Origin of the sequence: Pseudomonas sp. HMSC067G02 (genome assembly GCF_001813485.1) — a bacterium.
Classification (GTDB): domain Bacteria; phylum Pseudomonadota; class Gammaproteobacteria; order Pseudomonadales; family Pseudomonadaceae; genus Pseudomonas; species Pseudomonas aeruginosa.
The window spans coordinates 27349-77383 of sequence record NZ_KV812663.1 but is presented as its reverse complement, the minus strand read 5'-3'; the positions used below and the strand labels follow the sequence as shown (position 1 = coordinate 77383).

Annotated in this window: 37 protein-coding genes and 2 pseudogenes; 16 read left to right on the top strand and 23 right to left on the bottom strand. The window is 68.9% G+C overall.

Features of this window, described 5'->3' with window-relative positions:
• Positions 1-69 precede the first annotated feature (69 nt).
• From HMPREF2914_RS11190 to HMPREF2914_RS11180, 3 genes are read right to left on the bottom strand one after another with little or no spacing between them, the layout of a single operon-like run.
• The gene (locus tag HMPREF2914_RS11190) at positions 70-828 is read right to left on the bottom strand and encodes an SDR family oxidoreductase (RefSeq protein WP_003088821.1); all 759 of its coding nucleotides are present in this window, start codon (positions 826-828) and stop codon (positions 70-72) included.
• A complete protein-coding gene (locus HMPREF2914_RS11185) occupies positions 813-1742 on the bottom strand; it encodes an alpha/beta hydrolase (protein ID WP_073656900.1) in 930 nt (309 codons plus the stop codon). The genes HMPREF2914_RS11190 and HMPREF2914_RS11185 overlap by 16 nt, the downstream gene beginning before the upstream one ends.
• Before the next feature lie 10 nt (positions 1743-1752).
• A complete protein-coding gene (locus HMPREF2914_RS11180; RefSeq protein WP_003128613.1) occupies positions 1753-3228 on the bottom strand; it encodes a flavin-containing monooxygenase in 1476 nt (491 codons plus the stop codon).
• Between the two features lie 146 nt (positions 3229-3374).
• Here HMPREF2914_RS11180 and HMPREF2914_RS11175 point away from each other — a divergent pair, with 146 nt between their 5' ends.
• Entirely contained in the window at positions 3375-4409 is a 1035-nt protein-coding gene (locus HMPREF2914_RS11175) for an AraC family transcriptional regulator (protein WP_023980965.1), read from the top strand.
• Positions 4410-4557: 148 nt separating this feature from the next.
• The gene (locus tag HMPREF2914_RS11170) at positions 4558-5403 is read left to right on the top strand and encodes a CmcJ/NvfI family oxidoreductase (protein WP_023091866.1); all 846 of its coding nucleotides are present in this window, start codon (positions 4558-4560) and stop codon (positions 5401-5403) included.
• Position 5404: 1 nt separating this feature from the next.
• Here HMPREF2914_RS11170 and HMPREF2914_RS11165 read toward each other — a convergent pair whose 3' ends face one another.
• The 13 genes from HMPREF2914_RS11165 to kynR all read right to left on the bottom strand — a co-directional run bounded on the left by HMPREF2914_RS11165 (position 5405) and on the right by kynR (position 20075).
• Positions 5405-6361: a FecR family protein gene (locus tag HMPREF2914_RS11165; RefSeq protein ID WP_023091867.1), complete on the bottom strand. Its 957-nt coding sequence runs from the start codon at positions 6359-6361 to the stop codon at positions 5405-5407.
• Positions 6358-6867 carry a sigma-70 family RNA polymerase sigma factor gene (locus tag HMPREF2914_RS11160; protein WP_003107976.1) on the bottom strand — a complete coding sequence of 170 codons (510 nt, stop codon included), beginning with the start codon at positions 6865-6867 and terminating at the stop codon, positions 6358-6360. The genes HMPREF2914_RS11165 and HMPREF2914_RS11160 overlap by 4 nt, the downstream gene beginning before the upstream one ends.
• 102 nt (positions 6868-6969) lie before the next feature.
• Positions 6970-8166, bottom strand: a complete 1197-nt coding sequence (locus HMPREF2914_RS11155; RefSeq protein ID WP_023091868.1) for an MFS transporter — start codon at positions 8164-8166, stop codon at positions 6970-6972.
• Positions 8153-9436: an MFS transporter gene (locus HMPREF2914_RS11150; RefSeq protein ID WP_023091869.1), complete on the bottom strand. Its 1284-nt coding sequence runs from the start codon at positions 9434-9436 to the stop codon at positions 8153-8155. The genes HMPREF2914_RS11155 and HMPREF2914_RS11150 overlap by 14 nt, the downstream gene beginning before the upstream one ends.
• Positions 9433-10512, bottom strand: a complete 1080-nt coding sequence (locus tag HMPREF2914_RS11145; protein ID WP_014603793.1) for an LLM class flavin-dependent oxidoreductase — start codon at positions 10510-10512, stop codon at positions 9433-9435. Before HMPREF2914_RS11145 ends, HMPREF2914_RS11150 begins: the two co-directional genes overlap by 4 nt.
• A gap of 12 nt (positions 10513-10524) precedes the next feature.
• Positions 10525-13176, bottom strand: a complete 2652-nt coding sequence (locus HMPREF2914_RS11140) for a TonB-dependent receptor (RefSeq protein WP_023091870.1) — start codon at positions 13174-13176, stop codon at positions 10525-10527.
• Between the two features lie 91 nt (positions 13177-13267).
• Positions 13268-14116, bottom strand: coding sequence for a class I SAM-dependent methyltransferase (locus HMPREF2914_RS11135; RefSeq protein WP_023091871.1), 849 nt, complete (start codon positions 14114-14116; stop codon positions 13268-13270).
• Entirely contained in the window at positions 14100-14756 is a 657-nt protein-coding gene (locus HMPREF2914_RS11130) for a hypothetical protein (RefSeq protein WP_003088789.1), read from the bottom strand. The genes HMPREF2914_RS11135 and HMPREF2914_RS11130 overlap by 17 nt, the downstream gene beginning before the upstream one ends.
• Positions 14753-15655: an alpha/beta fold hydrolase gene (locus HMPREF2914_RS11125; protein ID WP_003109667.1), complete on the bottom strand. Its 903-nt coding sequence runs from the start codon at positions 15653-15655 to the stop codon at positions 14753-14755. The genes HMPREF2914_RS11130 and HMPREF2914_RS11125 overlap by 4 nt, the downstream gene beginning before the upstream one ends.
• A gap of 10 nt (positions 15656-15665) precedes the next feature.
• The gene (locus HMPREF2914_RS11120; protein ID WP_003088783.1) at positions 15666-16175 is read right to left on the bottom strand and encodes an aromatic-ring-hydroxylating dioxygenase subunit beta; all 510 of its coding nucleotides are present in this window, start codon (positions 16173-16175) and stop codon (positions 15666-15668) included.
• 27 nt (positions 16176-16202) lie between these two features.
• Positions 16203-18035, bottom strand: a complete 1833-nt coding sequence (gene asnB, locus HMPREF2914_RS11115; RefSeq protein WP_023091872.1) for an asparagine synthase (glutamine-hydrolyzing) — start codon at positions 18033-18035, stop codon at positions 16203-16205.
• Positions 18036-18122: 87 nt separating this feature from the next.
• Complete coding sequence (locus HMPREF2914_RS11110; protein ID WP_023091873.1) at positions 18123-19397, bottom strand: aromatic ring-hydroxylating oxygenase subunit alpha; 1275 nt, start codon at positions 19395-19397, stop codon at positions 18123-18125.
• 201 nt (positions 19398-19598) lie between these two features.
• Positions 19599-20075 (bottom strand): kynurenine pathway transcriptional regulator KynR, encoded by a 477-nt coding sequence (gene kynR, locus HMPREF2914_RS11105; RefSeq protein ID WP_003088777.1) that lies wholly within the window; start codon positions 20073-20075, stop codon positions 19599-19601.
• A gap of 132 nt (positions 20076-20207) precedes the next feature.
• Between kynR and kynB the strand changes: the two genes are divergently transcribed.
• From kynB to HMPREF2914_RS11080, 5 genes are all read left to right on the top strand, one after another.
• Positions 20208-20849: a kynurenine formamidase KynB gene (kynB, locus tag HMPREF2914_RS11100; protein ID WP_023091874.1), complete on the top strand. Its 642-nt coding sequence runs from the start codon at positions 20208-20210 to the stop codon at positions 20847-20849.
• 3 nt (positions 20850-20852) lie between these two features.
• Positions 20853-22103, top strand: a complete 1251-nt coding sequence (gene kynU, locus HMPREF2914_RS11095) for a kynureninase (protein WP_023091875.1) — start codon at positions 20853-20855, stop codon at positions 22101-22103.
• A 155-nt stretch (positions 22104-22258) separates the two neighbouring features.
• Positions 22259-23665: an amino acid permease gene (locus HMPREF2914_RS11090; protein WP_023091876.1), complete on the top strand. Its 1407-nt coding sequence runs from the start codon at positions 22259-22261 to the stop codon at positions 23663-23665.
• A 285-nt stretch (positions 23666-23950) separates the two neighbouring features.
• Positions 23951-25825, top strand: a complete 1875-nt coding sequence (locus HMPREF2914_RS11085) for a (7S,10S)-hydroperoxide diol synthase (RefSeq protein WP_070702821.1) — start codon at positions 23951-23953, stop codon at positions 25823-25825.
• A gap of 39 nt (positions 25826-25864) precedes the next feature.
• Positions 25865-27769: a 10S-dioxygenase gene (locus HMPREF2914_RS11080; protein ID WP_015503000.1), complete on the top strand. Its 1905-nt coding sequence runs from the start codon at positions 25865-25867 to the stop codon at positions 27767-27769.
• Between the two features lie 36 nt (positions 27770-27805).
• Here the strand turns inward: HMPREF2914_RS11080 and HMPREF2914_RS11075 are convergent, their stop codons facing one another.
• Complete coding sequence (locus tag HMPREF2914_RS11075; protein WP_003139628.1) at positions 27806-28708, bottom strand: LysR family transcriptional regulator; 903 nt, start codon at positions 28706-28708, stop codon at positions 27806-27808.
• 513 nt (positions 28709-29221) lie between these two features.
• On the opposite strand from HMPREF2914_RS11075, the gene HMPREF2914_RS11070 reads away from it, so the two are divergent.
• Positions 29222-29431, top strand: a complete 210-nt coding sequence (locus HMPREF2914_RS11070) for a hypothetical protein (RefSeq protein WP_003088759.1) — start codon at positions 29222-29224, stop codon at positions 29429-29431.
• Positions 29432-29607: 176 nt separating this feature from the next.
• The gene (locus HMPREF2914_RS11065) at positions 29608-31227 is read left to right on the top strand and encodes a hypothetical protein (protein WP_070702820.1); all 1620 of its coding nucleotides are present in this window, start codon (positions 29608-29610) and stop codon (positions 31225-31227) included.
• Between the two features lie 28 nt (positions 31228-31255).
• Here the strand turns inward: HMPREF2914_RS11065 and HMPREF2914_RS32745 are convergent.
• The 3 genes and pseudogenes from HMPREF2914_RS32745 to fusA all read right to left on the bottom strand — a co-directional run.
• A pseudogene (locus HMPREF2914_RS32745) lies at positions 31256-31459 on the bottom strand (nitrilase-related carbon-nitrogen hydrolase); the annotation flags it as partial.
• Positions 31460-31618: 159 nt separating this feature from the next.
• Positions 31619-34213, bottom strand: a complete 2595-nt coding sequence (locus tag HMPREF2914_RS11060) for a bifunctional diguanylate cyclase/phosphodiesterase (RefSeq protein WP_023091878.1) — start codon at positions 34211-34213, stop codon at positions 31619-31621.
• 171 nt (positions 34214-34384) lie between these two features.
• Positions 34385-36493, bottom strand: a complete 2109-nt coding sequence (fusA, locus tag HMPREF2914_RS11055; RefSeq protein WP_004343368.1) for an elongation factor G — start codon at positions 36491-36493, stop codon at positions 34385-34387.
• 275 nt (positions 36494-36768) lie between these two features.
• On the opposite strand from fusA, the gene HMPREF2914_RS11050 reads away from it, so the two are divergent.
• From HMPREF2914_RS11050 to HMPREF2914_RS11020, 7 genes are all read left to right on the top strand, one after another.
• A complete protein-coding gene (locus HMPREF2914_RS11050; protein ID WP_023091879.1) occupies positions 36769-39411 on the top strand; it encodes a TonB-dependent receptor in 2643 nt (880 codons plus the stop codon).
• Between the two features lie 179 nt (positions 39412-39590).
• Positions 39591-41315, top strand: a complete 1725-nt coding sequence (locus HMPREF2914_RS11045) for a carbamoyltransferase family protein (protein WP_015648711.1) — start codon at positions 39591-39593, stop codon at positions 41313-41315.
• Between the two features lie 43 nt (positions 41316-41358).
• Positions 41359-42522 carry an MFS transporter gene (locus HMPREF2914_RS11040; RefSeq protein WP_003109654.1) on the top strand — a complete coding sequence of 388 codons (1164 nt, stop codon included), beginning with the start codon at positions 41359-41361 and terminating at the stop codon, positions 42520-42522.
• 1 nt (position 42523) lies between these two features.
• Entirely contained in the window at positions 42524-43192 is a 669-nt protein-coding gene (locus tag HMPREF2914_RS11035; RefSeq protein ID WP_003139646.1) for an HAD family hydrolase, read from the top strand.
• Positions 43189-43827 carry a YdcF family protein gene (locus tag HMPREF2914_RS11030; protein WP_003088740.1) on the top strand — a complete coding sequence of 213 codons (639 nt, stop codon included), beginning with the start codon at positions 43189-43191 and terminating at the stop codon, positions 43825-43827. Before HMPREF2914_RS11035 ends, HMPREF2914_RS11030 begins: the two co-directional genes overlap by 4 nt.
• A 148-nt stretch (positions 43828-43975) precedes the next feature.
• A complete protein-coding gene (locus HMPREF2914_RS11025) occupies positions 43976-45913 on the top strand; it encodes a copper resistance system multicopper oxidase (protein WP_023980952.1) in 1938 nt (645 codons plus the stop codon).
• On the top strand, positions 45910-46965 hold the full coding sequence (locus HMPREF2914_RS11020; protein WP_023091882.1) for a copper resistance protein B: 1056 nt from the start codon (positions 45910-45912) through the stop codon (positions 46963-46965). The genes HMPREF2914_RS11025 and HMPREF2914_RS11020 overlap by 4 nt, the downstream gene beginning before the upstream one ends.
• Positions 46966-46984: 19 nt before the next feature.
• On the opposite strand, the gene HMPREF2914_RS11015 is transcribed toward HMPREF2914_RS11020, so the two are convergent.
• The 3 genes and pseudogenes from HMPREF2914_RS11015 to HMPREF2914_RS11005 form a co-directional block, all read right to left on the bottom strand.
• Entirely contained in the window at positions 46985-48208 is a 1224-nt protein-coding gene (locus HMPREF2914_RS11015) for a DUF2235 domain-containing protein (protein WP_003088736.1), read from the bottom strand.
• Between the two features lie 202 nt (positions 48209-48410).
• Positions 48411-49592 (bottom strand): aminotransferase class V-fold PLP-dependent enzyme, encoded by a 1182-nt coding sequence (locus tag HMPREF2914_RS11010; protein WP_023091883.1) that lies wholly within the window; start codon positions 49590-49592, stop codon positions 48411-48413.
• A gap of 146 nt (positions 49593-49738) precedes the next feature.
• Positions 49739-50035, bottom strand: a pseudogene (locus HMPREF2914_RS11005) (microcin ABC transporter ATP-binding protein); the annotation flags it as partial.

Genomic DNA, 50035 nt, shown 5'->3' with positions numbered 1-50035 from the left:
TGTAGGGCGAATACCGCCACAGGCGGTATCCGCCAATACCCCGGATAAGCGGCGGATAAACGCAAGTGCCTATTCGTCCCGCGACAACCACGCCATCACCGCCCGGTTCACCCACGGCGGAGACAACTGCCCAGCCCAGTACAGCGCCGTGAACAACCCGCCCACCGGCCGGTGTACCCGCCGGCTGTGCGCCTGCCGCCAGGCCGCCTCGGCGATATCCTCGGCGTCCAGTCTCAGCCCCAGGCGACGCAACACCGGCGGTCGGTAGGTCTGCCCGGCGACCATCGGCGTGCGGACGAACGGCGGCATCAGGTCGGCGACGCGAATCCCGTGGCGGCGCCATTCCAGCTCCAGCGCCTCGGTGAGCCCGCGCACGGCGAACTTCGAAGCCGAGTAGACGGCCATCTCCGGTACGCCATAAAGCCCCGATGCCGAGCCCATGTTGAGTACCTGCGCCTGCGGCGTCGCGCGCAGGAACGGAAAGGCCGCGTGACAGCAGTTGAGGACGCCTTGCAGGTTGATCGCCAGCAACCGCGCGTGGTCCTCCAGGGCGACCTCTTCGAAGCGACCGAAACGCAGGATGCCGGCGCAGTTGAACAGCAGGCGCAGGCGGCCGTCGGCACAGAACTGCGCAAGCGCCTCGCCGACCGCGTCGGGCTCGCTGACGTCCACGGCACGCTGCCAGGCGCCCGGCAGTTGCGCGGCCAAGCCGCGCAACGCCTCGGCATCGATGTCCAGCAAACCGACCCGCCAGCCCCGGCGGTGGAACAGCCGCGCGCTGGCGGCGCCGATTCCGGAAGCGGCACCGCTGATCAGGATGTTCTGCACCTGTCGCCCTCCGCGCTGCATTCGACGACGAACGCGGCCGCCTCGTCCAGCGCCCGGTCGGCGCTGGCCAACACGCCGGCGTGGGCCTGGAACACGTGCCAGCAACCGGCGTAGCGCTGCAACCGCACCGCGACGCCCTGCTCGCCGGCCCGTTGCGCCAGGCGCAGGCTGTCGTCGCGCAGCAATTCGTCCTCGCCGACCTGTACCAGCAGCGGCGGCAGCCCCGCCAGGTCGGCATGCAGTGGCGACAGGGCGGCCGAGCCTGGCTCCGCGTCGGCCGGCAGCAACAGGCGCACCGCGCTTTCCAGCCAGGCCCGCGACAGCAGCGGGTCGCCGGCCTCCGGCGTGTGCAGGCGCTGGCAGCTGAGGTCGGTCCAGGGCGAGAGCAGCAGCAACCCGGCCGGCAACGGCAAGCCGCGCGCCTTCAGCTCCAGGGCCAGGGACAGCGCCAGGTGGCCGCCCGCCGAGTCACCGGCGAGCAGCAGTCGGCGCGGCGAATGGCCGGCCTCCAGCAATGCCAGGTAGACCGCCAGGGCGTCGTCGCGGGCGGCGGGGAACGGATGTTCCGGGGCACGCCGGTAGTCCACCGCGCAGACCTCGGCGGCGCAGCGCCGGGCCAGGTGCGTGGTGATCGCCCGGTGGGTCGCCGGCGAGCCGATCAGGTAGGCGCCGCCGTGCAGGTAGAGCACCCGGCGCCGCGCCTCCACCCCGCGCGGCCGCAACCACTCGCAGGGCACGCCGGCGAGGCTGCGGCGCTCGCGAACGACGCCGCCGGCGCCCAGCGTCGCCAGGCTCAGCCCGCGCAGCACGCCGCGTTGCAGCGCCACTGGCATGGGCGGACGGACCAGCCCGCGGAACAACAGGCGCAGGCAGCCGCGCAGGAGACCGGCGCGCAGGCGTTGCGGCGGCGACATCAGGGGCGCTTCAGCGGGCCAGGTCATAGTCGGCAAGCTCCGGCCGGCGCGTACGCCAGCGATAGACGAAGGTGTAGCCTGGCCAGTTGTTGGTGTTCTTGCCGGCGGCAGTCTTGTACCAGCTGTCGCAGCCACGCTCCCAGACGGTATGGCGCAACCCCTGTTGCACCTCCAGGTTGAAGCGCCGCTGGACCTCGGGCTTCACGTCGAGGTAGCGCAAGCCCTGCGCCTGGAGCTGGCGCAGGCAGCCGAGCACGTAGGGGAACTGGCTTTCCAGCATGTAGACGATGGAGTTGTGACCGAGGTTGGTGTTCGGCCCGTAAAGGATGAACAGGTTGGGGAAGCCGCTGACGCTGATGCCCTTGTAGGCTTCCGCGCCATCCGCCCAGGCCTGCCGCAGGTCGCGTCCGTCGAGGCCGAGGATGCGCATCGGGGCGAGGAACTCGGTGGCGGCGAAGCCGGTACCGAAGATGATCGCGTCGACCTCGTGCCGGCGGCCGTCACGGCCAACCACGGCGTCTTCGGTGACTTCGCGAATGCCCGTGTCGACCAGTTCGACATTGCTCCTGGCCAGCGCCGGGTAATAGTCGTTGCTGATCAGGATGCGCTTGCAACCCAGAGGGTAGTCGGGAACCAGCCGCGCGCGCAGTTGCGGATCGGCGATCTGCCGGTGCAGGTGACGATGGAAGCTCAGCCGCATCACCTTCATCAGCGCCGGGAAGGTCGCGAAGGCGAGCATCCGCGATTCGTGGTGCAGGTACTTGAGCCCCCGATCCAGACGTTGCAGCCACGGCCAGCGCGCCTTCAGGCGGCGTTCCCAGTCGGCGTAGGTGCGGTCCGGCTTGGCGATCACGTAGGGCGCGCTGCGCTGGAACAGCGACAGGCGTTGCACCTGCGGGGCGATCCGCGGGACGAACTGGATGGCGCTGGCTCCGGTGCCGATCACCGCGACCCGCTTGCCGGCCAGCTCGACCTCGGCGTCCCAGTTCGCCGAGTGGAACGCCGGACCCTGGAAGCGCTCCAGGCCGGGCAGGCGCGGCAGCAGCGGCCGGCTCAACTGGCCGGTGGCGCAGACCAGGGCCCGTGCGCGCAGCGTCTGGCCGTCGGCGCAGCGCACCTGCCATTCGCCGCTGCCGGCGTCGAAGCGGGCCTCCTCCACCTCGCAGTGGAAACGGATCTTCCCGCGCAGACGGTACTTGTCCGCGCAATGCCGCAGGTAGTCGAGGATTTCCGCCTGCGGGGCGAACTTGCGCGACCAGTCGGCCTTCGGCTCGAAGGAAAACGAATAGAGATGCGAGGGGACGTCGCAGGCGGCGCCCGGGTAGCGGTTTTCCCGCCAGCAACCGCCGACATCGGCGGCCTTTTCCAGCACCAGATAATCGTCGATGCCTGCCTGTCGCAGGCGGATCGCCAGGCCGAGACCGGCGAAGCCGGCGCCGACCACCAGCACCCGCAAGGGGGCTTCAGGGCGGGACTCGTTGTGCATTGTTGTGCTCCCGTTTGTTGCTTGCCACGCCGTCCGGCGCGATTCCGCCCAGCGGCGGATGACAGCATCCTAGTTCGCCGGGGCGACTGGCGTTATGGCCGGGCCGGACATAAAGTTGTGATTTTCGGTCAACCTCGGACGCCACCATGCTCACTCCGCCCTGGTCTCCCCGCCGCAGCGCCATCAGCGCGCACCTGCTGATCCAGTTCGGCATCGACCGCGGCCTCGGCCTGGAGCAGTGCCTGGCAGGTAGCGGCCTGGATATCCGCCTGCTCGGCGATCCCTCCGGGGAAATCGACGCGGCCCAGGAACTGAGCGTAGTGCGCAACCTGGTCCGGCACCTGGGCGACGCCTGCGCACCGGGCCTGGCGGCAGGCCTGCGCTATCACCTCAACGCCTACGGCATCTGGGGCTTCGCCCTGCTCAGCAGCCCGACCTTCCTCAGCGCCGCGCAACTGGGCCTGCGCTACCTCGACCTGACCTTCGCCTTCCATGGCATCCGCCTGGAGGTACACGACGACGAAGCGCACCTGGTGCTCGACGACGCCGGCATTCCCGAGGACCTGCGGATTTTCCTCCTCGAACGCGACGCCGGTGGCGTGCTGCGCATCCAGCGCGACCTCACCGGGCAGCGCCTGCCGATCCTCCGCGCCGGCTTCCGCCGCCCACCGCCCGCCGATCCCGCGCCCTACGTGCGCGAGCTGGGCCTGTGCCCGGCGTTCGGCCAGGCGGACAACCGGGTGGTCTTCGAACGGCGCTTCCTCGACCTCCCGCTGCCCGGCGCCAATCCAGAGGTGGCGCGCGCCTGCGAGGAACAGTGCCGCGCCCTGCTCGCCCGCCGCCAGGTGCGCGGCGGTCTGGCCGGACGCATCCGCGACCGCTTGCTGAGGACGCCCGGCCACTTGCCGGACATGCAGACCCTGGCCATGGAACTGCACCTCACCGTGCGTACCCTGCGTCGCCGCCTGGACGACGAGGGCAGCAGCTACCGCCTGTTGCTCGACGAGGTGCGCCAGGCCCTCGCCGAAGAGCTGCTGGCCACCGGCGCGATTCGCCTGGAGGAGATCGCCGAGCGCCTTGGCTACGGCGAGGTGTCCAACTTCATCCACGCCTTCAGGCGCTGGAAAGGCATGACGCCGCGCCAGTATCGCCAGCGGCGACGACTCGGCGCGATGCCCTGAGCCGCTCCGGGCTTATTCCACGAAGGCAGGACGCCAGCGCTCGATGTTCGTTTCGCCGCCGCCTGCCAGCGGCTAGATTGGCCGTTCACGCGCGGCATCCGGCGGCGCGGCAGCGGAGGCATCTCCGCTGGCAACGGGAGAACGACACATGGGTTGCCAGCAACACGCATGGCCGGGGCACGCGCCGGAGCAGGTCGAGGCCGAGGTCAACTATATCCGCGACAACGGCCAACGGCCGGTCGCCTACACCTATCCGGCCCCCGCCGGGACGCCGCAGCGCAGCGCGCTGTTGCAGCCGACCCGGGTGGCGATCCGCAATGCGCGTCTGCTGGCGCAACCGGCCAGCCTGGAGCGCGAGGGTTTCCAACTGGTGCGCGAGGCGAGCGCGGTGGGCGATTTCGAGGATGAAGCCCAGGTTCGTGAACGCTACTACCCGGAAAGCATCGCCCTGCTCCGCCGCCTGACCGGCGCCGCCGAGGCGGTGATCTTCGACCACACGCTGCGCGTCGACCAGGCCGGGCGCGAAGAACGCGGCCTGCGCGAACCGGTGCGCTACGTGCACAACGACCAGACCCTGCGCTCGGCGCCGCGCCGGGTCCGCGACCACCTGCCGGCGGAACGCGCCGAACGGCGCCTGGCCGGACGCTTCCAGATCGTCAACCTGTGGCGTCCGTTCGGCCACCCGGCGCAGCGCGCGCCGCTGGCGTTGCTGGACGCCCGCAGCCTGGCGTTCGACGACCTGGTGGCCAGTGACCTGGTGTACCGCGACAAGGTGGGCGAAACCTACTCGGTCAAGCCCAACCCGGAGCACCGCTGGTACTACTACCCGCACCTGCTGCCGGAGGAAGCGCTGCTGCTGAAGATCTACGATTCGCGGGAGGACGCGCAAACCCGCCTCGGCGCGCACACCGCCTTCGACGATCCCTGCACCCCGGCCGATGCGCCGCCGCGGCAGAGTATCGAACTGCGTTGCCTGCTGTTCTTCGACGAATGAGTCAGGCGGGGCGCAGGCTGATCCAGTAGTCGCTGTAGCGCAGCACGCGGATCGGCAGGCTGCGTCCGAGCATGTCCAGGGACGTGTGCATGTCGTCCAGCGGGAACAGACCGCTGACGCGGTTGCCGGCGATCTCCGCGTCGAGCTGGAGGATGCCTGGCAGATAGGGCCGGAAGGCCTCCGCGACCCAGGCCAGGGAGCGGTCGTGGACCTCCAGCCAGCCGCTGGCCCAGGCATCCTCTCCGGCCTGCATCGGGCCCTGTTCGAGCAGGCCGCCGGCATCGAACAGCAGGCTACGTCGTGCCGCCACCGCCAGCTGGCGTCCCTCACCGGTGGTCAGCCGCGCGCTGCCGCGCAGGGTCACCAGGCGGATCGCCCCGCGCTCCTCGGCCAGCAGCAGGCTGCCGCTGGCGCAGTCCACCCGTCCGGCGGCGCAGTCGAGGGCGAAGGCGCCGCGCGGGTCCTCCTTCACTTCCAGGCGCATCGCGCCGCGCCGCAGCTCCAGGCGCCGCTGGGCGCCGTCGAGCAGCGGTCGCGCCTTGCTCCGCGCGTTCAGGCGCAGGCGGCTGCCGTCGGCCAGCAACCAGTCGCGGCGCTCGCCGGTGCCGGTCGCCAGTTCGCCGGGCAGGCCCATGCCGGCCTGGACCCAGCGCTCCAGGCCGGCGCCGCCGGCGAGCAGGACGAACAGCCCGAGGGCGCCGCCGACGAAGCGCCGGCGGCTCGACGGCTGCTCCAGGGCGCGCAGCACGGTAGCGCTCGGCTGGCCGCGCCAGGGCGACTCCTGTAGCGGCGCGAGGCTGCCAAGCAGTTGCCGGAACACCTCGGCATGCTCGCTCGACAGCGCCTTCCAGCGTTCCAGGGCATCGCCCTCGGCGGCGCTGAAGTCGCCGGATTGCAGGCGCACCATCCATTCGATGGCCTCCTCGACGATGCGTTGCCGTTCCGGCTTCTCGCTCATTCCTGGAATCCCCGGTAGCAGCAGTGCAAGGCATCCTTCATCAACTGGTGGATGCGCCCCAGGGACAATCCGAGGCGCTCGCCGATCTGCACGTAGGTCAGGCCTTCCAGCTGGCTCATCAGGAACACTGCCCTGGCCTGCCCGGACAGGCCGTCGAGCAGGCGGTCGATGGCTTGCAGGCTCTCGATCAGCATCCACTGCTCGTGGGGCGACGGCTGCACCGCCTCCGGCGCCTCGGCGAGGATCTGCAGGTAGGCGCGCTCCAGGTCCTTGCGCCGCCAGCTCTCGTACATCAGGCGTTGCGCGATGGTCGCGAGGAACGCCCGCGGCGAGCGGATCGACGCCGGGTCGGGGAGCATCCAGACCTGCAGGAAGGCCTCGGCGGCGAGGTCTTCGGCGCTGTGGCTACAGCCGGTCTGGTAGGACAGCTTCTTGCACAGCCAGTCGTAGTTCTGCTGGAACAACTGGGCGATCAGGGTGTTCTTGATGGAGCCTTGGCTATCCATGGTAAGCGTTCGCTGCTGGCAGGCCACGCCACGGATAGCGGTAGTGAGCCTGGAGGTTGAGGAACGGCGCCCGGGGCTGTTCCCGTGGCGCGCGGTAGGGAATCAATCGAGGCGCTCCCGGCAGTCCGCCGTGCCCGCCGCCGGCCGCTGCGCGGACAGCCAGCCGCAGGCGGCGGCGCCGAGGATCAGCGCGGCGCCCCACCAGGGGAGCGCGCGCACCGCCACCTGGTCCACCAGGATCGCGCCGATGAAGGCGCCCAGGGCCACGCCGAGCTGGATCGCGCTGGTGTTGAGGCTGATCTGGATCGCCGCGGTGTCCGGGCTGAGTTCCACCAGGTATTTCTGGATCGCCGGCCCCGGCGCCATGTTGAACACGCACCAGAACACCACCGCGCCCAGCAGCAGCGGCAGGCCGCCGGTGGCGAACGGCAGCAGGACCAGGGCCAGTGCGTGCAGGAGCAGGAAGGCGACGAAGGTGGCCGGCCCCGGCCAGCGGTCGGCGGCACGTCCGCCGAGCAGCGCGCCGAGGATGCCGCCGCCCCCGTAGACCAGCAGGACCAGGCTGATGGTCGGTTTGTCGAGGGCCATGCTGCCGACCAGGAACGGCACGATGTAGGTGTAGACGGTGAACTGGCCGGTCATCTGCAACAGCGATGCCAGGTGGGCGAACGGCACCCGGCCCCGGGCCAGCGCCCGCAGTTGCTCCGCCGGGGCGATGCCGGGCGCGCCGGGGAAGGCCGGCAGCAGGCGCAGGAGCAGCGGCAGGCCGAGCAACGCGACCCCGGCGAGCAGCAGGAACAGGCTACGCCAGCCCCAGAACTCGCCGATCAGGGTGCCCAGCGGTACGCCCAGCACCAGCGAGGCGACGATGCCGGCGAACACCAGGCCGATCGCCCGGCCGCGCCGTTCCGGCGCGACGATGGCCACCGCCAGGGTGATCGCCACCACCACGATGACCGAGGCGCTGGCCGCCACCAGCAGCCGGCTCGCCAGCAACAGGGCGAAGCTCGGCGCGGCGGCGCTGGCCAGGTTGGCGCCGACGAACGCCAGCAGCGCGCCGGCCAGCAGGCGGCGGCGCTCGATACCGGCGCTGAGGTAGACCAACAGCGGGCCGAGCAGCGCATAGACCAGCGCGTACAGGCTCATCAGCAACCCGGCCCGGCCCTGGCTGACGGCGAAACTGGCGGCCAGTTCGTCGAGCACCCCGGCCACCACCAGTTCCACCGTGCCGACCACGAAGGCCAGCCCGGCCAGCAGCCAGACGCCCACCTCCGCCCTGCTCCGTTCAGTCTCGCCCATGGCTGCGTGCCTCCCCGTCGATGGCATAGCGATAGCGCCCGAGCATGACCAGCAGCCCTGCCGCCACGCCGAACGCGCCGAGCAGGACCAGCGTCGAGCCCGCGTAGGAGCCCGCGCGGTCGTAGAAGTAACCCAGCAGCCAGGACCCCAGGCTGATGGCGATGGCGAAGGTGAAGGGCTGGATCGAGCCATAGATCACGCTGAAATGGCGCAGGCCGAAGTAGCGGCTGACGAAGTACTGGGTGGTGCCGGTCTCGCCGCCGGCGCCCAGGCCGATCAGGAACACCGCGCCCCAGAGCAGCGCCGGCGGTCCGCCGAGGAGCAGGAGCAGCAGCCCGAGCGCCGCCAGCACGGCGAACGGCAAGGCGATGCGCGGGGTGTCGTAGCGGTCCAGCAAGTAGCCCAGCGCAGGTTGCGAAACGATCATGCCGACCCACAGCGCCGCCAGCACGTCGGTGGCGACCTCCCGCGACAGGCCGTGCTCCTGCAACAGCGGCACGCCATGCACCATCACGCCGGTGACGGCGAACACGCCGAGGATCAGGTTGCCGACGATCAGCCAGAAGTCCGCCGAGCGCCAGGCCTGGCCTGGCGTCGCTCCGGGCAGCGCGCCGGCTGGCGGGCGCCGCGCCTGCGGCAGGTCGCCGGGCCGCTCGCGGAACAACGCGTAGAGCAGCGGCAGCGCCAGCAGGCCTTCGAGCAGGCCATAGACGAGGAAGGTGGCACGCCAGCCGAAGGCGTCGATGCAGGCGCTGCCCAGGTACAGCGCCAGTGGCCCGCCGACGCCGAAGCCGAGTCCGAGGATGCCGTAGGCTGCGCCGCGACGACGCTCGAACCAGCCGCCGAGAATCCGCGCATAGGGAATGTTGCCCGGCGTCAGCAGGCCGAGCAGCGCGAACAGCAGGTATAGCTGCCAGCCGCTGCGCGCCAGCGCCAGGCTGGCCAGGCACAGGGCCAGCGCGGCGGTCAGCGGCAGGACCAGGGCGCGCGCGCCCCAGCGATCCACCAGCCAGCCCTTCAGCGGGCTGCTCAGGGCTACCGCCAGGCCCAGCAGGGTCACCGGCAGTGCCGACTGGCCACGGTCCCAGTCCAGGTCGGCGGCGATCGGCTCGATGAACAGCGAAAAGCTGCTGATCACCAGCCCGGTGGGGCCGAAGATCACCCCCACTACCGAGGCCAGCAGCACCCCACAACTGGCCACGCCGAACTCGCCGACGCCAGGCGCCGCCGGCGCGACGTCCTCCATGGCCTCGCGGGCGACGCCGCTCATGCGTCGCGCCTCAGGCGCTCGATCAGTTGGCGGCGCAAGCGGATGTCCTCGGCGTTCTCGGTGGTGGCCTCGAGCTGGACGATCTCGATGCCGGCGCGATGAAAGGCCAGGATCTGTTCCGCCACCTCGCCGACGCTGCCCACCAGCACCCCGGCGAAGCTGCGCTGCACGGTATTCGCCACCCATTCGCGCAAGGCCTCCGGCTCCAGCCGGGCGAGCCGGTCGCGCTCGCCGTCGCGGGCGACCTGCGGCGATGCCGCCAGTTCGTCGAGGGGCCGTGCCAGAAGCAGTTCGAAAGCGGCCTGGCGGTAGTGCTCGGCGATGTCCAGGGCCGCCGCCGGACTGTCGCCGAGGATCACCTGGAAGTGCTTCCAGAACTTCAGCCGCCGGCCCTGCTCCGCCGCCTCCTCGTTCAGCCTGCGCTTGAGCTCCGCGGTCTGCGTGGGGCTGGCGAAGTGGCCGGCGTAGACGTCGGCGAAGCGCACCGCCAGGCGTTGTGCCTGCGCCGAGGAGCCGCCAACGGATAGCGGCGGGCGCGGCCGCTGGATCGGCAGGAAGCCGCTGCCGGCGTCCTCCAGCCGGTAGAACTCGCCGTGGTAGTCGAAGGGGTCGCGGCTTTCCAGGGCGCGGGTGAAGACCTCCAGGTACTCCACGGCGCGCCGGTAGCGTTCGTCCTTGTCGGCGAAGTCGCCGTCGCGGCGCACGTCGGCGTCGCTGGAGCCGATCACCAGGTGTACGCCGGCGCGCCCGTTGGACAGGCCGTCGAGAGTGGCCAGGGCGCGCGCGGCAACGGTCGGCTGGGCGCTCCCCGGTCGGTGCGCGACGGTGGCGCGCAGGCGCGGCGCCGCGGCCAAAGCCCAGCCGGCGACCAGCCAGGGGTCGGGCCAGGCAGCGGAAACGGTGAACAGCGCGCCGTCGAGGCCGTCCGCCTCTTCCAGGCGGGCCTTCTGCTGGATGTCGAAGGCACTCACCGCGCGACTGCGGGTGTCCGGCAGGAAACGCGCGGCCTGGCGGGCGAAGGCACTGTCGCCGATGACCGCGGAGGCGCGCACGCCGCCGCGCAGTTCGATGCTCATGGTTCGTCCTCCTTAGAAGGTGTAGGCCGCGCCGAGGTAGTAGAAGGCGCCGTTGAAGCTGATCTGCGAGGCATAGGTGTCGTATTGGTTGAAGCCGAGGTAGGCGCTCTCGGCCGGCAGCTTGTCGGGCTTCACGTCGAACAGATTGTTGGCCCCGGCGCTCAGGGTCAGGTTGCGGCTCGCCGCATAGCGCAGGGCGACGTCGGTGATGTACTTGGGCGAGTTCTCGAAGCGGTTGAAGACCGTGGTCGAATAGGCATGCTCGCCGGTGTAGTAGTCCAGTTCGGAAACCGTCTTGCTGTAGCGCGTTTCGCGCAGGGTCAGGCCCCAGCGCCGGTAGCTCCAGTCGGCCTGCAGGCTGACCTGGCTGCGCGGCGTGGAACTGGTGATCCAGGCCTGCTGCTGGTCGTTGAGCAGCGGCTGGCCGTTGCGCCCGCGATGATTCCTGACCAGCTTCGTGCGATTGACGTTGGCGCCCAGGCGCCAGTCGATCCGGCCCCACTCGCCGAGCCGGGTCAGGTAGCTGGCGGTGAGGTCGAGGCCGTGGGTACGGGTGTCGGCGCCGTTGGTCATGTAGTGGGTGCTGACCTGGGTCAGTCCGGCCGGGATGCTGATCCCGCCGGCGCGCAGCGCATCGATCGCCGGCTGTCCGGAATAGGTGGCACCGTCGACGATGCGGTCGCGGATCTCGATGCGATAGGCGTCGATGGCCAGGTTCAGGTCCGGCAAGGGATCGAGCACCAGGCCGAGGTTGTAGCTGATCGACTTTTCCGGCTCCAGGTCTTCGGCGCCGAGCAGCCTGGCCGCCGGCGAGTTGACCGCCAGCAGGCCGCTGGCGATGGTCGGCGAGACGCCCAGGCTGGTGTAGTTCTCCTGGGCCAGCGACGGCGCGCGGAAGCCGCTGCTGAGACTGGCCCGCGCCGACACCTCGGGGCTGAAGCGGTAGCGGCTGGCGAGCTTGCCGTTGGTGGTGCTGCCGAAGTCGCTGTAGTGCTCGTAGCGCGCCGCCGTCTCCAGTTGCCAGCGCTCGTCGAGGGCGGTGGACAGGTCGAGATAGGCGCCGAGCACGTCGCGGCTCCACTGTCCGGCGCTGGCCGGCGCCTGTCCGGGGAGCGCCTTGGAACCGCCGTTGTAGTAGGACCAGGGATCGCCGGCCTCGACCTCGTAGAGCTCGCGGCGCTGCTCCAGGCCCCAGGAGAAATTCAGCGGCGCGGGCAGCCAGGCGAGGTCGAAGTCGCGGCGCAGGTCGAGATTGTTGGTCCACTGGGTGGCCTTGTAGCGCGCCAGGTCGAAGGACCGCGGCGAATCGCCGGTCTCGCCGTAGAGGGCGAGGTTGATCGAATGGTCCATGCCGATCTCCGGGCGGTCGGCACCGTAGGTGGAACTGAGGTCCCAGTCCCAGGCGCCGAACAGCTCGCCGCCACGGGCGCCGAGGGTCAGCGAATAGTCGTCCTCGTCGCTGGTGATGCGCGGGGTGAAGCCGTTCGGATAGAGTCGCGGCGCCAGGGACGGCAACTGGTAGATCTGCGCCGAGGACACCGAGCGATGGGTATAGGTGGCGAAGCTGTACAGCTCGACGTTGTCGTCCAGCGCCACGCCGGCGTTGTAGGCCAGCGCCTGGCGGTGCAGCGAAGGGTCGCCGATGGACGGGTTGCCGTAGTGCCCGGTACGCTGGTCGATGCCGGCGCGGATGGTCCGCGCCTGTTCGCGGAACTGCGCGCTGAGGTTGAGGAAACCGCTCTCGCCGAAACGCAGGCCGCCATTCACCCCGCCGTTCTGGGTCAGGCCGTCGCCATCGCCGTAGCGACCGTTGTCGTAGGCGAGCCGGCCGCCGTGGTCGGCCGACTTGAGGATGACGTTGATCACCCCGGCGATGGCGTCCGAGCCGTACTGCGCCGAGGCGCCGTCGCGCAGCACCTCGATGCGCTCGATGGCGGCGAGCGGGATGGTGTCCAGGTCGACCCCGGTGGAGCCGCTCTGCAGCCCGCCGCTGACATTGATGTTGGCGGTCTCGTGGCGGCGCTTGCCGTTCACCAGCACCAGCACGTGGTTGGGACTCAGGCCGCGCAGCGACTGCGCGTTGGTCAGCGCCGAAGCGTTGTAGGCCTGGGCCTGGCGCGACAGCGAGGGCAGCAGGCGCACCAGGGCGTCGCGCAGGTCGCCGCTGCCACTGTCGCGCAATTGCTCGGCGCTGACCACATCGATCGGTGCCAGGCTCTCGCCGGCCTTGACATCGGCCTTGCGGGTGCCGGTGACCACCACCGTGGCCAGGGTCCCGGCGGGCTTCGTCGCCGGCAGCGCGGCATCCGGCGCCGTGGCGCGTTGCAGGCTGAGCACGCCGGCGGCGCTGCGGCTGTATTCCAGGCCGCTGCCCCGCAAGGCCCGCTGCAGCGCCTGCTCGACGCTGTAGGAGCCCTGGATCGCCGGTGCCGGCAGGCCCTCCACCAGGTGCTGGTCGAAGGCGATCGGGGTGCGACTCTGGCGGACGATGCTCAGCAGTACCTGGGCCAGTTCGCCGGCCGGGATGTCGAAGCGCTGGATCTCGGCGCGGCTGGTGGCGCGGACCTCCTCTGCCGCCGACTCGCCGGGCTGGCCGAGGCAGGCCAGGCCGACCGCGCAGAGCACGGGGACGAGTCGAAGACGTGGCGAACGCGGGTTGGGCATGGTCGGTTCATCCTTGAGCGGTTGCGGATGCCACCGAGTGCAATTGCCCGTACCGATTTTCAGCCGCGCGGCAGACCGATTGCGCATAAGGTTATGCCTCGCCCTCCCGCGCCCGGCAGCGCCAGACGCTGACCGGGATTTCGCTGACCTGTCCGTCGGTCTGCATGCGCCGCTCGGCGATCCGCCCGAGGCGGACGAAGAATTCCTCCAGGCGCGTCGCCGGCACCAGCGGTGCGAAATAGGTGCCGAAGGTGGCGGCGTGGAAACGCTGGTACTCGGCGGAGTCGGCGACGCGCAGGGCCGCCGGGCGGGAGACGATGGAGTCGACCCGGAAGTGCCGTTCGACGCGTTCGCGCAACGCCTCCCGGCCACGGGTGCGGGTGCCCATCGGCAGCAGCCCGGCTTCCGCGTAGAGCGCCGCCACCCGCTCCGGCGCGGCCAGGCCCATTTCGACCAGGGCCTGGGCGACCAGGTCGTCCTCGCCGCCGAGGCCATCCTCGGCGAACGGATGGTGCGAGGTGAACAGGAATACCCCCTGCGCCTCGAGGTGCCGCGCGACCCACCGGAACAGCCGCTCTTCGTCGGGATACAGCCAGTGCAGCACGGCGGTCATGCTGATCAGCTCGAAGCGTTCCGCCAGCGGCGGCAGGTCGAGCAGGTCGCCCTCCAGCAGACGCGCCTCGACGCCAGCCCCGCGCAACTGCGCGCGCGCCTGCTCCAGGCGCAGCGGCGAACGCTCGATGCCCCACAACCGTTGCAGGCCGGGCCAGCGCCGGGCGCCGCCGAGCAGCAGCGAGCCGATGCCGCAGCCGAGATCGAGCAGGCTGCGCGGCTCGATGCCGGCGCGGTCGAGCACCCAGTCCTGGTCGCGACGTTGCAGCAGTTCGCTGGAATCCTGGTAGCCGTCCAGGCTGCGCGCCTGTTCAATGATCGCGTTCATGTACGCCTGCTCCTTGGTTGAGGCTGTCCGCCGTGATGGTCCATACGCAGCCGTGGCCTTGCGGCTCTTCGTAGAGCCGCCAGTCGGCGCGGCAATCGCTGGCGGCGACGAACGCCGACAGCAGCTTGGTGCAATAGGTGCAGGCCGACTCCAGGGTGATCGGCACGCCTCGGGCGCGGGCGCGCTCGCGGTAGTCCCAGATCGCGCAGTGACGGTTGTGGAATACCGCGCGCCCGTCAGCCTCGGCCTGCACCTCGAAACGCGAACCGTAGAGCGCGGCCTGGCGTGCCAGGCGGTCGGCGGCGCTGGCCGGATCGCCCCGTCCCGCCGGTTCCAGCGCGCGATAGATCCGCGCGGTGGCGCGCGCCCAGTCGTCGAGCCGGTAATCCGCCGGGCGCGCGACGATGAACTGTTCGATCAGCGCCTGGGCGCGGAAGAACACCGCCTGCCAGGCTTCGGCGCGCAGGTCGTCGGTCGCCGGCAGATCGGCGAATATCCGTGCGCTGGTCGCCACCCAGTCCCCCAGGTCTTCGCGCCGATGGCGCTCGGCGAGGTAGGCGGACATCGCCGCGTGCACCTCGAACACCCGCTGTCGCCAGAGCGTCGCCTGCGCTGCCGGATCGCGTTCGACGGCGCTCATCGGAGCGCCTCCCGGTGGCTGGCGAGAAACCCCAGCAGGTGCTCCAGCACCGCGTCCGGCGCGTCCTCGGGGAGCATGTGGCTGGCGCCGATGGCGGCGCCCTCGACCTGCCCGGCCCAGGTCTTCCAGATTTCCAGCGGATGCTGCCCGGCGGCGTAGGGGCGTTCCTGCCAGAGCACCTGGACCGGGCATTGCAGGCGCCGGCCGGCGTCGCGATCGGCCTGGTCGGCGTCGGCATCGACGCCCACCGCGGCCCGGTAGTCCTCGCACATCGCATGGCGCACGGCGGGGTCGCGGAACGCCCGGCGGTAGCTTGCCAGCGCCTGCGGGTGGTAGATGTCGCGGCCCTGGGCCATGCGTCGCAGGGTGTAGTCGAGGAAGTGCTCCGGATCGGCGCCGATCAGGCGCTCCGGCAGGTCGTACGGCTGGGCGAGGAGGAACCAGTGGTAGGCGTTGAGGGCGAAGGCCTTGTTCACCGCCGCCCAGTTGTCGAGGATCGGCACCACGGTCAGCGAGACGAAGGCCGCGACCGCCTGCGGATGCTCCAGCGCCAGGCGATAGCCGACCCGCGCGCCGCGATCGTGGCCGATCACCGTGAAGCGTTCGAAGCCGAGCTGGCCCATCGTTTCCAGTTGGTCGCGGGCCAGCGCGGCCTTGGAATAGTCGGCGCCCTCCTCGTCCAGCGCCCGCGATTCGCCGTAGCCACGCAGGTCGGCGAGGACCACGCTGTAGTCCTCGGCCAGGCGCGGAGCGATGCGGTGCCAGGCCAGGTGGGTCTGCGGATAGCCATGCAACAGCAGCAGCGGCGGGCCGCTGCCCTTCACGGCGACGCGGAGGCGCGCGGCGGAGGTGTGCAGGGTCAGGTAGTCGAAGCCGGGCAGCAACGGATCGGTGCTCATGGGCGGCGCCTCACAGGATGATGCTGATGCGCCGCTGGGCGCTGATGGTCTCGTGGTCCAGGCGGATCTCCCGCGAGACGATGCGCAAGCCCTCGGGACCGTCGCGCAGGACATGGCTGGCTTCGCCGACGAAGTTCCAGGCCTCGCGGTTGCGGAACTGATGGACGACGAAGTTGCTGCGGCTGCTGACCAGTTCGCCCTCGACCCGCTTCAGCCGCACGTTGCCCACCAGGCGGCGGGTGCGCGAGCGCGGCTGCTCCATCCAGGTATGCCCGCCGAGGATGCTGTCGACCCGCTCGCGCAGGCGCACGTGATCGTCGTCGATGATGTACAGGCTGTCCTCCGGCGCCTGGCCGGCCAGTTGCTCCTGCAAGGGCAGCACCCGGTAGCGTGCGGCGCGCTCGAACAGCGCGAACCAGGTATCCAGCAGGCGGTCGTCGAGCAGCTCGGCTTCGGCGACGAGGAAATCGCTGACCCGCGCCAGCAGGTCGCTGTCGGGACGGGACAAGGCAAGGCTCATGAGTATCCTCCGGGAAGAAAGTGCCGCTCAGAGGCTGATGTCGACCCCATGGCGGGTCAGCCAGCGGTCCAGGTTCAGCAGGTAGGCCAGGCCGGCGGTCGGACTCGCCGAGGCACGCGGGCTGGGCAGCGGCGTGCCCTGTTCGAGAGCCTGGCGGACCCGCCCGGCGTCCACCAGTTCGAACAGCGGCGAGCGGCCGTCGTCGAGCAGGCGGCCGACCCGCTCGCGCAGCAGCGCCAGGTAACGTGGGTCGGGGTTGGCCGGGAAACCGCTCTTGCGCCGCTCCAGGATCGCCTGCGGCAGGTGCCCGCGCAGGGCCCGGCGCAGCAGGCTCTTGCTTTCCCCGGCGACGCTCTTCAGCGCCCAGGGCAGGTTCCATACGTACTCCACCAGGCGGTGGTCGCAGAACGGCACGCGCACTTCCAGGCCGACCGCCATGCTCATCCGGTCCTTGCGTTCGAGCATCGCCGGCAGCCAGCGGCTCAGCGCCAGGTAGGCGACCTCGCGCTGGCGCCGCTGGGCGGCATCCTCGCCATCCAGTCGCGGCACTTCGGCGAGCGCCTCGCGGTAGCGCGCCCGGATGTATTCCGGCGCCGCCACCCGTTCGGCGACCTCCCGCCGCAGCAGTTGCCAGGGCCCGCTCTTGCCGGCCAGCCAGGGGAAGCCGTCGTGTGCGAGGGCGCTCGGGTCGTGGAAGAACGGGTAGCCGCCGAACACCTCGTCGGCCGACTCGCCCGACAGTGCCACCGTGGTGTGCTCGCGGACCTGGCGGAACAGCAGGTAGAGCGAAGCGTCCAGCTCGCCCCAGCCGGGCAGGTCGCGGGCCTGGAGCACCGCCTCGTCCTGTTCCAGCACCTCTTCCGGGGCGACCAGCACGGTACGGTGCGGCGTACCGAGGAAGTTCGCCGCCAGCTGCGCATAGGGTTCGTCCCAGCTGCTTTGCCAGGGCGTCGGGACGAAGCCGCGGCCTTCGCCGGGGAAGTCCACGGAGAAGGTCGGCAGGCGCCGCGCGTCGCCATCCAGCGCGGCCACCGCGAAGGCGCTGATGGCGCTGGAGTCGAGCCCGCCGGAAAGCAGGCTGCCCAGCGGGACGTCAGCCACCAGTTGCTCGGCCACTGCCTCGCGGAGCAACTGGCCGGCGCGTTCGGCGCTGTCCTCGGCGCCCTCTTCGTGACGTTCCGCGCGCAGCGCCCAGTAGACCAGCTCGCGCACACCATTGCGGTCGAAGCGCAGCGCCTGGCCCGGCCGGACCTGGCGCAGGCCCTTGTACAGGCCGTGGCCGGGAGTCGGCGCGGTGGTCAGGGCGAACAGCTCGGCGATGCCGCTGGCGTCGAGCACCGGGTTGGCCTCGGGGTTGGCGAAGATCGCCTTGGGTTCCGAGGCGAACAGCACGCCTCCGGCGGTCGGGTAGTAGTACAGCGGCTTGACCCCGAAGCGATCGCGCACCAGCCACAGGCTCTGCTCGCGCTCGTCCCACAGGGCGAAGCCGTAGATGCCGCGGAGCCGGGCGAAGGAAGCCTCGCCCCATTGCAGATAGGCGCGCAGCACCACCTCGGTGTCCGAGCGGGTACGGAAGACCTGGCCCAGCGTCTTCAGCTCGGCGCGCAGCTCGCGGAAGTTGTAGACCTCGCCGCTGTAGGTCAGCGCCACCCGCCCGCCAGCCTCGGCAAGCATCGGCTGGGCGCCGTTCTCCAGGTCGATGATCGCCAGGCGCCGATGGCCGAGCAGCGCGTGCCGCGACAGCCACAGGCCTTCGGCGTCCGGCCCGCGCGGGGCCAGGGTACGGGTCATGCGTTCGAGGATGCTGCGCTGCTCGCCGAGGTCGCGGCTCCAGTCGGTCCAGCCGGTGATTCCACACATGGATGACGTTCCTTGCAGTGACCCTTTATTCCCCGCGTAGCCAGGGCGGCGCGCAGGGATCTGCAGGGAGCGATGGTTGAAGACGGCTCAGACGGCCACGGCGAGACGCCGCAGGGCGGCGGGCTGCTGCCCGAGCCGGCGGCTCCATTCGCGCCAGAAGCCGCGGTTCTGTTCCTCGTCGACGTGGCGGCGGGTTGCCGGTCCCATGCCGCGGGAGAAATCGCTGTAGCCGAGGGCGGCGTGGGCGTAGGCGCGCTGGCAGGATTCGAGGATCTCGACGTCGTCGGGGGTGCCGAAACCGCCCGGGCCGATGAACGAGATCAGCCCATTGATCCGCGCCGCCCGCTCCTCGCGGGTCTCATCGGCGAAGCCGGCGCCCCATACGGTGACGCTGACCTCGTCGGCGGCGGTCGGGAAGAACGAGCGGATGTTCAGGCCGAGGATGTCGTTGATCACCAGGTTGGGAAAGATGAACAGGCTTTTGTTGGTGTGGGCGATGTCCTCCGCCCGCGCCTGCCCGAAGCGTTCCACCAGGCGTTCGAACTTGGCGGCGATGGACGGCTTGAGCGCTTCCGGGAACAACGGGCTCCAGTAGGCGATCGGCCGTCCGGTGGACGGCGGGCCGCTGATGATCAGCGCGTGGCCGTTGCCCAGCGCCTCGCCGCGACCGTGGCGCTTGTGCGACTCCGGATCGGTGCCGAGGGTATTCAGGTATTCCAGGTAGCGCTTGTGGGCGAACGGCAGGTGGTAGGCGTCCACGCCGTTTTCCGCGAGCAGCTTCCAGTTGGCCTTGATCGAATGCTCGAAGCCGCCGGGGATGATCTCCAGTTCCGCCTCGGACTGGTCGCAGATCAGGTCGATATAGTCCTTCGCCTGGCCCAGGTAGGTTTCCAGGGACGCTTGCCGGGCGCCGTAGTGGATGAACAGGAAGTTGCGGTAGATCGCGTGTTTCACCCGTGTCAGGGACAGCTCCGGATGGCATTGCCCGGCGTGTTGGTAGGCGGCCTTGTCCGGCAGGCCGATCAGGCTGCCGTGGCTGTCGTAGGTCCAGCCATGGTAGGGACAGGTGAAACGCTGGCTGTTGCCCTGGCGCTCGGCGCAGACCTTGGCCCCACGGTGCGCGCAGGCGTTCAGGTAGACCGCCGGCTCGCCATCGGCGCGACGCTGGATGATCAGGTTGCGCCCGCCGACGTCGCGGGTGATGAAGTCGCCGGGCTCGCGCAGCTCGCTGAGGTGGGCGGCATACAGCCAGCTGTCGTCGAATATCTCGTGCAGTTCGCGCCGGTGCAGTTCCGCGGAAACATAGGCCTGGCGCCTGACCCGGAAGTAACTTGCGTCGTCGGTCTCGATATATTCACTCACCGCCTAACCTCCGTGTAACGTTGACAACCCGGCAACGGGGACGGAGGAAACCTAGCACGGGGAAAATCAATTCCGGCAGACTATTTATTCATTAGCTAATAACTCGTAACCCCATGAAAAAAGACAAAATAATTATTTCCCTCGGCGACTGAAAATTCGTCCCTCTCATTGCACTCATGCTTTTATGAGGGGTCGCCCCGTTCAACTCTTCAGGTTCACCAGGTCGAGCAGGTCGGCACCGGCCTTGATCTCCTGCAGGACGATTTCCGAGCGGATGTCGGTGACGCCGGCGGCGCGGTTCAGCTTGTTCACGATGAAGTCCGAATAGTGCTTGAGGTTGCGCGCCCGGACCCGTAGCACATAGTTGGTGGCGCCGGTCACCACATAGGCGGTGACCACCTCCGGCCAGTCCCGGACCCTGGCGATGAACGCCTCGTGCCAACCCTCGACGTCCTGGCGCAGCGACACATGGACGATGGCTTCCAGTTCCACGCCCAGTCGCTCGGCATCCAGCTCCACCGAGTAGCCGCGGATGATCCCCTCGCTTTCCAGCAGGCGCAGCCGGCGCAGGCAGGCGGATGGCGAGAGGGAGACCTTCTCCGCCAGGTCCTGGTTGCTCATCCGCCCGTCCTGCTGCAGGTGACGGAGAATGCGCAGATCGATGGCGTCCAGGGACATGTGCAGTTCCTATCAGAATGAATAGCTATCTTCGAATTTTGTGCGAATAGATTGCCATGCGACCTTGCATTTCGCACGAAAATTCTCCGAAATCTCGTTCATTATCATTCGCTGGATTTCCGGAGAAAAACAATGACTTCGCTCCGCTACTGGGACATCAGTCCCGCCCTCGATCCGAGCACGCCGATCTGGCCCGGCGACACGCCGTTCCAGCAGGAATGGGCGGCGCGGCTGGACGAGCAGTGCCCGGTCAACGTCGGCCGGATCACCCTTTCGCCGCATACCGGCGCCCACGTCGACGGCCCCCTGCACTACCGCGCCGACGGCCTGCCCATCGGCCAGGTGCCGCTGGACGTCTACATGGGACCGTGCCGGGTGATCCACTGTATCGGCGCTAACCCGCTGGTGACCCCCGAACACCTCGCCGGCCAGCTCGACGACCTGCCCTCGCGGGTGCTGCTGCGGACCTTCGAACGGGTCCCGGCGAACTGGCCGGAAGGCTTCTGCGCTATCGCTCCGGCCACCATCGAGTGCCTCGCCGAGCGCGGCGTCAGGCTGGTCGGCATCGACACCCCGTCGCTCGACCCCCAGCACTCCAAGACCCTCGACGCCCACCACGCGGTGGGCCGCCACGGCATGGCGATCCTCGAAGGCGTGGTCCTCGACGACGTGCCCGCCGGCGACTACGAACTGCTCGCCCTGCCGCTGAAATTCACCCACCTCGATGCCAGCCCGGTGCGTGCCGTGCTGCGCGCCCTGCCTACCGCGGAGTAACCGATGACCACTCGTGACGACTGCCTGGCGCTCGACGCCGGCGATCCCCTGGCCGACCTGCGCCAACTGTTCGCCCTGCCCGACGGCGTGATCTACCTCGACGGCAACTCCCTCGGCGCCCGCCCCCGGGCCGCCGTGGAGCGCGCCGCCGAAGTGGTCGCCGCGGAATGGGGCGAGGGGCTCATCCGCAGCTGGAACAGCGCCGACTGGCGCGGCCTGCCGGAACGCCTCGGCGACAAGCTGGCGCCCCTGATCGGCGCGCGCGCCGGCGAAGTGGTGATCACCGACACCACCTCGATCAACCTGTTCAAGGTGCTCAGCGCCGCCCTGCGGATCCAGGAGGAAGAAGCGCCAGGGCGCAAGGTGATCGTTTCCGAATCGAGCAACTTCCCCACCGACCTGTACATCGCCGAGGGCCTTACCGACATGCTCCAGCGCGGCTACCGGTTGCGCCTGGTGGATGGCCCGGAGCAACTGCCGGCGGCGATCGACGCGGATACCGCGGTGGTGATGCTCAGCCATGTCAACTACAAGACCGGCTACCTGCACGACATGCGCGAGGTCACCCGCCTGGTCCACGAAAACGGCGCCCTGGCGATCTGGGACCTGGCCCACTCGGCCGGCGCGCTGCCGCTGGACCTGCACGCGGCCGAGGCCGACTACGCCATCGGCTGCACCTACAAGTACCTCAACGGCGGCCCCGGCTCGCCGGCCTACGTGTGGGTCGCGCCGCGCCTGCGCGAGCGTGTCTGGCAACCGCTGTCCGGCTGGTTCGGTCATTCCCGCCAGTTCGCCATGGAGCCGCGCTACCAGCCCGGCGAAGGCATCACCCGGTTCCTCTGCGGCACCCAGCCGATCACCTCGCTGGCCCTGGTCGAATGCGGCCTGGATATCTTCGCCCGGACCGACATGCAGCGCCTGCGCGACAAGTCGCTGGCCCTCGCCGATCTGTTCATCGAATTGGTGGAAAGCCGTTGCGAACGCTTCGGCCTGACCCTGGTGACCCCGCGCGAGCATGCCCGGCGCGGCAGCCATGTCAGCTTCGAGCATGCCCAGGGCTACGCCATCGTCCAGGCCCTGATCGAACGCGGGGTAATCGGCGACTACCGCGAGCCGGGCATCCTGCGCTTCGGCTTCACCCCGCTGTACACCCGCTTCGTCGAGGTCTGGGATGCGGTGCAGGCGTTGCTGGAAATCCTCCAGAGCGAAGCCTGGAAAGAGCCGCGCTACCAGGTCCGGCACAAGGTGACCTGAGCCCCGCTCGCGCGGGCCGCGCCGGTATTCCCGGGGCGGCCCGCGAACACCCACCGCTCTCGCGCACAGGAGCCCGCGACCGGCACCCGCACATCGCCACCGACGTTCCCTCGGCAATTCATAAGAACCCCAATAAGATTCCAGAGGACATCCAGATGAACGACCCCCAGGGCTTCGAGGCCATCTCGCGCCGCGAACAGGGCCTGCAACGGCGGCTCTCGGCCGCGCAGATGAGCATGATCGCCATCGGCGGCGCCATCGGCACCGGCCTGTTCATGGGCAGCGCCTTCGCCATCGGCTTCGCCGGCCCCAGCGTCCTGCTCAGCTACGCCATCGGCGCGCTGATCACCCTGCTGCTGATGGGCTGCCTGGCGGAAATGACCGTGGCCCACGCCACCCCCGGCTCGTTCGGCGCCTTCGCCGAGCACTACGTCGGCCCGCTGGCCGGGTTCCTGGTGCGCTACGCCTATTGGGCGGCCATCGTCCTGGCGGTGGGCACCGAGGTCACGGCGGTGGCCATGTACATGAAGTACTGGTTCGCCGGTATCCCGGAATGGGTCTGGATCATCTCCTTCTCGACCCTGCTGATCGGCCTGAACGCCAGCAGCGTGAAAGCCTTCGGCAACTTCGAATACTGCTTCTCGACACTGAAGATCGCCGCCATCGTCGCCTTCATCCTGCTCGGCGCCTACCTGGTGTTCGGCTCCGCCAACCCGGCCTACGGCGTGCACAACTACAGCGCCCACGGCGGCTTCTTCCCGCACGGCCTGAAAGGCATGTGGATCGCCGTGGTGGTGTCGATCTTCAGCTATCTCAGCGTGGAGATGATCGCGGTCGCCGCCGCCGAGGCCGAGCATCCGGAACAGGCGGTGAAGTCGGCGTTCCGCTCGACCATCGTGCGCCTGGTGGTGTTCTACCTGCTGACCCTGGCGCTGATGCTCGCCATCGTCCCCTGGGACCAGGCCGGGCAGAGCCAGAGCCCGTTCGTCACGGTGATGCAGGCGATCGGCCTGCCCGGCGCGACCGGCGTGATGAACTTCGTGGTGCTGGTGGCCGCGTTGTCGGCGATGAACAGCCAGCTCTACATCACCACCCGGATGATGTTCAGCCTATCGCGCGCGGGCCACGCGCCGAAGGGCCTCGGCGAACTGAGCCGCCAGGGCGTGCCGCTGAACGCGCTGCTGCTGTCGAGCGTCGGTATCGCCCTGGCGACCCTGCTCAACCTGGTCTACCCCGAGCAGTCCTTCACCCTGATGATGGCGGTGTCGATGTTCGGCGCCCTCTTCACCTGGCTGATGATCTTCTTCACCCACCTCTGCTTCCGCCGCCACCGCGCCCGCCACGGCGGCGCGCCGCTGGCCTTCCGCATGCGCCTGGCGCCCTGGTCGACATTGCTCGGCCTGGCGCTGATGGCGGCGATCCTGGTCACCACCTTCTTCACCGAGGCGTTCCGCATGACCCTGGTCTTCGGCGTGCCGTTCCTCGCGCTGCTCAGCGCACTCTACCTGGTCTTCGTCCGCAAGCCCGGCAGGGATTGTCCGATAGAGCGGACAACGCCCTAGGCGCTCTCCGCCCTGCGAACCTGGCGCGCAGGGCGAAGCCCGACCGGCGCGCCCTTTCCGGACCGGGCGGTTCCGTTTCCCATACCTTTTCCGTCGCACAAAAAGCATTACCCGCCGGCCGCCGCGACTCCGTAGCGTAGTGCCCAACCGGACGTTCCGGCCCGCGGCGCGCCGCGGCCGGCGCGCTCCCGTCAGGGACGAAGTGGCGGCACGCCCAGCCATCGAGCGCACTGCATCGCTCTGCCCTGTGGGGACGCAGACGTCGTCAGCCATGAGGGGAACACGATGCATCCGACCTTTTCGCGGGTCCTGCTGGCCGCCGCGCTGGCCAGCGCCGGCAGCCCTGCCGTCGCCACCGAAATCCAGCTCGAGCAAGGCTGGAACGCCGAGCAACGCGCCTCCTGGTACGACGCCTCGCTCGGTTCGCGGCTGCTGCCGCTGGCCTGGGCCCAGGCGCTGGAGCGTCCGGACAGCGAGGAGCGCCTGTTCTCCGAAGGCAACGCCCGGCGCCTCGGCTTTCCCCTGCGCAACTGGCAAGGCGGCGAACTGCGCCTGCCGCGCGGCTTCGCCCTCGACCAGCAGGACGACAGCCAGTTCTCCGACACCCGCCTGCGCTGGAAAGCCTGCCAGTCGTCCAGCGAACCCTGGGTCGGGCTGAATTGCGCCGGCTGCCACTCCACCGACATCAGTTACCGCGGCAGCGAACTGACCGTCGACGCCGGCGCCACCCTGGCCAACGTCCAGGCGATCTTCGACGAAGTGCTCGCCGCGCTGCGCCGCACCAGCGACGACGGCGACAAGTTCGCGCGCTTCGCCGGCAACGTCCTCGGCAGCGAGGACAGCCCGGCCAACCGCGACCTGCTGAAGGCCGCCCTGGCCAAGCGCGCGGCGCTGATCGATACCCTGCTGAGCATGTCCGCCACCGACCTGCAACCCGGCCCGGGGCGCCTCGACGCCACCGGCCAGTCGCTCAACCGCGCGGCGATCAACTCCGGCGCCCGTCACCTGCAAGCGAACCCGACCGACGCGCCGACCAGCTTCCCGGCACTGTGGCACACGTTGCAGATGGACAAGCTGCAATCCAGCGGATTCGTGCCCAACGTCAAGGTCCTCGATCTCAACGGCCAGGTCTTCGACCTCGGCTACCTGGCCGGCGACATCGGCGTGGTCCAGGGCGACTACGGCGACGTGGTCAGCCATCCGCTGTCCGGCCTGGAGGGCTATATATCGAGCATCCGCGTGGACAACCTGACCCGTGTCGAGGGCCTGATCCACAAGCTCAAGGCGCCGGCCTGGCCGAGCCAGCTGTTCGGCGCCCCGGACAGCGCCAGGCTGGCCCAGGGCAAGCGCCTCTACGAGGAGAACTGCGCGGCCTGCCATGCGAGCATCGGCCGCGACGACCTGCAAACCCCGATCAAGGTCCGCCAGGTGCGCCTGAAGGCCCATGGCGACGACGCGCCGATCGGCACCGACCCGTGGATGGCCTGCAACACCTTCACCTTCAGCAGCCCCAGCGGCAACTACTTCGGCCTGTTCCGACCGTCCCTCGGCACCCCCAGCGGCGTCGGCATCGTCGGGCGGACTTCGAAGATCGCCGACATGCAGGTCCCCGAGGTGTTCCAGATCATGCTCGGCAAGAAAGGCCAGCTGGCCGACGGCATCGCCGAGATCATCCACGCCATCGTCACCGGGCAGCAGACCCTGCCCGGCTCCGACAGCCTGCAAGCGGTGCCCGCCGGACAACTGCTGCTGGCCGGCGGCGACCCTGCCGACAGCCAGGCGCAGAGCCTCGCCGCCGGCGAAGTCCCCGCCGACAAGAGTGCGCGCAAGGACTACTGCCTGAACACCGAGCATCCGTTCCTCGGCTACATCGCTCGCCCGCTGAACGGCATCTGGGCCACTGCGCCCTACCTGCACAACGGTTCGGTGCCGTCGCTGTACGACCTGCTGCTGCCCCAGGAGCAACGGCCGACCACCTTCTACACCGGCAGCCACGAGTTCGATCCGAGCCGGGTCGGCTATCTCACCGGGCCTGGCCCGGAAAACGCCTTCCTCTTCGACACCCACCTGGAAGGCAACTCCAACGCCGGCCACGACTTCGCCCGCGAGTACGACGAAAGCCAGCGCCTGGCGCTGCTCGAATACCTCAAGACTCTGTGAGCCGGCCCCGCCCACATGCCCAATAGAGAGAACCGCCCGATGACCCTATCGCGACTCAGCCTTGCCATCCTTTCCGTCCTCGCCGGTGCCCCGGCATTCGCCGACGACAGCGGCGTCGACCTCGACCAGGGCTGGAACCAGACCCAGAAGACCGCCTGGCTGGAAGCCGGCCAGGGCTCGCGGATGCTGCCGCTGGCCTGGCTGGTGGCGCTGGAGCAGCGCGCCAGCGAAGAACCGCTGATGTCCGACGCGCTGATCCGCCAGTACGGCTATGTCCCGCACACCCTCGGCGGTTCCAGCGTGAAGGTGGTGCAGGGCTACGCGGTCGACCGCAGCGACGACAGCGACCTGACCTTCACCAAGCTGCGCTGGAAAGCCCTGCAGGGCTCCAGGGAACCCTGGGTCGGACCGACCTGCAGCATGTGCCACACCTCGCACATCAGCTACCAGGGCACCCAGTTGACCGTCTACGGCGGGCAGACCATGGGCGACCTCGCCGGCTTCCAGCTGGAGATCCTCGGCGCCCTGCAGAACACCCGCGCCGACACCGCCAAGTTCGAGCGCTTCGCCCGCAAGGTGCTCGGCGCCGACGGCCTGGTCAGCGGCTACAACGACGCCAACAAGGCGCGCCTGCAGGCAGCCCTGGACGCCACCATCGTGCGCCTGCGCGACGGCTCGCACTTCAACCTGCCGCACGATCCCGAGTTCGGCCCGGGCCGCCTGGACGCCATCGGTTCGATCTTCAACTCGGTGGGCTACGAACTGCACGCCGACGAGCAGATCTACGGCGCCGAGGACGCCCCCGTGAGCTATCCGTTCCTGTGGAACGTACCGCAGTTGGACCGCGTGCAGTGGACCGGCTTCAACCCGAACCACATCAACGTGGTCGACATCGACAACCGCAAGTTCGACGTCGGCGCCCTGGCGCGCAACGCCGGCGAGGCGGTCGGGGTATTCGCCGACGTCAAGGTGCTCAGCCCGATCCAGTCGGCGCTGCACATCGGCTACCCGTCGAGCATCAACGTCGACAACCTGATCCGCATCGAAGACCAGCTCGGCCAACTGAAGCCGCCGGCCTGGCCGAACCAGCTGTTCGGCGCCCCGGAGCCGACCAGGGTCGCCGAGGGCCGCGAGCTGTACCGGCAACATTGCTCCAGTTGCCACACGCCGCTGGACCGCAACGACCTGCGGACCCCGGTGAAGACCGTGCTCACCCACCTGCAGGCGCGCGGCGAGGTCGCGCCGATCGGCACCGACCCGTGGACCGCCTGCAACAGCATCGCCCAGCTGAAGACCGGCTACGTGCGCGGCAAGCCCTACCTGTCCTTCGTCGGCACCGGCCAGCGCGGTTTCTACGGCAAGCAGGCCTATGCGGTGGACGTGCTCCAGGAAGTGGTGGTCCAGGCCCTGGCCGCGCGCGGCCTGAGCGTCGCCCTGGGTGCCTTCCAGACCGCCGCCCTGGGCATCTTCGACGGGCAGTTACCGCCGCTGATCAGTCCGGTTCCGGACAGCCCCGATGCCGCCAGCGCCGAAGCGCCCGCCGCGGACGCGCCAGGCGCCCTGCTCCTGGCCGAAAACGTCGCGGCCGGCAGCGACAAGGCCCAGCGCCTGGAGCAGTGCCTGGCGATGACCAGCGACCTGATGGCCTACAAGGCGCGCCCGCTGAACGGTATCTGGGCCAGCCCGCCCTACCTGCACAACGGCTCGGTGGCGACCCTCTACGACCTGCTGCTGCCGCCGGACCTGCGGCCACGGACCTTCTACACCGGCAGCGTCGAGTTCGACCCGGTCAACGTCGGCTACATCACCGATGCCGGCGGCGCCAACCGCTTCCTCTTCGACAGCGGCAAGCCGGGCAACGCCAATGGCGGCCACGACTACGGCAACGCGCAGTTCAACGAGCAGCAGCGCCGCGCCCTGGTCGAGTACATGAAGACCCTCTGAAGCCCCTTGCGCGGCCGGCGCTCCCGGCCGCCTCCCTCAACCGGCGGCGACCCGCCGCGCGGTCTCGACGAAGCATTCGAACTGGGTGTCGCTGGCGCGAAGCCGCGAAGTCGGCGACACCGCCAGCCCCACCGGCAGGCGGAAGCCTTCGTTGACCGCCGCCGGCAGAGCGGTGAAGGCCACCCCCGGATAGGCGAACTTGGTCAGCGACAACGGCAGGAAGGCGAAGCCGTCGCCGCTGGCGACCTGGGCCAGGAGAATGCTCAGGTCGTTCGGCCGCACGCTGCGCCGGGGCGCGAAGGCGGCGGCATCCATCGCATCGTTCATGAACTGGCTGTAGGCGGGAAACAGCGAGTCCTTCGGTACCAGCAGCGGCTCGCCGATCAGGTCGTTCAGCGACCAGTCGGGCGCCAGTCGCCGGTGCAGGGTTTCCGACAGGGCGATGACGTGCTCGTAGCTGCCGATCTCCATCAGCTCGTATTCACGCACCACCTTCGGCGGCGCGCCGATGATCGCCGCGTCCAGGGACGACTCGCGGACCAGGCTGAGCAGGTCCAGCGATGGCGCCCAGGATGGCGAAACGGCGCTGCACACCCGCGCTTCCTTCAGTTGCCGGGCCAGCTCGCCGGACCAGCCGGGATCGAGGTAGCGACTGAAACCGATGTGCAACTGGCGGTCGTCGCCGTCGCCGATGTCGCGGGTCAGCGCCTTGGCCTCGGCGATGATCTTCACCGCGCGGCAATGCACCACCCTGCCCACCTCGGTCAGGCTCACCCCGGCCGGACCGCGGACGAACAGCGCCTCGCCGATGTGCACTTCGAGCGCCTGGATCTGCCGCGACAGCGACGGCTGCGAAACGTGCAGCACCTCGGCGGCCTGGCCGATGCTGCCGTACTCGGCGACACAGGCGAAATACATCAGCTGGCGCAACGAAGGCATCGCCTTCGACCAGTTGATGATCGGGAAACTGGCATCGGTCACGGACATTGCGTACATACCCCTCGCTGGCAACACGGGTCGGATCGGCACGGGCAGGGAAACCCCGGGACGGCGCGACGAACGACCGCCGGCAGCCTGCTTCCGAAAGCCGTTTCGCGGCAGAAGAACGAAAGATAGGTAGCGGAGATGACAGGAAGCGCGACGTTCGGGGCCGGGACGCTCTTCATGGGCGGCGTCTTGTTCCCGCGCCGCCAGTATAGCCAGGCGGCATGGGGAACTGGCCATGCGGCGCGGCACGGCCGCGGGCCACCCTCGCCGTTCGGATAGGTCCCCTTGCCAGGTCGGTCCGAAGCTGCCAGGGACCGTCGCAAGCGCCGCGCCGTGGGCACCGGCCACGAACGCAGGCCACCTCGTCGGCAGCGGCTGAACCGCTTCGTCTTTTCGTGAACCGCTTCCGTGTCGGCGGAGCGCCAGGGGGTCTACGCTGAGTTTTTCAGGATCAGGAGTACCGCCATGCTGGATCACGACCTGACTGTCGCCCTGCTCTGCCGTCTCAACCAGAACCAGAGTGCCCTCGGCATGGCCCTGGAGGAGCTGGCGATCTGGGCGAAGCGCCATGAAGGCGGCGAAACCTACGATGTCGTCATGAACCACCTGCAGACCCTGGAGCGCAATGCCGACTTCGTCGCCGAGGCCATCGTCGTCCTGATGGCGGATCGCTGAAGCGCGCCGGACCCGTACGAGCGGACGAGCCTGCGCGGTGCCCTGGGCACGGTGCGTAGTAAAATCTTCAAGATTTTTCTTACAAGGCAATAGGACTCGTCCAAGTTACCTCGCCCATAGCTCCCGGTACCCTCGCCCGTTACACCTTCCAAGCACCAACGGGATCTCCAGGGCTTATGCTTCTTCGAACCATCAGTGTGGAAACTGCCGAGCAGACGGAACTGAATGCGGCCTTGTTGTGTGGTTTCGCCATTCCCGCCAGCGACCGCAACTTCATCGCCTACAGCCTCAACGAACAGGTCGACGAAACCGATTCGCGCGTCTACATCGCCTCCCTGTTCAAGACCGACGACGGCTTCCGCCTGGGCCGCCTCGACACCGACGAGGCCTGCGAGGCGGCCATCCAGGTGTTCCGCCAGCTCGTCCGCGAAGCCACCACCGGCAACCGCCGGACCAGCGACCTGGCCTACCACCTCATCGACCTGCAGGACGCGGCCATCGCCCCCTCGCGGCGGGAAGAACACCGCTCCCTGGTGCTCGAGCGCGAGTGGGTGATGAAGCTCGTCACCTTCGAGTCCCCCCATGGCTACGGCCCCGCCCTGGATGGCGAGGAACCCTGCGCGGACGTCCCGCCGCTCGTCCATGAGGCCCTTTTCGAAGACGCCGCTCCCGATGTCTTCGCCGCGGACGATGCGGACGAGGCCACGGACGGGCCGGCGGAGCCCATCGACGAGCCCGAGGCGGCGGAAGACGAAACCGTCACCGAGGCCGGCTGCGCCGAGCCCGAGCCGCGGCCGGAGGCGGAAACGGCAGCACCCGAGGGTCGGGCGCCAGCCGAGTTCGCGACGAAAGCGGAGCAGTCCGCCAAGGTAGCGGATGCCGAGGCCATCGGCGCCTTCGTCGACAACGCCAGTCATCTTCGCGAGGAGCTTGCCGACCTGGCGCAGCTGCTCCACCCCGCGCTGCACGCCGCCGAGGAATCCTCCATGCCCCCGAGCCCCTCCCCCCTCGCCGCACCCGCGCCGGAACCGGTATCGGCCAGGGTCCCCAGCCTGTCGCTGCGCCTCCGGGTGCCGCCCGCACGCCTGGCCGGCGCCGAGGGCGAGGCCGACGCCAGAGAGGCGCCCACCCAGGCCGCCGCCGTCATTCGCCAACCCGAGGATGAAGCCCACGTGGATACGGATACCGCGCTCGATATCGGCAACGATACCGAGCATCTGCTACAGGACGTGCAGGGCACCCTGGCCGACCTCGCCGGCATGGCCCAGCAACTGAGCCAGCAGAAGCAGGAAGCGCTCAAGCAGCAGGAGTCGCTGGAGTCGCTCCAGACGCAATTGCACGAGAAGGAGCGGCAATTGCAGGAAAAGGAAAAGCAGCTCCGCCAGTGGCACAAGCGCCTGCAGGACGACCGCCAGGCACTGGAGCGGGAAACCGAGCAAAGCAACCGTCTCCTGGCCGAGCGCAGCGCGGCCCTGCAACAACTCGCGGAAAGCGTCGAAGCCCGCGAGCGCAGCAGCGCGCGGCGAGCCGAGGTACTGCAGATCGAGCAGGAACGCCTCGAAGAGTTGCGCAGCCAGCAGAACCTGCGCCAGGCCGAACTGGAAAAGCGCGAAGCCAGCGTCCAGCAGCGCAGCCTGGAACTCGGCGAGCGCTTCAAGAAGCTGGAAAGCGCCCGCGAGAAGCTGGCGCAGATCGTCAAGGGTTTCAACGAGACCGTACAGTTCAATACCGCTCTGCACGCCATCAGTCATACCGGGTTGAAACGCCAGGAAGAGAGCGCAGCCGAACTGGAATAAGGTTCTCCTCCGGCAAAAGGGCGCGGCGCCGATACTGGCCCGCGCCCTTTTTCATTCGCCCAGCCGCGCCCGGCCGCTCGCCCTCGGGACGCGGTGCCGCCGGCCAGTTCACCGGTGCGCAGAGCAGTTGTGCGCCGGACAGCGCCGGCAGGCGCACCCATTCGGGAAACTCCAGGTCGTAGCAGACCATCACCGCGATTCGCCCGAAGCGGGTGGCGACCACCGGCGCTGGCCCTGGCACAAGGCCATGGGAAGGACGGAGTGTCGGCAAGCGAAGACGGGAAGGGAATCAGTCAGGTCAAATAATCAGTTGAGCATTCTCTGAACCATACGCAGGGCGTTCGCTGAACCGAGGGCCGCTGAGGCTCCGCGTGGTCTCTTCTGCCCCCGCTCAAGGGCGGCGCGCAGCATGGCCCTCGGCGGAAATCTGTGGCGCCTGGGTCTGCCCCGCCTCGCGCGCCAGCAGGTCGCGCAGGCCCTGCGCATCCAGCGGCCGGCTGAGCAGGAATCCTTGCAGTTCGTGGCATTGCTCGTCGCGCAGGATATGCATCTGCCCTTCGGTCTCCACCCCCTCGGCGGTGACCCGCAGGTTCAGGGCGTTGCCGAGATTGATGATGGCCTGCACGATCGAACGGTCGCGCCCGGTCTTCTCCATGCTGGCGACGAAGCGCTTGTCGATCTTGATGCTGTCGAAGGGATAGGTGCGCAGGTAGCCGAGCGAGGAATAGCCGGTACCGAAGTCGTCCATGTTGAGGCGGACGCCCAGTTCCTTGAGGGCCGTCATGGTCCGCAGCGCGCCGTCGACATCGTTGAGCATGACGTTCTCGGTCACCTCCAGCTCTAGCCGGCGGGCATCCAGGTGGGCCAGGCGCAGCGCCTCGCGCACCTGCCAGACGATATCGCCGGTCATGAACTGCGCCGGCGACACGTTCACCGAGACCATCACCTCGCCCGGCCAGGAGGCGGCGGTGGCGCAAGCCTCGCGCAGCACCCAGTTGCCGATCTGCACGATCAGGTCGCTTTCTTCCGCCAGGCCGATGAACTCGTCCGGGCCGATCAGCCCGCGGTGCGGATGGTTCCAGCGGATCAACGCCTCCGCCGAGGCGATCGTCTGTTCCTGCGCCAGGAAGCGCGGCTGGTAGTACAACTCGAACTCGCCGTTCTGCAAGGCGGCGCGCAACTCGGTCTCGCGCAGCTTCTTCTCGGCGAGATGGGAGTCCATCGCTTCCAAGTAGAAACGCCAGGTATTGCGCCCCGCGGCCTTGGCCTCGTACATCGCCACGTCGGCGCAACGCAGCAGGCCGCGCGGATCGCCGCCGTGCTCCGGCGCCAGGGCCACGCCGATGCTGGCGCCGACATGGAAGCTGTGCCCTTCGTAGGCGATCTCGCGGTTGATCACGTCGATCAGCCGGCTACAGAACTTCTCGATTTCCAGCTTCGACGACACGTGGGTACTGACCACCACGAACTCGTCGCCGCCGAGCCGGGCAACCATGTCCTGGTCGCGGGTCGAGGCGCGCAGCCGTTCGGCGATGGCGTAGAGCACCGCATCGCCGGCGGGATGGCCATGCTGGTCGTTGATCGGCTTGAAGCGGTCGAGGTCGAGCATCAGTACCGCTACCGGCGACTTGCCAGCCTTTTCCGCCAGCAGGCGTTCGAGGAACTGGAACAGCTTGTTGCGGTTCGGCAGGCCGGTCAGGGCATCGTGCAGGGACAGATGCTGGATCTTCGCATGGGCTTCGACTTCGTCGGTGATGTCGGCCGCCGTGCCGCGATAGCCGCTGGCGACGCCGTTGCGGATCGCGCTGGCACTCAGCTTGCCGACCCGCGCCTGGCCCTGGCTGTCGCGGAAAGCGCAGACCAGGCTGGACGGCGCACCGGCATCGGGCAGCCCTTCCAGCCACTTGACGATGTTCACCGTATCGCTATCCAGCAACTCGTCCAGCCGCCGCCCGATCCAGGCCTCCGGCTGGTAGCCGGTGACGTCGCGGAAGCGCACGGAGAGATAGGTGAAGACGAAATGCCCGTCGACTTCCCAGATCCAGTCCGAGGCCGCCTCGGCTATCGACTTGAAACGTTCCTCGCTGGCCAGCAGGGCCTGGTTGCTGCGTTTCAGGACCTTCTGCTGGCGATCCACCGCGCGAGCGTTGAGCACGGCGCTGCGGCTCAGCCAGAACAGCAGCCCGGCGGCGAGCACGAAGATTCCCAGCAGCGGCAACGCGGTCTCCCGCAGCATGGCGCTACCCGGACGCGACGACACCCAGGCCAGGCGATGGGGAGTGCCCTCCAGGGCCAGGCTTTCCTTGTCGCCCGCCGCGCCGCCGGCCAGCAGGTGCAGGTTGGCGATGCCGTAGTCGCCGCCGAGCTTGGCCAGCTTCGCCGGGGTCAGCCGGTCGACGAAGACCATCACCGAGGCCTTGTCCAGGTCGATGGGCGCATGATCGCTGGTGGGCTTGATCGCCGAGGCGACCAGGATCGCCGGTGCGCCGTCGAAGTCGACGTAGCGGCTGATCGCCGCCTCGTCCACCGCGGCGCGGCGGGCGGCGCTGAGGATGTCTCCGGCATCGGCGCCCAGCGAGTCGGCCAGCGAGCGCTCGGACAGCTCGCCCTCGAGCATGGCGTAGCGAGTGCCACGGTCGTCGATGACGAAGACGCCGTCGTAGCCGTTGGTGGTGTAGAGCACCGAGCCGAGGTTGTTCTTGGTGAAGGCCCAGTCCACGTCGACCCGGTTTCCCAGATAGACGTAGGCGTCGGTCCAGAACGAATAGGTGGTGGAGAACTGCTCGGAATTTTCCCGGCGATTCTGCAGCGCCTTTTCCACGTAGAAATGGCTCTGCTCGATGGCGATGTCGTCCTGCTGCCTGGCGATGTGCAGGATCGCCCAGCCGCATGCACCGAGGGCGAGGAAAAGGGCGGCCAGGAACATTAGGAGATGCTTGGAGACCTGGGAGACTGCGGTACCGCTGGCAATCGCTGAAGCAAGCATCGATTCGCCATCCTTGTGACCGTATAGGTGCGGGCCTTGGTCACTGTCTTATAGTTAAGCATCCAGGGGGCGTCAAAAAACCCGCTTGGCAAGCGCATCGGCGCCGGAGATGCGGCTGCCGCTCCCGGAAAGGCGCGCGCCGCCGCTGGCCTCGGCGGCGCGCGGCGGCTCTCAGCGGCCCTGCCTGGCGACGATCGCCTCGGCCACGCTGGCCGGTACCTCGGCATAGCGGACGAACTCCATCGAGTAGCTCGCGCGCCCCTGGGACATCGAGCGCACGTCGGTGGCATAGCCGAACATTTCGCCCAGCGGGACCTCGGCACGGATCACCTTGCCCGCCGGGGTATCCTCCATGCCCTGGATCAGGCCACGCCGGCGGTTGAGGTCGCCCATCACGTCGCCCATGTAGTCCTCCGGGGTCACCACCTCGACCTTCATCACCGGCTCCAGGAGCACCGCTCCGCCCTTCTGCGAGAGGTGCTTGGTGGCCATCGAGGCGGCGATCTTGAACGCCATCTCGCTGGAGTCGACGTCATGGTAGGAGCCGTCGTACACCGTCGCCTTCAGGCCAATCAGCGGGTAGCCGGCGAGCACGCCGTTCTGCATCTGGTCCTCGATGCCCTTCTGGATCGCCGGGATGAACTCTCGGGGAATCACCCCGCCGACCACCTCGTTGTGGAACTCCAGGCCTTCCTGCCCCTCGTCGGCCGGAGCGAAGCGGATCCAGCAATGGCCGAACTGGCCGCGGCCGCCGGACTGGCGGACGAACTTGCCCTCGATCTCGCAGGTGTTGCGGATGGTCTCGCGATAGGCCACCTGCGGCTTGCCGATATTGGCTTCGACGCCGAACTCGCGGCGCATGCGGTCGACGATGATGTCCAGGTGCAACTCGCCCATCCCGGAAATGATGGTTTGCGCGGTCTCCTCGTCGGTCTTCACGCGGAACGACGGGTCTTCCTGGGCCAGCTTGCTCAGGGCGATGCCCATCTTCTCCTGGTCGGCCTTGGTCTTCGGTTCCACCGCCACCGAGATCACCGGATCGGGGAAGTCCATGCGTTCGAGGATGATCGGCTTGTCGATGGCGCACAGGGTGTCGCCGGTGGTCACGTCCTTCATGCCGATCAGCGCGGCGATGTCGCCGGCGCGCACTTCCTTGATCTCGTCGCGCTGGTTGGCGTGCATCTGCACCATCCGCCCGACCCGCTCCTTCTTGCCTTTCACCGAGTTGAGCACCGCATCGCCGGAAGTCAGCACCCCGGAATACACACGGGCGAAGGTCAGGGTGCCGACGAAGGGGTCGGTGGCGATCTTGAACGCCAGCGCCGAGAACGGCTCGTCGTCGTCCGCATGGCGCTCGTCGTGCTTCTCTTCGTCGTCCGGGTCGGTGCCTCTGATCGCCGGGATTTCCGACGGAGCCGGGAGATAGTCGATCACCGCGTCGAGCACCAGAGGCACGCCCTTGTTCTTGAACGAGGAGCCGAGCACCGCCGGTACGATCTGGTTGGCCAGGGTCCGCTGGCGCAGCCCGGCCTTGATCTCCTCGATGCTCAGTTCCTCGCCTTCCAGATACTTGTTCATCAGTTCGTCGTTGGCCTCGGCGGCGGCCTCGACCATGTGCGCCCGCCACTCCTCGGCCAGCGCCCGCAACTCCGCCGGGATCTCCTCCTCGCGGTAGCTGGTGCCCTGGTCGTCATCGTTCCAGTAGATGGCCTTCATCTTCACCAGGTCGATCTGCCCGCTGAAGTTTTCCTCCGCGCCGATCGCCAGCTGGATCGGCACCGGGACATGGCCCAGGCGTTGCTTGATCTGCGCGACCACGCGGAGGAAATCGGCGCCCTGGCGGTCCATCTTGTTCACGTAGGCCAGGCGCGGCACATGGTACTTGTTGGCCTGGCGCCAGACCGTCTCGGACTGCGGCTCGACCCCGTCGGCGCCGCTGAACACCACCACCGCGCCATCGAGCACGCGCAGCGAGCGCTCCACCTCGATGGTGAAGTCGACGTGGCCGGGGGTGTCGATGATGTTGAAGCGATAGCGGTGCGGGAACTGCTTGGTCGAGCCCTGCCAGAAGGCCGTGGTCGCCGCCGAGGTGATGGTGATGCCGCGCTCCTGCTCCTGGACCATCCAGTCCATGGTCGCCGCGCCGTCATGGACCTCGCCCATCTTGTGGTTGACGCCGGTGTAGAAGAGGATCCGCTCGGTCGTCGTGGTCTTGCCGGCGTCGACGTGGGCGACGATGCCGATGTTGCGATAAAGCTCGATGGGAGTGGTGCGAGCCATGATCTGCCCCTTGGGTGCTGCCCTGGATGATGGGAACGACTGCTGAAAGAAAAATGTAGCTGAAGAAAGGACGCCACAGCACCGCCGCGACGCCTGCTTTTCGACCTCGGCAGAGGGGACTGGTTCTGCCGCTCCGGCCCGCCGACGAAAGGCGCGACGGCCGGGCTTGTTCCCAGCGGACATAAACTCATGGCGCAAAGGTCTAAGCCGTCCCTGGAAAATCCCCCGGCTCGACGGACATCCCTGGACACACCGGAACAAGGGATGCCCCGACCATGCACCGATCGCTCCACACCGACCCGCCGCTGGGCGCCGCCCTGCTGCTGGCCCTGCAGCTCGCTCCCGGCAGCGCCGCCGCGGCGGAGGGACAGGCGCCTGTCGACCCGCCCACGGTCCAGTTGCAACGAATCGAGGTGACCGGTAGCGCGATCCGCCGGGTCGATGCGGAAACCGCGGTGCCGATCAGCGTCCTGCGCGCCGAGGAGCTGCGCCAACAGGGCGTGACCAGCACCGAGGAACTGATCGGCCGGCTTTCCGGCAACCAGGGCGTATACAACTCCAGTCGCTCGGTCGGCAGCGCCACCGGCGGCGCCTCGTTCGCCGACCTGCGCGGGATCGGCGCGAACAAGACCCTGGTGCTGCTCAACGGCCGGCGTCTGGCGAACAATGCCATCGACGGCTCCGCCGTGGATCTCAACACCATTCCCTTCGCCGCCATCGACCGGGTCGAGGTGCTGCGCGACGGCGCCTCCGCACTGTACGGCACCGATGCCATCGGCGGGGTGATCAACTTCATCACCCGCAAGAGCCTGAACGAAGGCCGCGTCGACAGCGGCTACGCCTCCCCCACCCACGACGGCGGCGGCAACCAGCGCAACGTCAGCGCTAGCTGGGGCTTCGGCGAGCTGGAGGAGGATCGCTTCAATGTCTTCGCGGTGGCCAACTACGACAAGCAGGAACGCCTCGGCGCCAAGGACCGCGGCTACACCTACAACTACCAGCCGGGACGCGGCCTCGACTACAGCTCCGGCACCGCCTTCCCCGGCAACTGGAGCCAGGGCGCCAACGCCAGCAATCCGCTGGCCGCCGGCGGTTGCAAGGGCGCCGACCTGATCCCGCGCAACGGCATCTGCCGGCAGAGCCTGTGGCGCTACCTCGACCTGGTGCCGGAAACCGAGAAGACCTCGGTGTTCAGCCGCGCCACCGGCAAGCTGGCCGACGAGCACAACGTAAGCCTGGAGTACTTCTGGTCGCGCAACGACAACGCTACCCAGGTCGGCCCAGGGACCCTCACCGGCCTGCAGATCGATCCCGGCACCGCCTTCTATCCCGGCAACGGCATCACTCCCGGTCCCGGCGGCTTCGTCCTCGACCCGAGCCGGCCGGTGGAGGTCAACTGGCGGCAGAGCGTGCTCGGGCCACGCCTGCAATCCTCGCAGAACACCGGCCAGCACCTGCTGCTCGGCTTCGACGGCCGGTTCGCCGGCTGGGACTACGATATCGGCGCCTCGTACAACCAGAACAAGGTGGTCGACCATATCCACAGCGGCTACGTCGATGATCGCGCCGCCGCCCTCGGCATCGCCAACGGGACGCTGAACCCGTTCGGGCCGCAGACCGACGCCGGCCTCGCCTACCTCGGCAGCCATGCCCTGAGCGGCGACTTCCGTACCTCGGTCGGCCGCGTCAAGGGCCTGGACGCCCGCGCCAGCCGGGAGATCGGCGACTGGTTCGGCGCCGGGCCGGCGGCCCTGGCGCTGGGCGGCGAATTCCGCAAGGAGGCGTTCCACCAGGACATCCAGGACTTCGCCGGCAACGTGCAGAGCCTCGGCGTCGATCCCGCCGCCACGGTCAGCGGCGAGCGCAACCTGAAGGCGCAGTACGCCGAACTCAACGTGCCGGTGCTGGACAGCCTGGAACTCAGCGCGGCGATCCGCCACGACAAGTACAGCGACTTCGGCAGCACTACCAACCCGAAATATTCGTTCCGCTTCCAGCCGTTCCGCCAGTTGGTCCTGCGCGGCGCCTACAGCGAAGGTTTCCGTGCGCCGTCGCTGTACGAACTGTACAACCCGACCTTCACCACCTATACCAGCGCCAACTACGACGACCCGCGCCTGTGCGCCGGCGGCCAGCCGAGCCAGGGCGGCATCGCCAACCGCGACTGCGCCCAGCAGTTCTACAACGCCACCGGCGGCAATACCGACCTGCGACCGGAAACCGCGCGCAACGTTACCCTGGGCCTGGTCTACCAGCCGCTGCGCGACCTTTCCGTCGGCCTGGACTTCTGGTGGATCAGGATCGCCAACCAGATCGCCGAGTTTCCCGAAGCGGCGATCTTCGCCGACCCGCAGGCCTACGCCGGACGCATCGTGCGCAAGGCCGACGGCTCGATCGATCACGTCGTCACCGGACTGGCCAACCTCGGCAAGGTAAAGACCAGCGGCGTCGACCTGAGCCTCGATTATCGTTTCCCGGCCAGCCGCTACGGGCAGTTCGGGCTCGACCTGCAAGGCACCTACGTGTCCCGCTACGACTTCCAGCAGCAGATCGGCGGCCAGTACCTGGACAACGTCGGCGACTTCCAGGGCGTCGGCGTGATCGCCCGCTGGAAGCACGTCGCCAACGCCACCTGGAGCCGCGACGCCTGGCAGGCCACCCTGAGCAACCGCTACACCAGCGGCTACAACGACTACGACCGCGCCAGCCACGGCAAGGTCGGCTCGTGGAACCTCTGGGACCTGGCCGGCAGCTACCGCCTCAGCCACGCGCTGGGGCTGACCCTCGGGGTGAAGAACCTGTTCGACCGCGAACCGCCGTTCAGCAACCAGACCTACACCTTCCAGAGCGGCTACGACCCGCGCTACACCGATCCCTACGGGCGCATCCTGTTCGGCCGCCTCAGCTACAGCTTCTGATGCCGGCGCGGGCGCCCGGCCGGTATGGCCGGCAAGCCCGTCGACGGCTGTCCAGCTACCAGATCCGGTAGCCCTGCCAGATTTCGCAGGCGACCAGATCTGGCAGGTTGTTGGGCTCCCGGTGCCATGCAACCTATTACGCCTCTCGCCCCCCACCCGTTCGCGCAAGAGGACACCGCATGATCATTCTCGGGATCACCAACAACGACCTGGCCGGCGCCTGCCTGGTGCGCGACGGCGGGATCGTCGCCGCCGCCAGCGAGGAGCGCTTCACCCGCCAGAAGGACCACAAGGCCTGGCCGAGCCGCTCCATCGACTATGTGCTCGGCGAGGCCGGCATCGACCTGGCCGACATCGACCGCATCGCCTACGGCTGGAACGCCGGGTTCGACGCCGGGCGGCACCTCGACCTCTATCTGGACCGGGTCCTCGAGGAAGCCCGCGAGCGTCCCGAGGGCCTGCCGCACCTGCGCAAGCGGATCGCCGACGAAATGGCCAACGACAAGGCCAAGCGCGGCGAATTCGATGCCTTCGTCCGCGCCAACGGCCTGCGCGGCAAGGTCGAGTACATCGACCATCACGAATGCCACGCCCTCGGCGCGTTCGTCTGCTCGCCGTTCGACGAGGCGCTGACCCTCACCTGCGACGGCCGCGGCGACTTCCAGTCGCTCACCGTCACCCACTACCGCGCCGACGGCGGCGAGACGGTCCTGCAACGCGAGACCAGCGTCGACAGCCTGGGCTACTTCTACGGGCGCATCACCCGCCTGCTCGGCTTCAAGCCGAACCGCCACGAAGGCAAGATCACCGGCCTGGCGGCGTTCGGCGACGCGGAAAAGCTGCTGCCGCTGATGAACGACATGATCCGCCTGGAGAACGGCCGCCTGCGCGCCCGCTGCGGCGAACTGTACCTGCCCTCCTACGACGGCTACAGCGATCCGCTGCTGCAACGCTGCGCGGCGGAACGCCCGGCGGATGTCGCCGCCGCCGCGCAAAGGCACTCCGAAGACCTGCTGGTGGCCATCGCCCGGGAGCACGTGGCGCGCACCGGCTGCGCCAACCTGTGCCTGGCCGGCGGGGTGTTCGGCAACGTCAAGCTGAACCAGCGCCTGCGCGAGATCCCCGGGGTCCGCGATGTCTACGTGCTGCCCTGCATGGGCGACGGCGGCCTGGCCCTGGCCGCGGCGGTGGCGGTGGCCTATCGCGAGAACGGTACGCGCTTCCCGGCGCCGAGCATGGCCCTCGGGCCGGACGCGCGCAGCGCCGCGCAGAATGCCGAGCTGATCGCCAGCCAGTACCCGCAGCTGGCCTACAGCCGGCCGGCCAACCTGATCGAGACGCTGGTCGAAGCGCTGCGGGAAAACCAGGTGCTGGGCATGTTCAAGGGCCGCATGGAGTTCGGTCCGCGCGCCTTGTGCAACCGCAGCATCGTCTACCATCCCGGCGATGCCAGCGCCAACGACTGGCTCAATCAGCGCATGGAACGCACCGAGTTCATGCCATTCGCCCCGGTCACCGCGGTAGAACACGCCGAGGCTTGCTACGTTGGCTGGCGTGAAGACCAGGTGGCGGCCGACTACATGACCATGACCTACGACTGCCATGCGGATTTCCGCGCGCGCTGCCCGGCGGTGGTGCACGTCGACGGCACCGCCCGGCCGCAGATCATCCGGCCGCAGGCCGATCCGTTCATGCACGCCCTGCTGCATGCCTGGCATGCCCGCAGCGGCCAGCCGGCCCTGATCAACACCTCCTTCAACCGCCACGAGGAACCGATCGTCTGCGCCCCGCAGGACGCCCTCGGCGCGCTGGAGGACGGCATGGTCGACCTGGTGGTGCTGGGCGAGTCCCTGCTGGTCTGGCGCAAGGGCGAGAACGCCTTCGCCAGGGCGCGCTTCGAGTGAGGCGCAAACCGCAGCGAACCGGCACGGCGACGCGGGAACCGGCATGTACCTGATCTTTTCCGGCTACTTCGCCGCCGAGGGGCTGATCTATCCGTTCTGGCCGACCTGGCTGGCCAGCCTGGGCTTCGGCGCCAGCCAGATCGGCCTGTTGATCGCCGCGGCCTACTGGCCGCAGGTGATCGCCGGGGTGGCGCTGACCTACGTGGCCGACTGGCGCATCGACCAGTTGCGCCTGGCGACCCTGCTGGCGGCCCTGGCCGGCGCCTGCGCCCTGCTGTTCCAGCTGGCCGAGGGCCTGCCGCTGTTCATCGCCCTGAGTGTGCTCTACGGCGCGTTCTGGACCAGCGTGCTGCCGCTCACCGAGTCCTACCTGCTCAAGCGCGACAAGGCCGCCCTGCAGAACTACGGGCGGGTACGCGCGGTCGGTTCGCTGGCCTTCATCCTCACCGCGACCCTGGGCGGCCTGCTGCTCGGTCGGTTCGGCCAGCAACTGGTGCCCGCCCTGGTCGGCCTGACGATGCTGCTCACCGCCCTCGCCTGCCTGTTCCTCCGTCGCCGCAGCCTGCGCCGTCCGGACTCGCCGCTGCCGGGCGCCAGGCGCCGTCCCGACCTGCGCGGGATCCTCCGGCAACGCCCCCTGCTGCTGGCCATCGCCGCGGCGGGAATGATCCAGCTGAGCCACTCGCTGTACTTCACCACCGCCTCGCTGGGCTGGCAGGCGCTGGGCTACTCGTCGTTCTCGGTCGGCGCCTTCTGGGGCCTGGCGGTGATCGCCGAGATCAGCTTCTTCGCCGTCTCCAACCGCATCCTGGACCGCCACCCGGCGCTCCAGGTGATGCTCTTCTCCAGCCTTTGCGCGGCGCTGCGCTGGGGCCTGCTGGCCGGCAGCGAACATCTCGCCGCGATCCTCCTCGGCCAGTGCCTGCACGCCCTCAGCTTCGCCGCATACCACGCCGCGGTGATGCGCTACATCCGCGACCACGCGCCGGAAAGCGCGCGGGTACTGACCCAGGGGATCTACTACTCTCTGGCGGTAGCGCTGCCCATGGGCCTCGCCAGTCCGGCCGCCGGCTGGCTGTACGAAGGCCTGCCGCAGTGGTCCTATCTGATCATGGCGCTGTTCGCCCTCGGCGGCGCGGTCCTGGTCTGGCTTGCCCTACAGAGTGCCCGAGATGCATCGACTAGCGTTTTCAGCCGTTCTGTTTGACATGGACGGCGTCCTGATCAGCTCCCGCGAAGCCATCGCCGCGGCCTGGAGCCGGGTTGCCGGCGAACAGGGCGTGGCGCTCGGCCCGGACTGCCTGCGCGACCACGTGCACGGTCGCCCGGGCGGCTACACCCTGGACTATCTGTTCGGCCACCTGCCGATGGAGCGCCGGCGGATCCTCAAGCAACGGGTCGATGCGCTGGAGGAAGGCGCCGACTGTCCCCTGCTGCCCGGCGTCGCCGCGGTGATCCGCCAGTTGCGTTGGCTGGACGTGCCCTTGGCGCTGGTCACCAGCAGTTGGCCGGCACGCATCGACCACGTGCTGCGCCAGCACGACCTGCAGGCGGCGTTCCGCACACTGGTCAGCCGCGACGACGTGGTCCACGGCAAGCCGGCTCCGGATGGCTACCGCCTGGCCGCGGCCAGGCTCGGCGTGGCACCGTCGCGCTGCCTGGTGTTCGAAGACTCCCTCAGCGGCGTGCAGGCCGCCTGCGCCGCCGGCGCGACCTGCGTGGCGATCGGCGAGGAGAGCGGCCTGCTCGCCGCCGGCGCGCGCTGGTCGGTCCGGGATTTCCGCGAGCTGCGGATCGTCCGCGAAGACGACCGGCTGTACTGCCAGCATCGGCACCCCGCCACGACCGACAGCGAGAGGAGCGTTGGCGTCCCATGAGCCCGACCCTGCAAGATGCCCGGCTGCTCTGGGACTTCCTCGGCCAGGGCCGCTGCCATGTGCCCTGCGAACTGCTGGTGGTATGCGGCTCCTACGACCTGCGGGTCTGCGACCACGCCTGCGAACTGCTCGAACGCGGCCTCGCCGAACGCCTGCTGTTCACCGGCAACACCGGGCACTGGACGCGCCATCTCTGGGTCGAGCCGGAAGCCGAGCTGTTCGCCCGCCACGCCAGGGCACGCGGGGTAAGCGACAGCCTCATCGTGATCGAGCCGCGGGCGACCAACTTCGCCGAGAACATCGCCTTCGCCCGCGAGCTGTTCCCCGACCTGCGCCGCGCGACCTTCGTCACCAAGCCCAACTCGATCCGCCGCGTGGCGCTGACCCTGCCGGTCCGCTGGCCGGGGCTGGAGGGACACGTGGATGCGCCCGACTACGCATTTCCCGACGGCATCTCGAACCTGGTCGGCGTACTCGGGGTGATCGACGAGATGGTTGGCGACCTCGACCGCATCATGCGTTACCCGGCGCTGGGCTTCCAGGTCGCCTGCCCGATCCCGGCGCAGGTCATGGACGCCTGGGAACGCTTGGTGGCGCGGGGTTTCGACCGCCACCTGGTGAACCCGCCGCGCTGAGCTGACAGCTCTGTAATCTTCCCCACAGCTTGCCGACAGGCGCGCGCCGCTAGGGTGTCCGCATCGCCGCACCGCCCTGGCGGGGCCGCGACCTCCCGGCTGCGCAAGCTCGCGCAGTCCGTCCTGCCACCTGCGTGGAAACCAGCGGATGCACAGAACTTCGCGACGCACCTTCGTCAAAGGCCTCGCCGCCACCGGTCTGCTCGGCGGACTGGGTCTCTGGCGCGCCCCGGCCTGGGCCCTGGCCGGGCCGGGCCAGCAGAACCTGCTCGCCGGCGACAGTTTCGACCTGTTCATCGGCGAGACCCCGGTGAACCTCAGCGGCTCGCCGGCCACCGCCATGACCATCAACGGTTCGCTGCCCGGCCCGACCCTGCGCTGGCGCGAAGGCGACAGCGTGACCCTGCGGGTGCGCAACCGCCTCGCCGAGGACACCTCGATCCACTGGCACGGCATCATCCTGCCGGCCAACATGGATGGCGTGCCGGGCCTCAGCTTCGAGGGCATCGCTCCCGGCGGTCTCTACGAATACCGCTTCAAGGTCCGGCAGAACGGCACCTACTGGTACCACAGCCACTCGGGGCTACAGGAGCAGGCCGGGGTCTACGGCGCCCTGGTGATCGACGCCCGCGAGCCGGAACCGTTCAGCTACGACCGCGACTACGTGGTGCTGCTCAGCGACTGGTCGGACGAGAAGCCGCAGCGCATCCTCGCCAAGCTGAAGAAGCAGTCCGACTACTACAACTTCCACAAGCGCACCGTCGGCGACTTCATCGACGACGTCAGCGCCAACGGCTGGACCGCGACCCTGGCCGACCGCAAGATGTGGGCCGAGATGAAGATGAGTCCCACCGATCTCGCCGACGTCAGCGGCTACACCTATACCTACCTGCTCAACGGACAGCCGCCGGACGGCAACTGGACCGGCCTGTTCCGCCCCGGCGAAAAGCTCCGCCTGCGCTTCGTCAACGCCTCGGCAATGAGCTATTTCGACGTCCGCATTCCCGGCCTGAAGATGACCGTGGTGGCCGCCGACGGACAGCACGTCGAGCCGGTCAGCGTCGACGAGTTGCGCATCGCCGTGGCCGAGACCTACGACGTGATCGTCGAGCCGGGCGGCGAGCGCGCCTATACCCTCTTCGCCCAGTCCATGGACCGCAGCGGCTACGCCCGCGGCACCCTGGCGCTGGCCGAAGGGCTTAGCGCGCCGGTGCCGACGCCCGATCCGCGCCCGCTGATCGGCATGGACGACATGGGCATGGGCGGCATGGACCACGGCGCCATGGGGCATGGCGCGGCGACGAGGCCCGCCAGCGAGATGGACCATTCGAAGATGTCGGGCATGGACATGAACGGCATGGACCACTCGAAGATGGCCGGCATGGACATGAGCGGCATGGACCACTCCAAGATGGCCGGCATGGACATGAACGGCATGGACCACTCCAAGATGGCCGGCATGGACATGAGCGGCATGGACCACTCCAAGATGGCCGGCATGGACATGAACGGCATGGACCATTCCAGGATGGGCATGGGCGCCATGCCGATGCAGTCCCATCCGGCTTCGGAGGACGGCAACCCGCTGGTCGACATGCAGACCATGACGCCGACACCGAAGCTCGCCGACCCCGGCCTCGGCCTGCGCGACAACGGGCGGCGGGTGCTGACCTACGCCGACCTGCGCAGCCGCTTCGCCGACCCGGACGGCCGCGAACCGGGGCGCACCATCGAGCTGCACCTGACCGGACACATGGAGAAGTTCGCCTGGTCCTTCGACGGCATCAAGTTCTCCGACGCCGAGCCGCTGCGCCTGACCTACGGCGAGCGCCTGCGGATCGTCCTGGTCAACGACACCATGATGACCCACCCGATCCACCTGCACGGCATGTGGAGCGACCTGGAGGACGAGCAAGGCAACTTCCTGGTGCGCAAGCACACCATCGACATGCCGCCGGGCACCCGCCGCAGCTACCGGGTCACCGCCGACGCCCTGGGGCGCTGGGCCTACCACTGCCACCTGCTGTTCCACATGGAGATGGGCATGTTCCGCGAAGTGCGGGTAGACGAAGGAGACAACGCATGAGCCGCCAGCCGAAACCCGCCCGCCTGGCCGGCGGTGCCCTCGCCCTGGGTCTGCTGCTGGGCCTGCCGAATCCCGTCGAGGCCGCGCAGGACAATGGCATGGAGCACTCGGCCATGGACCACGGCGCGATGCCTGGCATGGACCACGGCCAGAGGACCCCCGCCCCGGCGAAACCCATGGACCACCAGGGGATGGGGCATGGCCGGATGCCGGGGATGGACCACGGCGCCGCATCGCCCACCCCGGCACAGCCCATGGAGCACCAGGGAATGGACCATGGCCGGATGCCGGGGATGAGCCACGCTGCGCGGCAACCTCCGGCGCAGGCCGCGCCCAGCCAGAGCCGTACGCCGATCCCGGTGCCGACCGAGGCCGACCGCCGTGCCGCCTTTCCGCCGCTGGAGGGGCACAAAATGCACGACAGCGCGCTGAACAGCTTCTTCCTGCTCGACCAGTTGGAATACCAGGACGCCGACGACGGCAGCGCGCTGGCCTGGGACGCCAGCGGCTGGATCGGCGGCGACATCAACCGCCTGTGGCTGCGCAGCGAAGGCGAACGGCTCGACAGCAAGACCGAGGACGCCGAGGTCCAGGCGCTGTTCGGGCACGCCATCGGTCCCTGGTGGGACCTGGTCGCCGGCGTGCGCCAGGATTTCAAGCCCGGCTCGCCGCAGACCTGGGCGGCGTTCGGCGTGCAGGGCCTGGCGCTCTACGACTTCGAGGCGGAAGTCACCGCCTTCCTCGGCGAGAACGGCCAGAGCGCGCTGCGCCTGGAGGGCGAGTACGACATCCTGTTGACCAACCGGCTGATCCTCCAGCCCAGCGCCGAGGTCAACCTGTACGGCAGGAACGATCCCGCCCGCGGCATCGGTTCGGGCCTTGCCGATAGCGAGCTGGGCCTGCGCCTGCGCTATGAGATCCGTCGCGAGTTCGCGCCCTACATCGGGGTGACCTGGAACCGCTCCTACGGCAACAGCGCCGACCTGGCCCGCGCCGAGGGCGAGGACGACGACGAGGCGCGCTTCGTCGCCGGTATCCGCATGTGGTTCTGAACGCGATCGCGGCCAGCCGCTAGCGGTAGCCGTCAAGCAACGGCGAATCGTCGATGAGGTCGCAGCGTTCCAGCGCTGGCAGGTTGCACGGCCGGTAGTCGGGGCATTCGTCCAGCCGCCGCTGCACCGAACGGTGCAGCTTGACCCGGGTTTCCTGCCCGACCGGTTCCAGCGGCCGCGAGCGCGGCCGGCCACGCGACCAGCGCCAGGCGCGGTTGCCGCTGCGGCGGTCCCAGACCAGCAGCGGCAGCCACTCGGCCAGGCGCCAGGGCCGGGTCATCACCGGCAGGATCGGCGCGGTCGGGTCCGGGCCCTGCTTCGAACGTGCGCGCAACTGGTCGCGGCTGCGCGCCGGGTCGACATGCAGGCCGGCCTCCAGCGCCTCGCCGAGCATCCAGGTAAAGGCCACCAGAGCCAGCCGCGAGTCCTTCGGCGCATAGCCACCGCCGACATCGGAGTGCATGCCGGGGAACCACACCTGCAACACGTCGGACTTGCGGTCCTTCTCGCCGAACCAGAGGTTCTGCCGGAAGAAGCAGCGGCATTCGTCGATGGCCAGGGCCTGGCGGACCACGTCGACCATTTCGTTGTTCGAGGAATACGGCACGGTCAGCGGGTCGTAGACCCAGCCCACCGAGGTCACGGTGTCGAACAGGCCGAGGAAGTGCACCTTCACCTGCCGGCCGAAGACCTTGCGGAAGCGTCCCAGCAGGCCGAAGTCCGGTCCGCGGCGACGCGTGCCGGCCCGCTTGTCTTCGTCGCGGGGCGGCATGCGGGTGGTGAGCAGGGTCCAGGCGTAGTCGAAGAGGTGCGGCTGGTGCGCATCGATCAGGCCCACCGCGCGCAGCATCGCGGCCAGCACGCGCACCGCGTAGGCCCCGCGGGAAAAGCCGAAGAGGAATATCTGGTCGCCGGGCCGGTAGTGCTCGGCGAGGAAGCGATAGGCGCCCTCGACGTTGCGCTTGAGCCCCCAGCCGAAGGCCAGGCCGGCGATCCGCGAGGGAAACTTCTGCCACTCGAACAGGGTTTCCTTCAGGCCGAAGGTGCCGACGCCCTGGTCGTAGTAGGCCAGCACCCTGCGCGGATCGCGCGACAGCGAACGGTACAGGCGCACCACGTTGGTCGGCTGGTCGCCGAAGCGGTTCGAGGTTCCGTCGATGCAGACCACCAACTGGCGCGGCGCGTCGTTGTCCTGGGCGCTGCCGGCAGGCGGCAAGGCGGAATCGGGGGAGAGATCGTCCATTGGGCTCACGCAGGCAAAGCCTGACTTCCGTCGGCGGTGGATGGGAATGGCGACGCATGATACCCAACCTGGATGATCCGCCAAGCGCGCATTGCCGGGAAATGACGGCAAAGACGAAAAGCCCCTGGAGCCGCAGGGCGGATAACCGCTTCGCGGTTATCCGCAGCCCCTGGCTTCGGCGAGGGCGGGTCGAGCCGGCCGCTCAGCCTGCCCTGGATACCCCGAGGAACGGCTGCCACGCCGGCGCGCCACTATCCGCCGTGGCCTTGAGGGCGGCCACCGCCGCGTCGACGTCGGCCTCGCGGGTGTAGCGACCGAGGCTCAGGCGCACGCTGCGGCCGGCGCTGGCGGCGTCGTGGCCGAGGGCGAGAAGCACGTGGGATGGCGCCGGCCGCGCCGAGTTGCAGGCCGAGGTGCTGGACACCGCCAGGCTGGACTCCAGCGCCTGGGGGACGAAGGCGGGGTTGTCGAAGGTCAGGTTCAGGGTATGCGCGATGCGTGCGTCGGCGCTGCCGTTCAGGCGCCAGCCGTCGATCTGCGCCAGCCCCTCCAGCAGACGCCGCTGGAGTCCGGCGATGCGCCTGCCCTCCTCCTCGAAAAGCTCGCCGGCGAGGGCGAAGGCCTCGCCCATGCCGACGATCTGGTGGGTCGCCAGGGTCCCGGAGCGCAGGCCCTGCTCGTGTCCGCCGCCGTGGATCTGCGCCTTCAGCCGGCGCTCGGCGCGCGGCCCGACGTACAACGCGCCGATGCCCTTGGGCCCGTAGGTCTTGTGTGCGGAGAACGACATCAGGTCCACCGCCAGGCGGCCCAGGTCGATCGCCACCTTGCCGCTGGCCTGCGCCGCGTCGACGTGGAACAGCGCGCCGCGCTCGCGCACCCGTTCGCCGATGGCGGCGATGTCAGTCAGGGTGCCGAGTTCGTTGTTGACCCGCATCAGCGACACCAGGCGGGTATCGGCGCGCCAGGCCGCCTCCACCTGTTCCGGCCGGATCAGGCCATCGGCGCCGGGCGCCAGCCAGGTCACGCTCCAGCCGTCATCGGCGAGTTGCTGCACGGTGTCCAGCACCGCCTTGTGCTCCAGGCGACTGGTGATCAGGTGGCCGGGCGTGTCCAGCGCCTGGGCCACGCCCTTGAGGGCCAGGTTGTTGGATTCGGTGGCGCCGGAAGTCCAGACGATCTGCCCGGCGCTGGCGCCGACCAGCGCGGCCACCTGCTCCCTGGCCCGCTCCACCGCTCGCCGCGCCTGGCGGCCGTAGGCATGGGAGTTCGACGCGGGATTGCCAAAACACGCCTGGTAGCCGAGACACTCCACCATGGCCCGGATCACGCGCTCGTCCACGGGCGTGGTGGCGGCGTAATCGAAGTACAACGGTAACGAACTCATCGCATTCCCCCCAATCGATCGAACGGCCCCGGAAGCCGACATGGCTCCTTGTCCCTGACGGGCCCGCAGGCCGATCTTAAGAAAAGCGCCGGGGCGTCTGGAAAGAACCTTTCGGAACATCCTTAGAGTCTGCATGGTTTCCCGCCTCAGATTCCCAGCCCGGCCACCCGCAGGTGCTCTTCCAGGCGCAGCGCGGGTATCGCTCCGAGCAACTCGCGGGTATAGGGGTGGCGCGGCTGGCTGAACAGCGCCGCGGCGCTGCCCTGCTCCACCACCCGGCCGTCCCTGAGTACCAGGATGTCGTGGGCCAGGGCGCGTACCACGGCCAGGTCGTGGCTGATGAACAGGTAGCTCAGCCCGTGGCGACGCTGCAACCGACGCAGCAGCTCGACCACCTGGCACTGCACGCTGCGGTCGAGCGCCGAGGTCGGTTCGTCGAGCAG

What these genes read in the sequence shown, in the direction of transcription:
- HMPREF2914_RS11030 (WP_003088740.1), top strand. Translation starts at nt 43,189, where the DNA reads ATGAGCCCGACCCTGCAAGATGCCCGGCTGCTCTGGGACTTCCTCGGC.
- kynU (WP_023091875.1), top strand. Translation starts at nt 20,853, where the DNA reads ATGACCACTCGTGACGACTGCCTGGCGCTCGACGCCGGCGATCCCCTG.
- HMPREF2914_RS11135 (WP_023091871.1), bottom strand. Translation starts at nt 14,116, where the DNA reads ATGAACGCGATCATTGAACAGGCGCGCAGCCTGGACGGCTACCAGGAT.
- HMPREF2914_RS11085 (WP_070702821.1), top strand. Translation starts at nt 23,951, where the DNA reads ATGCATCCGACCTTTTCGCGGGTCCTGCTGGCCGCCGCGCTGGCCAGC.
- HMPREF2914_RS11185 (WP_073656900.1), bottom strand. Translation starts at nt 1,742, where the DNA reads ATGTCGCCGCCGCAACGCCTGCGCGCCGGTCTCCTGCGCGGCTGCCTG.
- HMPREF2914_RS11070 (WP_003088759.1), top strand. Translation starts at nt 29,222, where the DNA reads ATGCTGGATCACGACCTGACTGTCGCCCTGCTCTGCCGTCTCAACCAG.
- HMPREF2914_RS11120 (WP_003088783.1), bottom strand. Translation starts at nt 16,175, where the DNA reads ATGAGCCTTGCCTTGTCCCGTCCCGACAGCGACCTGCTGGCGCGGGTC.
- HMPREF2914_RS11045 (WP_015648711.1), top strand. Translation starts at nt 39,591, where the DNA reads ATGATCATTCTCGGGATCACCAACAACGACCTGGCCGGCGCCTGCCTG.
- HMPREF2914_RS11035 (WP_003139646.1), top strand. Translation starts at nt 42,524, where the DNA reads ATGGACGGCGTCCTGATCAGCTCCCGCGAAGCCATCGCCGCGGCCTGG.
- HMPREF2914_RS11145 (WP_014603793.1), bottom strand. Translation starts at nt 10,512, where the DNA reads ATGAGCATCGAACTGCGCGGCGGCGTGCGCGCCTCCGCGGTCATCGGC.
- HMPREF2914_RS11060 (WP_023091878.1), bottom strand. Translation starts at nt 34,213, where the DNA reads ATGCTTGCTTCAGCGATTGCCAGCGGTACCGCAGTCTCCCAGGTCTCC.
- HMPREF2914_RS11080 (WP_015503000.1), top strand. Translation starts at nt 25,865, where the DNA reads ATGACCCTATCGCGACTCAGCCTTGCCATCCTTTCCGTCCTCGCCGGT.
- HMPREF2914_RS11165 (WP_023091867.1), bottom strand. Translation starts at nt 6,361, where the DNA reads ATGAGCGAGAAGCCGGAACGGCAACGCATCGTCGAGGAGGCCATCGAA.
- HMPREF2914_RS11025 (WP_023980952.1), top strand. Translation starts at nt 43,976, where the DNA reads ATGCACAGAACTTCGCGACGCACCTTCGTCAAAGGCCTCGCCGCCACC.
- HMPREF2914_RS11020 (WP_023091882.1), top strand. Translation starts at nt 45,910, where the DNA reads ATGAGCCGCCAGCCGAAACCCGCCCGCCTGGCCGGCGGTGCCCTCGCC.
- HMPREF2914_RS11065 (WP_070702820.1), top strand. Translation starts at nt 29,608, where the DNA reads ATGCTTCTTCGAACCATCAGTGTGGAAACTGCCGAGCAGACGGAACTG.
- asnB (WP_023091872.1), bottom strand. Translation starts at nt 18,035, where the DNA reads ATGTGTGGAATCACCGGCTGGACCGACTGGAGCCGCGACCTCGGCGAG.
- HMPREF2914_RS11050 (WP_023091879.1), top strand. Translation starts at nt 36,769, where the DNA reads ATGCACCGATCGCTCCACACCGACCCGCCGCTGGGCGCCGCCCTGCTG.
- HMPREF2914_RS11130 (WP_003088789.1), bottom strand. Translation starts at nt 14,756, where the DNA reads ATGAGCGCCGTCGAACGCGATCCGGCAGCGCAGGCGACGCTCTGGCGA.
- HMPREF2914_RS11075 (WP_003139628.1), bottom strand. Translation starts at nt 28,708, where the DNA reads ATGCCTTCGTTGCGCCAGCTGATGTATTTCGCCTGTGTCGCCGAGTAC.
- HMPREF2914_RS11090 (WP_023091876.1), top strand. Translation starts at nt 22,259, where the DNA reads ATGAACGACCCCCAGGGCTTCGAGGCCATCTCGCGCCGCGAACAGGGC.
- HMPREF2914_RS11010 (WP_023091883.1), bottom strand. Translation starts at nt 49,592, where the DNA reads ATGAGTTCGTTACCGTTGTACTTCGATTACGCCGCCACCACGCCCGTG.
- HMPREF2914_RS11175 (WP_023980965.1), top strand. Translation starts at nt 3,375, where the DNA reads ATGCTCACTCCGCCCTGGTCTCCCCGCCGCAGCGCCATCAGCGCGCAC.
- fusA (WP_004343368.1), bottom strand. Translation starts at nt 36,493, where the DNA reads ATGGCTCGCACCACTCCCATCGAGCTTTATCGCAACATCGGCATCGTC.
- HMPREF2914_RS11015 (WP_003088736.1), bottom strand. Translation starts at nt 48,208, where the DNA reads ATGGACGATCTCTCCCCCGATTCCGCCTTGCCGCCTGCCGGCAGCGCC.
- HMPREF2914_RS11150 (WP_023091869.1), bottom strand. Translation starts at nt 9,436, where the DNA reads ATGAGCGGCGTCGCCCGCGAGGCCATGGAGGACGTCGCGCCGGCGGCG.
- HMPREF2914_RS11170 (WP_023091866.1), top strand. Translation starts at nt 4,558, where the DNA reads ATGGGTTGCCAGCAACACGCATGGCCGGGGCACGCGCCGGAGCAGGTC.
- HMPREF2914_RS11155 (WP_023091868.1), bottom strand. Translation starts at nt 8,166, where the DNA reads ATGGGCGAGACTGAACGGAGCAGGGCGGAGGTGGGCGTCTGGCTGCTG.
- HMPREF2914_RS11180 (WP_003128613.1), bottom strand. Translation starts at nt 3,228, where the DNA reads ATGCACAACGAGTCCCGCCCTGAAGCCCCCTTGCGGGTGCTGGTGGTC.
- HMPREF2914_RS11160 (WP_003107976.1), bottom strand. Translation starts at nt 6,867, where the DNA reads ATGGATAGCCAAGGCTCCATCAAGAACACCCTGATCGCCCAGTTGTTC.
- kynB (WP_023091874.1), top strand. Translation starts at nt 20,208, where the DNA reads ATGACTTCGCTCCGCTACTGGGACATCAGTCCCGCCCTCGATCCGAGC.
- HMPREF2914_RS11125 (WP_003109667.1), bottom strand. Translation starts at nt 15,655, where the DNA reads ATGAGCACCGATCCGTTGCTGCCCGGCTTCGACTACCTGACCCTGCAC.
- HMPREF2914_RS11140 (WP_023091870.1), bottom strand. Translation starts at nt 13,176, where the DNA reads ATGCCCAACCCGCGTTCGCCACGTCTTCGACTCGTCCCCGTGCTCTGC.
- HMPREF2914_RS11040 (WP_003109654.1), top strand. Translation starts at nt 41,359, where the DNA reads ATGTACCTGATCTTTTCCGGCTACTTCGCCGCCGAGGGGCTGATCTAT.
- kynR (WP_003088777.1), bottom strand. Translation starts at nt 20,075, where the DNA reads ATGTCCCTGGACGCCATCGATCTGCGCATTCTCCGTCACCTGCAGCAG.